Origin of the sequence: Microbacterium sp. CFH 31415, from assembly GCF_022538185.1 — a bacterium.
Taxonomy (GTDB): domain Bacteria; phylum Actinomycetota; class Actinomycetes; order Actinomycetales; family Microbacteriaceae; genus Microbacterium.
The window spans coordinates 110,981-168,651 of the sequence record NZ_JAKYXC010000008.1; the positions used below are offsets into that span (position 1 = coordinate 110,981).

The window sequence follows — 57,671 nt, forward strand, 5'->3', positions numbered from 1 at the left end:
TGGCGAGCGGCAGGTGCTCGGTCGAGCGGTCGGCCAGCGTGATGGCGTCGAGATCGGCCGAGATACTCGGGGCGAGCACGGTCGCGTCGAACGTGAGAGTGCTGCCGAGCGACGTCGTCGCCGTGAGCGTGACAGGCGTGTCGTCGACGATCGACCGCGAGACGACGCCCGTGGTCGAGATGACGGCGGGGTTCGACGACGACCACGTGAGAGCGACGCCGTTGACGGACGCACCGAGGGTGAGGTTGCTCGACACCTGGTCGAGCGACGGGTTCGACCCCAGCATGTTCGCCAGCACGTCGCCGCGCAGCAGGGCCGCAGTCGCGGCCGTCTTGTCGGCGGCGCTCGGCATGCTGCTCGTGACCTCGTCGGCAGTGAGCGCGACGTCCCAGAACTTCACGTCCGAGACATCGGCCCGCAGCAGCGAGTCGCCCTGGTACAGCGAGCGGCCGAGGTAGCCGAGCACGTTTCCGCTCGGGATGATCGAGCTCAGCGAGCGGGTGTGGGTCAGCGTCGAGATGACGGCGCCGTCCCGGTAGAGCGTGATAGTGCTGCCCGATCCGACCATGGTGAGTGTCGTGAACCCGGCGTTCAGCCCGCCACCGGCCGGCATGCGGTTCTCGCCGTTGTTGCCGTCGGTCTTCACCCGGATCGCCGCGAGCACCTGGTTGGTGTATCCGCTCTGCGACGAGCGCGGGCTCAGGAAGATGTGGTTGCCGAGCTGGGTCGTGTTCCAGGGCCCCACGCCGTCGCCGATGACCCAGCCGAAGCTGTTCGCCGCGGTCTGCGTCGACACGGTGTACTCGACCGTGAAGTCGTTGTCGGTGCCCGTCACCAATCCCTTGGGCAGCGATGCGTACCCGTCGGCGCGGAACCGCAGCACATCATCGGAGCCCGCGGCCTCGAACGACGCGTCCGTCAGCCCCGACAGCGTCGCGTGACGGCCGTTGCCCGAGACGTCGAGCAGCGATGCGCCCGAGTGGGACATGTCGTAGTGCGCGCTCGGCGCCGGGACGTCTGCGGCGTTGGCGGCCAGCGGGGCGGTGAGCCCCATGACAGACACCGCGAGGACCGCGGCGACGGATGCCGCGACCCCGCGGCGCAGGGAGCGCCGGCGCGGTGCGCGAGTGGACGGTGTCGGTTGTGGTCTCATCGGTGAGGCCCCCTCGGGTCGGGTGGTGGTGGCTGCTCAGAAGCCCTGAGCGAGCCGGTAGTAGGCCTGGTTCCACCGCAGCTCGCGCTGGAACCCGCGGACGGTGGTGTCATCGTCGATCACGACGAGTTCGGTCTTGGCGATGTCGGCGAAGTCGCGGAACACATCGATGCCGACGGCGGTCGTCATGACGGTGTGATGCGCGGCGCCGGCGGCGAGCCAGCAGGCGGCGCTGGTGGCGAAGTCGGGAGCGGGCTCCCACACGGCGCGGCCGACCGGCAGCTTGGGCAGGTCGGGCGCATCCACGTTCTGCACGACGTTCGCCACGAGACGGAAGCGATCGCGCATGTCGCTCATCGCGACGACGAGGGCAGGGCCGGGGTCCGCCGTGAAGACCAGGCGCACCGGGTCGTCCTTGCCGCCGATGCCGAGCTCGTGCACCTCGAGGCGGGGCTTGGTGGTCGTCAGCGCCGGCGAGACCTCGAGCATGTGGGCGCCGAGGATGCGCTCGGAGCCGGGCACGAGGTCGTACGTGTAGTCCTCCATGAGCGACGCGCCGCCGGGAAGGCCTGCGCCCATGACGTTGGCGACGCGCACGAGGATCGCCGTCTTCCAGTCGCCCTCGGCGCCGAAGCCGTACCCCTCCGCCATCAGTCGCTGCACTGCGAGACCGGGCAGCTGCTTCAGCGCGCCGAGGTCTTCGAACGACGTGGTGAAGGCGCCGAAGCAGCCCTCCTCGAGGAACGAGCGCAGACCCAGCTCGATCGCGGCGCCGTCGCGCAGCGACTGGTGGCGCGCGGCGCCCGGGCGGAGCTCGTCGGCCACGTCGTACGAGTCGAGGTACACCTGCACGAGCGCGTCGATGTCGGGGGCGCTCGCGGCCTCGACGGCCTCGACCAGTTCGTTGACGCCCCACGTGTTGACCTGCACGCCGAAGCGGATCTCGGCCTCGGTCTTATCGCCCTCGGTGACGGCGACGTAGCGCATGTTGTCGCCGAAGCGCGCGAGCTTCAGCGTGCGCACCGCGGCCCAGCCCGCGGCGGCGCGCTGCCAGTCCTCGACCTGCTGGACCACGGCCGGGTTCGACACGTGGCCGACGACGGTCTTGCGGGCCACGCCGAGGCGCGTCTGGATGTACCCGAACTCGCGGTCGCCGTGCGCGGCCTGGTTGAGGTTCATGAAGTCGAAGTCGATGTCGCCCCACGGCAGCTCGACGTTGGCCTGCGTGTGCAGGTGCAGCAGCGGCTTCTGCAGCGCGTCGAGGCCCGAGATCCACATCTTCGCGGGGCTGAACGTGTGCATCCAGGCGATCACGCCGATGACGTCCTCGCGACCGTTGACCTCGAGCGCCAGGCGGCGGATCGAGTCGGAGTCCTTCAAGACCGGCTTCCACACGACCTTGACCGGCAGCCCGCCGAGTCCATCGGCAACGGCCTGCGACTGCTCCGCCACCTGACGCAGCGTCTCCTCGCCGTAGAGGGTCTGGCTGCCTGTGACGAACCAGACCTCGTACGAATCGAGGCTGGTGGCGAGAGGCTGACGGGTCATGGGGAGTCCTTCTGGGTCTTTCGAGGTGGGGGGAGGTGGGGTCAGAGGGCCGGAACGGCGGCTCGCTCGACGGCGAGCCCGGCGCGATAGCGCGAGAGGTAGGCGGCGAACCCGGGGACGTCCTCGGGGTCGGGCTCGACGACGTCGAACTCCGCATCGGCGAACACGCGGTCCCGCAGGTAGGCATCGAGGGGGAGATCGGATGCCTCGGCGAGGTAGGCCGCGAGGACCGCGATGCCCCACGCGCCGCCCTCGGACGCCGTCTCGGCCACGGCTACGGGGGCGTCCAGTGCACCCGCGAGGAACCGCTGGGCGACGCCCGCGGTGCGGAACATGCCGCCGTGCGCGAACATGCGGTCGAGGGCGACGCCCTCACCGTCGAGCACGCGCATGCCGAGCGCGAGCGTGCCGAAGACGCCGTAGATCTGGGCGCGCATGAAGTTCGCGAGCGTCAGACGGCTCTCGGGCGTGCGCACGAACAGCGGGCGGCCCTCCGCAAGGTCCGCGATCGGCTCGCCGGCGAGATGGTTGTAGGCGAGCAGGCCGCCCGCGTCCGGCTCGCCGTCGAGCGCCTCGCGGAAGAGCGCCTCGAAGACGTCGTCTGCGTGGAGCTGTCCGCCGCTGACGGTGGCGAACCGGTCGAAGAGACCCACCCACGCCGCGAGCTCGCTCGCCCCGTTGTTGCAGTGGACCATCGCCACCGGATCACCGGCCGGGGTCGTCACGACGTCGAGCTCGTGGTGCACCCGCTCGAGCGGCCGCTCGAGCACGACCATCGCGAAGATGCTCGTGCCGGCGCTCACGTTGCCGGTGCGGGGCGCGACGGAGTTCGTGGCGACCATGCCGGTGCCGGCGTCGCCCTCCGGCGGGCACAGCGGGATTCCCGGCTTCAGAGCGCCACTCGGATCGAGCAGGGCCGCGCCTTCGGCCGTGAGCTCGCCGGCCGGCCCTCCGGCGACGACGACCTCGGGAAGGAGAGCGGCGACCTCGAGCCCGTACGCGCGCTCGGAGATGAGACGGTCGAACTTCCCCAGCATGCCGGTGTCGTAGTCACGCGTCTCTGCGTCGATCGGGAACATGCCCGACGCGTCGCCGATGCCGAGCACCCTGCGCCCGGTGAGCTTCCAGTGCACGTAGCCGGCGAGCGTGGTGAAGAAGTCGACGTCGGCGACGTGCGGCTCTTCGTCGAGCACGGCCTGGTAGAGGTGCGCGATCGACCACCGGAGAGGGATGTTCACGCCGAACAGCTCGGAGAGCACCGCCGCCGAGCGATCGGTGTTGGTGTTGCGCCAGGTGCGGAACTCGGTGAGCAGCTCGCCATCGGAATCGAACGCGAGGTAGCCGTGCATCATGGCCGAGACGCCGAGTGCGCCCACGGTCTCGAGTGCGACGTCGTAGCGGTCGCGGACGTCCGCGACGAGGTCGGCGTAGGCGGCCTGCAGGCCGGTCCACACGTCGTCGATCGCGTAGGTCCACAGGCGGTCGACGAACCGGTTCTCCCACGCGTGACTGCCCACGGCGAGCACGGTTGCCGGATCGTCCGCGAGCACGAGGCAGGCCTTGATGCGCGTGGAACCGAGCTCGATGCCGAGCGCGGTGCGGCCGTCGATGATCGCCTGCGCCACGGTCGCCGGGTCGGCCGTCCGCGAGGCGGATGAACCTGGATCTTCCGGAGTCATGCCTGGTCCTCCGCGTCGCGACGCTCGTCGCTCGTCTGCCCGTACACGTTCTGGTACCGGTCGTACAGACGGTCGATGGCCTCCTGCGGAATCGGGATCAACGGTCCGGCCTCGCGCGCGTAGTGCACGGTGCGCGCGACGTCCTCGACCATGACCGCGGCCTTCACCGCGTCCTTCGCCGAGACGCCGATGGTGAAGGGACCGTGGTTCTGCATCAGCACCGCGCGGGAGCGGTGGCCCGTCAGGGTCTCGACGATGCCGCGCCCGATCGAGTCGTCGCCGATGATCGCGAACGGTCCGACCGGGATCGGCCCGCCGAACTCATCGGCCATCGCGGTGATCACGCACGGGATCTCCTCGCCGCGCGCGGCCCACGCGACGGCGAACGTGGAGTGGGTGTGCACCACTCCACCGACCTCGGGCATGTGGCGGTACACGTACGCGTGGGCGGCGGTGTCGCTCGACGGGCTGCGGTCGCTGCCGGGCGTGCCCGGCACGACGTTGCCGTCGAGATCGCACAGGATCATGTTCTCGGGCGTCAGGTCGTCGTACGACACCCCCGAGGGCTTGATCACGAACAGGTCGGCGCCGGGCACGCGGCCCGAGACGTTCCCGCCCGTCCAGACGATGAGGTCGTACCGCACCAGCTCGGCGTGCAGCGTCGCCACGTCGGCACGCACCGCGTCGATCGCGGCCTGGAGCCCGGCATCCATCAACTCGCCCTCCGCCTCGTCAGCACGCGCTGCAGGAGGACGAACACCAGCAGGACGCCGCCGGTGATGATCGTCAGGTATTCGGGGTTGATCGTGCCGTCCTTCGTGATGATGAGGCGCATGGCCGCGATCACGAACACACCGACGACCGAGCCAAGGATGTAGCCGTACCCGCCGGTGAGCAGCGTGCCGCCGATGACGACCGCGGCGATCGCGTCGAGCTCCCAGCCGATGCCGGTGACGTTCTGAGCCTTGCCGCCGACCTCGGCGGTGTAGACGACCGCGGCGAGCCCTGACAGCGCGCCGGAGATGATGTAGATCCCCACACGGGTCTTCGCCACGGGCAGGCCCATCAGTCCGGCCGAGCCTTCGTTGCCGCCGATCGCGTACACGGTGCGGCCGCTGCGGCTGCGGTGCAGGTAGAACATGCCGCCGAGCACGACGAGCACCGCGATGATGAGGCCCGGAGTGACGGTCAGGTCGTTGACCTTGGGCCCGTCGTAGAGCTTCCAGTCGGTCGCGAGCAGGTGGATCGGCGAGTCCTCCGGCGCCTGCACGGGCGTCGTCGAGAGGATCGACGCCAATCCGCGGGCGAGGAACATCATCGCGAGCGTGGCGATGAACGGCTGCACGTTGAAGTACTGGATCATGACGCCCGCGAGCGCACCGAACAGCGCACCGAAGAGGATCATGAGCAGCATCGAGGCCCAGCCGTTGATCCCGATGTTCATCAGCATCACACCCGCCACCGAGCTGAACGCGACGACCGCGCCGACCGAGAGGTCGATGCCGGCCGAGACGATGACGATCGTCATGCCCACGGCGAGGATGATCGTCGGCGCGAAGCTGATCAGCAGGCTCGACATCGTGCCGGCGTGGAACACGCGACCGTACGCGACCTCGGCGTAGATGAGCATGCCGAACAGCAGGACGAGCGCGGCCAGCGTGGGGATCAGCGTCTGATTGCGCTCCCACAGCCGCGCCATGCGACCACGGCGCGCAGCGCGCTTGCCCTCGGGAAGGTCGGGAACCGGGGGGATTGCTTCGACGAGCGTGCCTGAGGCGCTCATGCGACGGCCTCCTTCGAGACGGATGCGGTCTGCTCCACGGTCGGCGCGGGTCCGCTGGGCGGGGTGCCCGGCGACTTCCGTCGCACGAGCGCCCACGAGCGCACGCGCTCGGACTGGAGCAGCACGAGGACGATGATGACGATGGCCTTGAACGCCGGCGTCGCCGCAGCGGGGATGCCGAGGAACAGCACGGTCTTGTTCAGGGTCGCGATGAGGAGCGCTCCGACCGTGGAGCCCACGATCGAGAACTTGCCGCCGGCGAGCGACGTGCCGCCGATGACCACCGCGAGGATGGCGTCGAGCTCCATCAGGTTGCCCGTGCCGCCGACGCTCACCGTCATCACTTCCGAGACGCTGAAGAGACCCCCGACCGCGGCGAGCGCGGCGGAGAGGATGTAGACGCCGAACAGGATCGGACGGGGACGGATGCCGGCGAGCCGGCTCGCGTGCGGGTTGATGCCGATCGACTCGATCATGAGGCCGAGCGCCGTGCGCCGCATGGCCAGGGCGATGAGCACGACGATCGCGATCGCGAGCACGAAGCTGGTCGGGATCCCGAAGATCTGCCCGTTCGCGAGGAGGCGGAACGGCTCGTTCGTGGCGTTGGTGTTCTGGCCCCCGGTGATGACGCGCGCGATGCCGCGCGCAGCGAGCATCATGATGAGCGTCGTGATGAAGGGCTGCAGCCCGATGACCGACACGAGGAAGCCGTTGATGGCACCGAGCACGATCGCGAGCGCGAGCGCGAGCCCGACCGCGGTCAGCATGGCCCCGATGGGGGACGACCCGTTGAGGCTCGAGAGCGTCTCCATCGCGACCGCGCCGCCGACGGCCATCATCGAGCCGACGGAGAGGTCGATGCCTCCCGTGGCGATGACGAACGTCATGCCCAGCGCGATCATGATGATCGGCGCCGAGACGCGCAGGATGTCGAGGACGTTGCCCGTGAGCATCCCCGTCGTCGGGTTGACACTGACGGCGAGGTACGCGGGGTTCTTGAGCGTGTTGATGAGGAGCAGCAGCGCGATGCCGACGATGGCCCAGAACCAGGGCGTGCGCAGTGCGATTCTGACGCGGTTCATGACGCGCTCCCTTCCTGGTCGGCGGATGCTTCGCCGGTGGCGACCTCTTCCGAGAGGGCGTCGGCGGTCTTCCCGGCCTGCTCACCCGTCTCGCTGGCGATGACGGAGACGATGCTCTCGGCGGTGACCTCCGGGCCGTTGACGACCTCGCCCACCTTCTGGTGGTCCTTGAGGATGACGATCCGCTCGGAGAGCCGCACGACCTCCTCGAGCTCGGACGAGACGAAGACGACGCTCATGCCGCCCTCGGCGAGCTCGGCGACGGTCTCCTGGATGTCGGCCTTCGCGCCGACGTCGATGCCGCGGGTCGGCTCGTCCAGCAGGAGAAGGTCGGGGTTGGTGGCGAGCCACCGGCCGAGCAGCACCTTCTGCTGGTTGCCGCCGGAGAGGAGGCGGATCGGACGGTCCGGGTCGTTCGGCCGCACGCTGAAGCGCTCCATGTAGGTCTTGACCAGCTGGTCGACCTCACGGGCCGGAACGCGACGGAACCACCCGCGTCGCGCCTGGACGGCGAGCATGATGTTCTCGCGGACGCTCAGGTCGCCGACGATGCCGTCATCACGGCGGCTCTCGGTCGAGTACGCGATGCCGTGGGCGAGCCCGGCGACGGGCGAGTTCAGCGAGACCTTCTTGCCACGGAGCCGGATCGTGCCCGTGTCGGACTTGTCGGCGCCGGCGATGAGGCGGGCGAGCTCGGTGCGGCCGGCTCCGAGGAGGCCGGCGAAGCCGACGACCTCCCCCGCGTGGATGTCGATGTCGGTGGGTTCGATCGCGCCCTTGCGGCCGAGGTCTTCGGCGGCGAAGAGCGGCGTGACGCTGCGGTCGCGCTGCTGAGTCTGTCGGTTGGATCCGAGGGCCTTGAGCGACTCGAAGTCCTTGCCGATCATGTTCGAGATGAGCTGCGTGCGGTCGAGGTCGCGCTTGAGGTACTCGCCGACGAAGGCGCCGTTGCGCAGCACCGTGATGCGGTCGCTGATCGCGTAGACCTGGTCGAGGAAGTGAGAGACGAAGAGGATCGCGACGCCCTGGTCGCGAAGACGGCGCATGACGTCGAAGAGCACCTCGACCTCGTTCGCGTCCAGGCTCGAGGTGGGCTCATCGAGGATGAGCACCTTCGAGTCGGTGACCATCGCGCGGCTGATCGCGACGAGCTGCTGGAGCGCGATGGAGATCGACGACAGCGGCGCGCGGGGGTCGAGGTCGCCGAGACCCATGCGGGCGAGCGCCTCGCTGGCCTTGGCGTGGGTCTTGCGCCAGTTGATCCCGGTCCAGTCTCGGACTTCGTGTCCGAGCATCACGTTCTCACCGATGGTGAGGTTCGTGCAGAGGTTGACTTCCTGATAGACGGTGGAGATCCCCGCAGCCTGCGCGGACGCGGTCCCGTTGAAGTGCCGCACCTGTCCGGCCACGACGATCTCGCCGGAGTCGATCTGGTAGACGCCGGTGAGCGCCTTGATCAGGGTGGACTTCCCGGCGCCGTTCTCACCCATCAGGGTGTGCACTTCTCCGGGAAGCAGTCGGAAGCTGACGTCGTCGAGTGCCTTGACTCCCGGGAAGGTGATGGAGGCGCCCCGGACCTCGACGATGGCAATCGGTTCAATCATGGCTGCGTGGATCCTTTGCTGCAGAGCGAGGGTTCTGGTGGAAACGAGCACGAGCGGGGGCCGCCGGAACGGCGACCCCCGCTCGCATCACTTCTCGCTTCGTCGACAGAGTCGGATCAGAAGCCCTTGCCCTCGTCGATCGCGGCCTGAGCGGCCTCGGGCGAGTCGAACGTCTCGCCGGGGACGATGATGTTCTTCTCGACGCTGTCGCCCGCCAGTGCGGAGTTGACCGCGTCGACGGCGAGGTCGCCGAAGAACGGGTTGTACTGGGCGACGAAGCTCAGCTCACCAGCGGCGAGTGCTTCGAGGGCCGGGGTGGTGCCGTCGATCGTGGCGATCTTGACGTCCTCACCCGGGACCAGGCCCGCGGCCGTCACGGCAGCGGCCGCGCCGATGCCCATCTCGTCGTTCTGAGCGAACACGAACTGGAGGTCCGGGTTCTCCTTCAGCACGGTCTCGATGACCGACTTGCCCTCGTCAGCGGTCCAGTTGGCCGTCTGCGCGCCGATCTTGTTCCAGCCCGAAGCGCCCTCGATCGCCGCATCGAAGCCCTCGTTGCGCTCGTTGACGACCGAGAGGCCGGGGACGCCCTCGAGCGTGAAGTAGTTCGCGCCCTCGGGGAAGGTCTCGACGGCCCACTCGCCGACGGTGCCGGCGACGTTGACGTTGTCGGGTGCGATGCGCGTGACGTAGAGATCCTCGCTGGCGTCGACACCACGGTCGAGCAGGATGACGGGGATCTCAGCCTCCTGGGCGAGCTCGAGCGAGTCCTCCCAGCCGGAAGCCTCGGTCGCGGTGAGGAGGATCACGTCGACCTCGTCGTTCACGAACGTCGCGAAGGCGTCGATCTGCGACTTCTGGTCGGTCGGGCTCGCCGCGGGAGCGTACTTCAGGTCGAAGCCCGCGTCCTGCGTGAACGCGTCCTTGATCGCCTGCTCGTTCGCATTGCGCCAGCCGCCTTCGGGGCCGACCGCGACGAAGCCGACCGTGGTCAGCTCGCCGTCGCCGCCCGCGTTGCCGCCGTCGCCGTTGTCGCCGCCGTCGTTGCCGCCGCCTGCGCAGCCGGCAAGACCGAGGGCGAGCGCCCCCGCGCCGACGAAGCCGATCAGGCCGAGCATCCGCTTCTTGTTTGCCATCTCTTCTCCTCCTTGAGACTCCCCGACGCTACTTGGTCGGCGAGGAAGTGCCGGTGCCCCAGCGGGACACTCTCGGGTTTGTGCGAGTCCATTGTGCGCGCTAACAACCCAGTGCGCAACTAGTTCTGCAAGATTCGTTATTTCTCCGTTACCGCGAACATTAACACTTTCGCGTGAGCGGCAACATACCCCTCTTCGCCACGCGTGAGAAAGGCGCCTCACCTCAGAGAGCGAGGCGCCTTCGATCGAGCGTCAGGAGCGGGGCGGCGCGGTCGAGGCGCGGACGATCAGTCGCGGCTCGATGATGTCGTGCTCGGTGACCTCTTCGCCCTCGATCGCCGCGATGATGATCTGCAGCGCGAGCGCGCCGAGCGCCGAGAAATCCTGCCGCACCGTCGTGAGCGGCGGCAGGAAGTGGCGCGCGTCGGGAAGATCGTCGAACCCGACGACGCTGATGTCGTCGGGCACCTTCAGCCCTCGCTCCGACAGTCCGTGCACGAGGCCCAGCGCCATCTGGTCGTTCGCCGCGAACACCGCCGTCGCGTCGGCGAAGTCGTACGTCTTGCCGAACGTGTAACCGTAGTCCGATGTCCAGTCCCCGACCACCGGAGGGGCGATCGGCAGACCCGCGTCGGCGAGGGCATCCCGCCAGCCCTGCTCGCGAGCCCGCGCGTCGTACCAGTCCAGCGGCCCTGACAGGTGGGCGATCGAGCGGTGCCCGAGCTCGATCAGGTGCATCACGGCGGCCATCGCGCCGGCGCGCTGATCGACCGCGGCGGTGTGCATCTCGGGGTCGGACTCCGCCTTGATGACGAGGGTGGGAAGACCCGTGCTCTGCTGGCGCAGGAGATCGAGCGACGAAGCGCGCGGGGCGATGACGCAGAGCGCGTCGACGCCCTGGGTCACGAGCTCGACGACGCCGGTGTCGATCTGCGACTCTTCGTCGTCGGAGATCGAGAACGCGCTGATCGCATAGCCTGCATCGCGCGCAGCGCTCTCGATCGCGCGGAGCGTGCTGTTCGGACCCCACTGCACCGGGCTGTCGACGAGGATGCCGATGCGCATGGCGCGCCGCGTGGCGAGCGCGCGCGCGATGGAGCTGCGCGTGTAGTTCATCTCCTCGATGGCCTGGAGCACACGCTCGCGGGTCGACTCGCGGATGTTGGGGTGCCCGTTGAGCACGCGCGAAACGGTCATGTGCGAGACGCCCGCCTGCTTGGCGACATCGTAGATGCTCGGCCGCTGCCAGCCCCTGGCCATCTGATCGGTCACAGTGGATCACCTCCCTTTCTTGCTGACCACATCGTAAGGCGCGGCGCTGGAGGCCGCCGCCGCACCGCCGACGCCGGGGAACACGGCTGCCGCCGCTCCGGGGACGAGCCAGAGGATCAGGCCGGTCACGACGAGGAGCGCGCCCGCCCCCGCCGCGGCGATCCAGCCCACGGGCACGGGGTCGTCGGTTCCGGACGGCGCAGCGCCTGAGGCGCCCGGTCCGCCGGTGCCGCCGGTGCCGGAGCCGGAGCCGGACCCGTCGGGGGTCGACGCGGTCGGCGTCGGCTTCGGCGTCGGCTTGCCCTTCCCGGGGTTCCCGTTCCCGTTGCCGTTCCCGTTCCCGTTGCCGTTCCCGTTGCCGTTCCCGTTCCCGTTCCCGTTCCCGTCGCCGTTCCCCGGGTTTCCCGGGCCGCCGGGGTTTCCCGGGTTTCCCGGGCCGCCGGGGTTTCCCGGATGACACGGATGCCCGGGCATTCCCGCCCAGGGAGGCGGGCCGGGTGTACCCGGGGTCCACGTGCACTTCAGCGGGGTGATCTCCACCGTGACGCGGACGCCGTCAGGTTCCGGGGCGGGGCCGGCGGCCGACGCCAGAGTGCCGGGAACGATGAGCGTTCCGAGGACGAGCGCGAGCCCGGCGATCGTGCCGGCGATCCTCCCCCGGCTCCTCACGAGACGTCCGCGGCGGATTCGGCCTCGCGGCGTCCGGCCGCCTTGGCATCCTCGAGCATCGACTCGAGGCGCCGGCGGGACCGGATGCGCCCCCAGACGATCGCCCACACGACCAGCACGATGCCGGCGAGGATGATGAGCTGCGGCCAGGGCACCGCCCAGACGACCGTGTCCGCAGTCACGGGTTCGATGGTGGCGCTGTCGCCGTTCATCGTCACGACCGTAGGGGTGACGACGACCGAAGCGGGAACGACGAACAGCGGCCAGACCCCCTCGACGACGACGGTGATGTCGCGCGAGTCGCCGGGCAGGAGTTCGAGCGTGCGCTCCCCCTCGGCCGGGAACGCGGTGGATGCACCTGCAGCGGACACCGTGCCTTCGGCGAGGAGAATGGTGTTCCCGGTGTTCTCGGCGCGGAAGGTGATCGTCGCCTCGCCGGGACGGAACGGGTTCCACGACAGGGAGTAGTCGCCCGAGACCACGTCGACTGTGGCCGAGGGCGTGATCTCCCCTGTCACCCGTGTGGTCACGCGGAAGCCCACGCGGCTCTCGACGCCGACCGCTGTGCCGTCCTCACTCTCCTGGACGGACACGATGGAGGCGGTGATCCCGGCGGCGTGGTCGCCCGGCTCTGCCTGTTCGGGGACGGTGATCGTGAAGGGAACGACAGCCGTCTCGCCCGCATCAATTGTGACCGTCTCCGGGACCGAGATCCAGGTGCCCGCGTCGACGGACTCCTCCCCGGCCGGAAGGATGTCGAATCGACCCGTGCTGGTGTAGAAGCCGTCGGCGGCGAGGAGCGCGAACTCGACTGTCTGGTCGCTCACGTTGCGGACCGCGAAGTAGTCGTCGACCGACTCCCCCGGGTCGAGCTCGTTCTCGACGAAGGTCCGCCCATCAGGCCCGGACTCGTTAGCCGGAGTCACCGACCAGCGGACGTCGGGTGTGTCGTCGGTGTCAGCGGACGCGGGTACCGCGACACCGGCGACAAGCGCCAAGCCCAGAGCGAGGCCGGCGAGCGCATGACGCGCCGGCCGGAGGCGGGATGAGAGTGGCAGCAAGGACAAATCCAGACGTCAGGGTCGGGGCCGCCGTAGACGGCCCCGACCCGATTCAACACGAGTCAGTCTTCGCGTGTCAGTACGCGTCTTCCCACAGCGTGAGGGTGAGGGTCGCGGCGTAGCTGCCGGGCGCGACGTCGACGGGCGTCTTGAGGAACAGGTTGGCGTTCGCCGACCAGGCGCCCGCTGCGGCGGCCTCGCCCGAGTCCAGGGAGAGCGCCAGGAACTCTTCGCCCTCGAGACCCACGTTGTTGGGTCCCTCATCGAGCACGGTGTCGACATCCGGGCCGACTGCGACCTCGCCGTTGCCCTCCTCCGAGAGCAGCTGCGGCGACCAGCCGAGGTGTCCGGCCGAGATGGAGTTCGCACCCGAGACGAAGTCGGACGACTGACCGGTGACGTACCAGGCGACGCCCTCGGGGACCTCGGCGCGGTCGTCGGTGACGGTGACGGTGGGCAGGGTGCCGTCGAACTGACGGATCTCGGCGTCGGCGGACTCGACCTCGGTCAGCGTCGCGGCTTCGCCGCCGACGGTCATCGTCAGCGCGCCCACGGGCTCGATCGCCTCGATGTTCACGTTGACGTCGACCTGGTCGTTGCCGACCTCGTCGGCGATGGCGGCGCCTGCGACACCGATCAGCAGCATCCCGCCGAACGCACCGGCGGCGGTACGTGCGAACAGTCCTCGCTTGTTCATTCGTTCTCTCCAATTTCCCGGTCGGCACCTCTGCCGACCGAACTCGCGAGCGACCGGTCCATCCGGTCGTCGGGACTCGCTGGAAGCCTCAGCCGTTGCCGAGCGCCCCCGTCTCACATGGGTCGTGGCCGGCGCGAGGTGCGCCCGCCTCTCGGCGCGTCGCCCGGAGACTCCCCGCCACGACGAGCGCGACCGTGGTCTGCGCCGTACGGCTGAGGGAGTGACTGAGCATATTTGCACCTTTGCTCTCGGATCCGGCGGTGGATCGACTTGGCTCGCCTTGGATGTTACCGGCAACAGTTAGCGAGAACAAGACCCGAAATCGGTTTCGAGCCGTTTGATTCGGATGGCTGGCGCGACCTGCCCTGACTACGGCGAACGCACGGGACGGCTTGCGCTGCTCCACGAGGAATTCCGGTTGCCCGCGGCGCGCGACAGCGCGCCGCGGGGTCCGTCCACACCCGCGGCGCGCGTCGCGACGGCCGCTGCTGCGACCGTGGTCGGGTCACCCGCACGAAGCGGGCGCGGTGGTCACCTCCGTCGTGTCGATCACCGGCGAACCGGCAACCGCCGCCGATGCCGTGAGGCTGATCGATCCGGTAGGGATCGACGCCAGGCGGGTGGTGAACGATGCCGACGAGCTCTTGCCCGCGGCGATCGAGGCGAAGGTCTTCGAGCCGTAGGCGCCCGTCACCGTCGCCGAGACCGCGACATCGTCGGCGTTCGAAACGGTGACGACCTGCACGACCTTGCCCGACACGCAGCGGGCGGAGACGGATGCCTCGACCTCGAGCACCGGCGGATCGCCGAGCATCACGTCCACCGTGCTGGCCGCCGATCCGGCCAGCACGTCGAAGTCCGCGAACGCCGCCGACAGCTGCACCGCCTCGCCTGCGGCATCCGTCTCGGGGACGACCGCCTCGGCGACGTACGCGCCGTCCTTCGCGACGATGGGCGCGTCGACCGTCAGATGGCCGACGGTGAACCTCACGAAGCCGGCGACCGCTCCCCCGTCGGCGGCCGTGACCGTCGCGGCGAGCGCATCGCCGGGCCGCAGCGTGTCGCCGGGCTCGACGCCGTCGAGTTCGACCTCGGTCGCGACCTTCGTCAGCGGTGCGCCCTTGGCGGCTTCCCACTGGTTGAGGGTGACGGGCAGCACGCTGCCGTGCCGGGACTTCGGAAGTGCCCCGGTGACGGTGCGCCACTGCGGTGCGGCGAGCGACTCGGTGAACAGCGGCAGGTAACCGACGCCCGTGAAGTCGTCGACGAACAGGTAGAAGCCCTCGTCGACGCCCGCCGGCAGCGACGTGTCGCCCGCGTTCGCACGGAAGATGGTGGGGCCCTCGGTCGTGCGCGTCGTGTTGCGCGCGGTCTTCGAGATGCAGCTCGCGTCTGTCTGCCACGCGTAGTCGCCCGGCACCGTCAGCGCGTGCATGTCGCCGGACGACTCCTGCACGATGTCGACGCAGCCGGTCACCTCCTTGGTGAAGCGGTAGAAGGTGCCGTCGTCCTCGATCATCGTCGAGTCGATGCGGTCGCCCGCGTCCTCCCACACCTTCGCGGGCGAGAACGTGACGAAGTCGCGCGTCGTGGCGTACATGACCTTCGAATAGGTCGAGTTCGGGGTGCCCGCCTTGTCGTACGGACGCGTGCCGTCGAGGTAGACGCGGGACGACCAGTACACGACGAACTCGCCGGCCGCAGCATCCCAATACGCCTCGGGCGCCCACGTCATCGACGCGTTCGGACCCGAGACCTTCACGTGCCGCTGCTGTGACCACGTGCGCAGGTCGGTCGACTGCCAGATCTCGAGGTGGGCGCTGCCCTGGTCGAGCGCGCGGTCCCAGCTGCCGTTGCGGCCGATCGAGAGGTCGGTGGCGATGAGGTAGAACCGGTCGCCCTCGGGCGCGCGCAGGATGAACGGGTCGCGCAGCCCCATCTCGCCGAACGTCGACGTCACGAGCGGTGCGCCGCCGCCGAGCACGTCCCACGTCATCGCGCTGTTGCCCTGCGAGGCCGCGAGGAAGATGTTCTCGCCCGCGATCGTGTCGGCGGTGAAGTAGGCGAAGAGGTACCTGCTGTCGGCCGCCGCGCGCGGCAGCGGCTCGACGGTCACGGCGAACTCGCGGGTGAGCGCGTCGGGACCGTCGCCGATCGTGGCCGTGAGCGTCACCTCGACAGGCTCGGACCCCCACTCCGGTCGGGTGACGACGCCCGCTGCGGCCGCGCCGGTCGCGGCATCCGTGATCACGTCCTCGTCAGACGACTCCCATTGGATCGGCGAACCGGCCGCACCCCGCGCCGGAAGGGTGAGGTTGCCGCGCACCGACTCGGGCACGCGCAGCGCGTCGCGGTCGGCCGCCAGGTCGGCGGCGGCGAGTGCGGGAACGGTGACGGTGAAGGAGCGCGGGCTCGGCGCGGCCTGACCACGCGTGGTCGCCGATGCCGTGAGCGTCACGACCGTGGCCGGCTGACCGGGTGCGGGCCGCGTGACGGTGCCGTCGGGCGCGATCACGGCCGGATCGGACGACGCCCACCGGACGCCGTGCAGCGTCACGAGCTGGAGATCGGCGGTCACCGCGGTGGTGTCGCCGAGGTCGAGGGAGGCGAGCTTCGCGCTCGACGCAGTCGCGAGTTCCGCGGCATGCGGCATCGCGTCGAGCTCGGACAGCGCGACGACCTCGGTGTCGCTGAGAGCGCGGTCGTAGACACGGAACGCGCCGATCGACCCCTTGAACAGCGTGTCGGGCCAGGGCGCACGGCCGATCGTGTTGAGCGTCTGCGTGATGTCGGCAGGCGTCAGCGTGGTCTTGATCACCCCAGCGCGCTGACCGTCGGTGTAGAAGGTGAGGGTGTCGGCGTCCGCGTCGATGACTGCGGTGAGGCTGTGCCAGCGATTGGCCGTCACGCCGTACGCGGTGCCGTTCTTCTCCCCCGCCGCGGAGCCCACGGTGATGCCCGAGCGAGGACCGCGCACGTTGGCGAACCAGTACTGCTGCGTGGCGTCGTTGCCGATGTTCCACAGGAAGTGGTTCGAGGTCAGCATCGTCGGGTCGGACTTCACGTCGATCGACACCGTGGCCGAACCCGCTCCGGCCAGGATGTCGTCGGGCAGTTCGACCCAGTTGCCGGTCGAGGTCTTCGCGCCGCCGGTGAACCGCAGGGCTCCCGCCTCGGACCGCTGATCGGCGACGTAGTTCCGCACGACCGCGTCGAACGGGTCACCGGCCGCCGCGTCGCCATCGGCGGTGTTGCGCACGGCATCGCCCGAGGCCTCGTCGAAGAGGTACTCGGCGACCAGGCTGTCGCGCAGCGGGTCCGCCGCGGTGGCCGCGGTGGCCGCAGGCAGCAGCCCCGCGGCGACGACGCTCGCCGCCGCGACGATGCCGAGGGCACGCCGGCGGATGCGGGTGGGTGCAGTCATGACGGATGTCCTCTTTCGGGTGGAGGGGGAAGGATGCCGCGGCCCGGGCGCGCTCACACCCGGGCCGCATGGTCTCAGCCGCAGCTGCTCGCAGCGAACGCGAAGTCCTGGTCGTACGCGACGGGCTCGCCACCGACGGTGGCCGAGGCGTCCGCGCCGACCGCGCCCGGCTCGATCGACGGGAGGCGCGTCGTGAAGGCCTGCGACACGGTCTTGCCCGCCGCGACGGACACCGTCTTCGCGCCGTACGGCGATGTCGTCTTCACGGCTACCGGGAAGGTCTCGCCGTTCGTCACCGACACGGTCTGCACGACCTTGCCTGCGACGCAGCGCGCGGCGACGACGGCCGAGACGTCGAGCGCCGGCTCGGGGTCGCCGACGACGGTGACGGTCACCGACACGGTCCGGTTGTCCGGCGCGACCTCCTCATCGGCCTCCATGTCGAAGATGGGCAGGCCGTCGGCGGCGAAGTGCACACGACGCACGAAGGTGTCGCGACCCGTCAGCCCGTTGTTGCTCGTGCGGGCGTGGAAGACGTACAGCAGGTTGTCGTCCTCGTCGAACGACCACATGCCGTGTCCCGTGCCGAGCTGCCACTGGCCGTTGAAGACGCCCGACTTCTGGATCGGGTAGTTCAGCTTCGACCACGCGGCCGGGTCCGTCAGGTCGACGCCGTCGCCCGCCGTGGCGGTCGCGAGGCCGGTGGTGTACGTGTCGCCGACGGTCGAGCCGGAGTAGATGAGGTACAGCTTGCCGTCGCGGACGTGCACGTTCGGCCCCTCGGCGATCGTGTTGTCCCACGCGTACTCGGGCGCCAGGATGCGCACGGGCGCGGACGTCAGCCGGGTCGGGTCGGCGGGATCCATCTTCGCGATGAAGATCGACCCGAGCATCTGCCACGAGTAGTACGACTGCCCGGAGTCCTGGAAGTACGTCATGTCGAGTGAGATGTTCTGCACCGGGTTGAGGATCGACCCGTCGGCACGCACGACCTTCTGCGCCTTGGTCCAGTTCGCCGGAACGGCCGGGTTCAGATCGTTGCCCTGGGCGTCCTGCTTCAGCTGGATGATGCTGGCGCGTCCGGTCCACATGTCGGGGCGGCCGTTGGAGCCGTTGTAGCAGGGCATGAAGAGGATCGACAGGCGGTCGGCGATGACGTGGAACTCGGGCGCCCAGAAGCAGCCGGTCATCACGCCGCCCTCGGCGTCGGTGTCGCCGGCGCGGAGCAGGTCGACCTCGACATTGCGCCCGGCGTCGAGCGCCTCGTCGGAGAGGTCCTCGATGCGATCGGCGACCCGGATCGGCATGTGCGCCCCGTTCGCCGGGTCGATCGGATTGAGGTTGAGGTCTTCGGTCGCGATCATGAGGAACTTCTCGTCGCCGTTCCAGTCGAACCGGAAGATCGACGGATCGGCGCGCTCGTCGGCGAACGGCGTCGCGTACTCGGGCTGCTTGACCGTTCCCGTGACCTCATAGGTGCCGGGAGCCGAGGTGTCGACGGCGTCGATGGATGCCTCGTCCCACGCGATCGCGCGAGTGTCCTCGGATCCGTCGCTGTAGGTCAGCTCGACACGCTCGGGCAGCGCAGCCTCGAGCGAGTCACCGGCTTCGAGCTCGACATCGTCGAGCTCGGCGACGCCGGTGTTGACGACGCGGCCGAACCGCACCTCGAGCGCCTCGGCGATCTCGGGCGTCACCGCGATGGCGTTGCCACTCGCGAAGTTCGGCACCGACGCGCCCGTCACGCCGGCTGTCGCCGCGACGGCGCCGCGCAGCACCGGGCCGCGGGTCGAGGCGTCGGCCAGATCGCCGAAGGTCGTGTACATCGCGGCGCCCGCGTCGGACGTCCACGTCACGAGGTAGCGGTCGGCGGCCGAGTCGAACACGACGGCCGGCTCGTTGACACCGCTCGTGACCCCGACGTCGATCAGGCCGACCTCGTCGTAGGACCGCAGGTCGGCGCTGCGCGCGAACAGCAGGCGGTTCGACTGCGTGCCGTCGGCAGCGCCGCCGCGCGCGGTGCGCGTCGCGACGATGCCGAAGTCGCCGTCCTCGAGATAGAAGATGTGCGGGTTGCGCAGGCTGCGGAGGATGCTCTCCGACGTGCCGTTCGCCGGCGGAGTCACCGACGTCTTCGGGAAGAAGATGCCGTAGTTCTCGTTGAGGGGCGACCACGCGCCGCCGTCCTCGAGCGCAAGGTGCATGCTGAGGGCGACGTCGGCGTTGTTCGCCTCCGACACCGTCGTGGGGGTGCGGTGATAGGCGAGCAGGCCCGGCGCCGCGGCGGGGAGAACCCGCACGGCGAACGTGCGCATCGAGGAGGCGCCGGTCGCGGCATCCGTCACAGTCACCTGGATCTCGGCCTCGACCGGCTCATCCGAGCTCGAGCCGACGGATTCGCCGACCTCGACGTCGCCGGCCACCTCTGTCACCTCGACGGTCGAGCCGGCGGGTGCAGCCGGGAGGGCGGTGCCCGATCGGAGAACCGAGGGGATCACGAACCGCTGCGCGAGCCGATCGGCGCGCTCCTGCGCGGTCTCGGTCGACGGCAGCACAGTCACGGTGATGGTCTTGCTCGCGCTGATCCCCCGCACCGCGGCGGTGGCGGTGAGCTCGACCTGCGCCGACGGCTCCCCCGCGAGCGGCGGGGTGACCGCGCCGGTGGTCGAGACGACGTCGGGGTTGCCCGACGTCCACGTGACGCGGCCATTCGCGGCCGGCAGGTCGATGTCGGTGCTGGTCTCGCGGTCGGCGAGGTTCAGGCCGTCGATGATCGCCTGCGCCTGAGCCTGCAGCTCCGAGGCGTGGGCCTGGGCGTCGTCGGCGGAGACCTCAGCGACCTCGGCGGCGCTGAGCGCCCGGTCGTAGACGCGGAAGGCCGAGATCGCGCCCTGGAAGAGCGGATCCGGCCAGGGGGCGCGGCCGATGGTGTTGAGCGACTGGTCGACGATGTCGGCGGGCGTCGCTGCGACGTTCCCGTGGGCAGCGCGGACGCCGTCGATATAGAGGGATGCCGTGCGTGCGGCCCCGTCGACGACCGACGTGACGTTGACCCACGTGTTCGCGGTGAGCCCGCACGCGCCGGACTGCACGAGCTGCTCGGCTCCGCCGGCCTTGATGCCGACGAGCGGCGAGCGACCCGAGCCGCAGTTGAGCGATGCGAAGAAGTACTCGGTGGCGGAGGACTCATTGCCGATGTTCCACAGGAAGTGGAATCCGTTCAGCATCGCTGCGGAGGCCTTCACCTCGGCCGTCACCGTCGCCGACTGGGCACCCGCGAGGATGTCGTCGGGCAGCTCGACCCAGTTCCCTGTGGAGGTCTTCGACCCGCCGCGCATCGTGAGCGACGACCCCGTCCAATCGGCCGCCTGCAGGTTGCGCACCGTCGCCGCACCGAAGGCCGAGTCGGCCGCGGTGTTGGGCACGGTCGAGCCCGAGGCCTCGTCGAAGAGGTACTCGGCGATCAGGCCGTCGGCGGGGGCGGCAGCGGTCGCGCTGCTCACGCCCAGCCCCAGGACCATCGCGCCGATCGCGGCTGCCGCGATGGCTGTCTTCCGGGTGCGGGAGGACACTCTCATTCCACTCTCCATCAAGTGAGGCCGAACATCGTCGAACGGGTGTTATCGCTCACGTTAGCGGTAACCAAACGAATGCCACCACTGTTCATCGCGTGAATGTCCAAAAGCCGCAGTCGGTGGATCGCGAATCGGCTCTAGGAATGTGAGCGGTAACGCGATACGGTGGCCCACGATGCCCGCGAACCCGCGCGGGCCGCAGGCCGCGATGACGAGGTTTGAGTTGGCGACGAAGTCCTGGCGACGCGTCGGAGTGGCGGGGGCCGCGATCGCGGCACTCGCCCTCGGCGTGCTCGCTCCCCCGGCAGCACACGCGGATCCGGTTCCGGATGACCCGAACCTGATACTGCACTACGATTTCAGCTCCCCGGGGGCGGTGACCGACATCACCGGCAACGGCAACAACGGCACGCTGCTGGGAACCGGTGCGACGGTCGCGGACGGCGTGCTGACCCTTCCCGGCGGCGCGTCGAACAGCGGCGCCGGTTACGTGCGCTTTCCGGCGAATCTGTTCGACGGCAAGGACACGCTGACGATCTCGACATGGCTGCGCAACGAGACCGCCGCGGGCAATTACGCGGCGATGTTCTTCGGCTCCGCCGCGAACCCGCCGTCGCAGTACTGGCTGCTCAATCCCCGCAACCCGCAGAGCCGCTTCAAGACGGTCGTCACCAACGGCAGCGCGCCTTCGGCGCCGTGGGGCACCGAATACGGCATCTCGCCGACCAACGCCGCGCAGGGCGTCGCGGGTCCGACGACGGGCACCGCGTGGGGCATGTACACCACGGTCATCACGCCGACCTCCATCTCGGGGTACTACAACGGCACGCACGTGGGCACCGTGGCGACCAGCCGAACGGTGACGCAGTTCGGCACCGGACTGGTCGGGTACATCGGTCGCTCCTCCTACCCGGACGTCTTCTACAAGGGCGGCGTCGACGACGTGATCGTCTCGACGTCGGCCTACACCCCCGCGCAGATCGCAGACCTCTACCACCTCAGCGAGCGCACCACGCCCGCCCAGACCCAGGCCGCCCTCGCTGCCGACGCCGACGCGGTGTCACTGCCGGATGAGACCATCGCGAACCTCGCGCTGCCGGCGAGCGGAGCGAACCTGTCACGCATCACCTGGTCGTCGTCGGCGCCCGAGGTCATCGCGGCCGACGGCACGGTCACGCGCCCCGCCGCAGGCCCGGCCGACGCGACGGTCACGCTCACGGGCACGTTCTCGCTGGGCGGCGAGACGCTCACGCGCGCGTACGAGGTCACCGTGCCCGCGATCGACGCGCAGCGCGATCTCGAGCGGAGTGCCGACGCGTTCGATCTCGGCATCGAGGTCGTCACGTCCGACATCGTGCTGCGCGACTCCATCGACGACATCGATGTGTCGTGGGCGTCGTCCGCGCCGAGCCTCCTCTCCGCGACCGGCGACGTCACGCGCCCGGTTGCCGAGACCGACGTCGACCTCACGGCGACGTTCTCGCGGGAGGGGCTGACCACCGAGCGCACCTACCGCGTGACGGTCAAAGCCCAGGACGCCGGCCGCGCCGTCGCATACGTGCGCACCGGCGGCACCGCCAAGACCGAGGTGCTCCACCTCGCGATCGGCGCCGACGGAGACCCGCTTGTCGCGCTGAACAACAACAAGGGCGTGCTCTACCCGACCTTCGGCACGGGCACCTCTCAGTTCGCGAACCCGACGCTCTTCCGCAAGCCCGACGGCACCTTCGGACTCGTCGCCGCGGACAACGCCGCCAACGGCCGCATCTTCGTCTACACGTCGAAGGACCTCGTGACCTTCACAGGTCAGAAGCTCGCGACCACCAACACGCAGGGCATCACGGTGGCACGTGCCGACGTCGCGTACGACAACGGCATCCGGGCGTACCGGGTCGTGCTGCACACGCCCGCCGGCGCTGCCTACGAAGTGACGACGCGCGACTTCACGACCTTCAGCACCCCGCAGTCGATCTCCGCTCCGGCCGCGCCGACGCTGACCGGCCTGCCGGCCGGCGCGATCGAGGCATCCGCTCTCCCCCTCACCGCCGCGGAGCTCGCGCTCCTGCAGAAGTCGCTCGGACGCATCGTGAACACCACCGTCGACGCCGGTGACGACGTCGAGGTGGAGGTGGGCGGCGACCTCGAGCTGCCCGAGAAGGTGCAGCTCGGCTACTCCGACGGCTCCTCCAAGCAGCTCGGCGTCAACTGGGACACCAGCGGCGTCGACGTGGAGACGCCCGGCGAGTACACCGTGACCGGCACCGTGAACCAGCCGGTCTACGGCGACAGCAAGGGCATCCTCGTGCCCGAGCGCGCCGACCCGTGGGTGTTCCGCGACGACGAGCGCACTGGCGAGGCGGAGTACTACCTCACCGGCTCGTACCCCACCACGCAGGCCAGCCCCGGCGTCGGCTACGACCGCATCGTGCTGCGCCGCGCGAGCACGATCAACGGCCTCACCACCGCGCAGGAGCAGGTGCTGCTGTGGTCGCGCAACGCGGCTGCACCCAACACCGCCAACGGCTCGAAGATCGCCACCGGCGCCTACCGCTACTTCTGGGCGCCGGAGCTGCACAAGATCAACGGGGACTGGTACATCCTGTTCACCTCGAGCCGCAGCACCGACGTGTGGAACATCCGCCCCGCGATCATGCGCGCGCCCGGCGACAGCGACCCGATGGTCGCGTCGAACTGGGAGGAGCTCGGGTATGTCAAGGCGGCACCCGGCGACACCTCGGCGTTCACGAGCTTCTCGCTCGACATGACGTACTTCGAGGCGAACGGCAAGCACTACATGGTGTGGGCCGAGAAGCCGGGCAGCTCCGATCTGCGCATGGCCGAGATCGACCCGGCCAACCCGAGCCAGCTGATCACGCCCTCGATCCTGCTCTCCACGCCGAACTACGCATGGGAGCGGACCGCGAGCCAGGTCATCAACGAGGGCGCAGCGGTCATCAAGAGCGACGACGAGGTGTTCGTGTTCTTCTCGGCATCCGAGGTCAACGAGACATACTCGATCGGCATGCTGCGTGCTCCGATCGACGGCGACCTCATGAAACCGTCCACGTGGGCGAAGACCGGCTATCCGCTGCTCACATCGGATGACTTCGGCGGTCAGCAGAACGGCCCCGGGCACAACTCGTTCACGCTCGACGCCGACGGCAACCCGGTGATCGTCTACCACGCCCGTCCGCCGATCTCGGAGTGGATCCCCGGTGCCGACGGCGGCCTGAACGACCCGAGTCGCCACGCCCGCGTCAAGACGGTGCACTTCGCCGCCGATGGCTCGGCGGTGCTCAACCAGACCCGAGAGGAGGAGGTGGCGCCGGCCAACCGCACGGTGTCGCTGCAGATCACCGTGGTCGGTCCGGAACTCGACGTCTCCGGGGTCGTCGCGTCCCGCTGCGTCGCCGGCAAGGTGGTGCAGGTGATCACCGTGACCAACGGCGAGGCCTTCCCGGTCACGCTGACGGCGACCAGCCCGTACGGCACGAAGGCATTCGGATCGGTCGCGGCCGGGAAGAGCGCGTCGGCCTCGTTCACCACCCGCGCCCTCGCCGTGCCCGACGGCTCGGTGGCGCTCAAGGCGGTGGCGACGGTCGGCGGCCTGCCCGTCACGGTCGACCAGCAGGTCACCTACCCCGCCGCTAGCTGCGGCTGATCCGCTGCACACGAGGGGCCGGTCCGTTCACGGCCGGCCCCTCATCGCTGCGACCATAGTGTTACCGATAACGTGCTCCTCTTGACAGCCGAACGAGCATGCCCGTACCGTAATCGCATCGGAGATGTTTCCGGTAACAGAACCCGACCGCCGTCGACATCGACGGTTTCGACCTGCGCGATGACGCACACACGCCTGAACCGACGGTGACGTCGGGCTCCGAGGCATCCCTCGCCCGTGCGCCATCGCCGAGAAGCGAGGAATCAGCGTGAGAACGCGCAAGAGAACCCGAGTCCTCGCGAGAAGCGGTGCCGTCGCCACGGCCGTCGCTCTCGCACTCACCGGCGCCGTCGCGCCCGCGGCCCAGGCCGCCGTCGACGCGCAGCCGCTCATCCACTACACGTTCGACAGCGCGTCGGGCACCACCATCCCGGATGTCAGCGGCAACGGACACGACGCGACCGTCCGCCAGAGCGGTGCCGAAGTGCGCGACGGCATCCTGAGCCTCCCCGGCGGCGCACGCGCCACCAGCGCCTACGTCGAGATCCCGTCGGCGCCGCTCGTCGGCAAGAGCGACCTCACCATCTCGACCTGGATGGCGAACCGCACCGGCCCCGCCAACGTCGCCTCGGCGTTCATCGGTGCGCCGGTCGCATCGGGCGCGTCGTACTCGTCCGGCTACTGGCTGCTGAACCCCACCAACCCGAACGGCTACGTGAAGTCGGTCGTCACGAACTCCACCAATGCGTCCGCGCCATGGGGCACCGAGATCGGTCCGGGCGCGACCAATGCCGCATCGACCGGCATCCGCACCCCCGCCGGCATGTCGCTGTACACGACGGTGATCGATGGGACGAACGGCCAGCTGCGCGTGTACGTCAACGGCGCGCTCATCGGCCAGAGCGCGATCGCGCGCAACGTCGCATCGTTCGGCTCTTCCCTGGTGGCGTACCTGGGCCGCTCGACCTACAACGACGCCAACTGGAACGGCCAGGTCGACGACTTCGCCGTCTACGGCGAGGCGTTCGACCAGGCCGAGGTGCAGGCGCTCTTCGCCGGCGAGGCGCTCGACCGCGCGATCAGCGGCGTCGAGGTGCCCGAGACGGCGATCGACGACTTCACGCTCCCCACCAGCAGCTATGGCGTGCAGGTGTCGTGGGCGTCCGACAACTCTGCGATCGCCGTCGCCGGCGGCTCGGCCGACGTCACGCGTCCGGCCGCGGGCGCGGGCGACGCGACCGTCACGCTCACCGCGACGTTCACCGTGGGGTCGGACTCGCGCACGCAGACGTACGAGGTGACCGTACCCCAGGATCTGGCCGACGACGTCAAGGCCCAGAACGATCTCGACGCGATCGAGATCGCGAACGCCGACAACATCCGCACCAACTTCTCGGTGCCGCAGACCGGCGCCGAAGGTTCGTCGATCGCCTGGGCGGTGACATCGGGAGCCGTCAACGCCGGCCTCCGCGACGGGGTCGCCGACACGTCGCTCACCGTCGAGGTCGAGCGTCCCGCGGCGGGAGCCGACGCCGCAGAGGTCGTGCTCACGGCGACGGCGACCAACGGGTCGGCGCAGCGCACGCGCGAGTTCCGCGTGCAGGTGCAGCCGATGCCCGTGGGCGCCGACGCCACCGAGGCGTACGTGTGGGCGTTCTTCACAGGTGAGGGCGCGGGCGCCGAGCGCGTCAGCCTGGCCGCGTCTAAGGGCAACGACGCGCTGGCGTGGAACACGCTGAACGACGGCGAGCCGCTGTTCACCTCGGAGCTCGGCACGAAGGGTCTGCGCGACCCGTTCATCATCCGCGCGCCCGAAGGCGACCGTTTCTACATGCTGGCGACCGACCTCAAGATCGACGGTCTGGCAGGCGGCTTCAACACCGCCCAGATCTCCGGCTCGCGCTACATCGAGGTGTGGGAGTCGGACGACCTCGTGAACTGGTCCGAGCAGCGTCACGTCAAGGTCTCGTCGGACTACGCCGGCAACACGTGGGCGCCCGAGGCGTACTGGGATGAGGAGCGCGACACCTTCGTGGTGTTCTGGGCGTCCAACCTCTACCCGACGCCGAACGCCGCAGACCGCACGGCCGTGACCTACAACCGCATGATGTACGCCACGACCGACGACTTCCGTACGTTCTCCGAGCCGCAGATCTGGAGCGACGTCCAGCGCGGCACGGGCCGCGGTCTCATCGACTCGACGGTCGCGAAGGTCGACGGCACGTTCTACCGGTTCACGAAGGACGAGGCGTCGATGACTCTCCGCGCCGAGAAGTCGACGAACCTCCTGGCGAAGATCACGGGCACACTGCCGGGCACGACGGGACCGGCCGACCAGTGGACCCTCATCAAGGAGCGCGTCGCCTCGGGCCTCCCCAACGGCGAGCCCGGCGGCACCTACTCGAGCGGCGAGGGACCGAGCGTGTTCCCGGCGAACGAGGGCGACGTAAACAACCTCGACTGGTTCCTCTTCATCGACCAGCCGAACTACCACGGCGGACCGAACTACTACATCCCGTTCGGCTCGAACGACCTCGCGAACGGCGACTCGTGGGTGCCGCTCGGCTCGAAGCTGCGGGCGAACCTGCCGCAGAACTCCGACGGCGGCAAACCGCGTCACGGCACCGTCATCCCGGTGACGCGCGCCGAGTATCAGAAGGTGCTCGAGGCGTACGCGCCGAACATCGCGGTCGCGTCGGTCGACGCCATCCAGGCGACGACCAAGGCGGGTGTCGCACCCGTGCTGCCGCAGGCGCACCTGACGAAGGCCGACGGCTCGGAGCAGACCGTCGCCGTCACGTGGGAGACCGTCGCCCCGTCGAAGTACGCCGCACCGGGCACCTTCACGGTGTCGGGCGTCGCGCAGGACGACTCGCGCATGCCGGTCGAGGCGACCGTGACGGTGGAGCCCGCGATCGAGGTCACCGTCACCGCGCAGACGCGCTGCGTCGCAGGCAAGGTCGTGTTGACGGCCGTGCTTGCGAACGGCGGCGACTCCCCCGCCGACGTGTCGGTTTCGACGCCGTACGGCGCGAAGTCCGCCACGATCGCGGCGGGCAAGACGGTGTCGTACGCGTTCACGACGCGTCTCGCATCGATCGACGCCGGCCAGGTGAGGGTGGCGGTCGTCGACGGCGACACCTCGGGCACCGTGACCGCGCAGTACGCCGTCCGCACCTGCGGATGAGTGAGCGGATGCCGCGGCCCTGAGCCGCGGTGACCGATCGGGCCCTCGGCGCAGCGCGCCGGGGGCCTCGATCGTGTCGTCGACAAGCCGGGCCGCAGCATCCCTCCTCCATGGCACGCTGGTGGAGTGACCAGGATCGCTCCCGGCGGCATCGCCGCCCCGACCCGCCGGCCCCTGATGCGGCTGCGGGCACGCCTGCTCACCGCCCTGTCGGGCGACCCGGACGGCACACCGGCGTGGGTGCGCGAGCTCGCCGAGGGCGACGACACGGGCTGGTTCGCGGAGGGCGGCCCGGCGTGGACGGTGCACGCCGGGATGGGGACCATGGTCGCCGGCATCCGCGCGCTGCTGCTGCAGGCGCTGCACCCGGGCGCCCTCGCGGGCGTGCACGACTGGTCGCGATACCGTGAGGACCCCATCGGGCGCCTCACGGGCACGGTGCGGTGGGTCATCTGCCTCACGTACGGCTCGAAGGCGCAAGCCGAGCGCGAGACCGCACGGGTCGGCCGGTTCCACCAGCGGGTGTCGGGCACCTACGTCACGGGGCACGGCGACGAGGTGTCGTACTCCGCCTCCGACGCCGATCTCGTCGAGTGGGTGCATCTCGCCTTCACCGACGCGTTCCTCACGTGCCACGAGACCTGGGGACGCCCGATCCCCGGCGGCCCGGATGCCTACGTCGCCGAATGGGCGACGGCGGGGCGGCTGATGCACGTGGCGGATCCGCCGCGCACCGAGGCCGAGCTGCGGCGCCGGCTCGACGCCCTGCTCGAGGCCGGTGTCCTGCGACGCGACGAGCGGGTCGACGACGTCGTGCGCTTCCTCCGCCGGCCGCCGTTCCGTGACTCGCGCGCGATGTCACTGGCCTACCGCGTGCTCTTCGCGAGCGCCGTGGCCACCATCCCGCACCGCTACCGCGCGCTGCTCGGCCTGCGACGCACGTGGCTGCCGGTCATCACGGCGACGCGCCTCATCCTCGCCGTCACCGAGAACGCACTCGGCTCGGGTCCCCGTGCGCAGGACTTCGCGCGCCGTCGGCTGCGCCGGCTCGAGAGAGCGGATGCCGCGGCCCGGCCCGCCACGTCGTCCGAGCCGGCCCGACCCTTCGCCGCAGGCGACTGACCAGGCACACGCAGAACGGCCCGCGATCCGAAGACCGCGGGCCGCTCCGGGAGGCGATCAGCCGCAGCTGAAAGCCGCGTAGGCGACGCTCCCCTCGTACGTGGTGTCGTCGACGGCCGAACCGGTCACCTCGACGTCGCCCCCGCCGATGCCGACGGTGCGGGTCGAGAACGCGATCGACGCGGTGCCGCCGGCCTTCACCGCGGTGAAGGTCTTCGTCCCGTACACCGACTGCACCGTGATGTCGGCCGCGACGTCGTCGATGTTCTTCACCGAGACGACGAGGGCCACCTTGCCCGCGACGCAGCGCAGCGAGATCGAGGGCTGCAGCTCGAGACCGCCGCCGACGAGCGTGGGCAGCTCGACCGTGACGTGCTGCTCGACGTTGCCCGCGGCATCCTGCGCCTGCACGTGCACGTAGCGCGGCTCCTCGGTGAGCTGGACCGAGAAGGGCTCTTCGTACGTGGCGTACATATTGTTCGTCTCGCCGGTCGGCGAGGCATCGGGGCCGTCCGACCAGACGGTGCGTGTGACGCCCGATCCCGGCTCGACGTCGGACGGCGTGAGGGTGACCGTGGCGGACGTGCCGTCGACGATGACCCAGTCGATGCCGGTGGTCGGGGCGATCGTGTCGACCTTGATGGTCTCGGATGCCTCGCCCACCGCGTCGTCCTCGCTCGTCGCCCGGGCGCTCACCGTGACCTCACCCTCGGCATCCACGGTGAACGGCTCGTCGTACGGCGTCCAGGTCTCACCGTCGACGCTGTACTCGATGCTCGCGATCGGGCTGGCCGTCTCCTCGGCGGTCACGGTGACGGTCGGCGCGGTCGTGTACCAGCCCGACCCCTGCGGGGCGGAGTCGAACTCGATGGCGACGATCGGCTCGGCCTGGGTGAGCGGCTCGACGACGAACACGGTCGCGACCGCGCCGGGAGCGTAGCCGGCGACCGCGCCCTCGATGTCGAAGATCGCGTCGGCCTCGGCGTAGAGCTCGGGCTCGACGGCATCCCACTCGACGTCGACAGCGCTGCTCGCGGTGCCGTCGCCGTAGGTCGCGCGCACCGTCTCGGGCAGCACGGGCTCGATGCCCGGCGTCGTGATGGTGGCGGTGTAGTCCACGCCTTCGATCTCGTCGGACAGCTCGTCGGCGACGTACACCGCGGCCGAGACGGTCTGGCCGTCGTAGCCCGCGGGATCGCCCACGACCTCGAATTCGCCGGCGTCGGCGTAGGCGGATGCCGCGACCGGCGCCCACTCTACGTCGACGTACGTCAGCGGGCCGTTCTCACCGATGACCCAGACCTGCTCGGGCAGCTCGGGCGCTGTGCCCGTGACCGTGCGCACGGCCACCGCCTGCGCGTCGATGAACGCGTTCGGATCCTCGGGCTCGGGCTCGACGATCGGGGCATCGACACCCCAGACCTCCCACTCGATGACGCTCGTGGCCTTGCGCTGGCTCTGGAAGACGACACGGTCGAGCACGAGCCGGACCGCTGTCGTGGTGACTGCGTCCCAGTTCGCCTGCACCACCGGCTGCGAGGCGATGGGTGCAGCGGTGTCGAGCACGGGGAGCGGGTAGCTCAGATCCGCGCCTGTAACGGGGGCCCAGTCGCCCGCGCTGTCGCGGTACTCGACCTTCCACGCGGCCGGGATCATCACGCCGGAGTCACCGCCGGGCGTGAGGTGGTTCTGCCAGAGGTAGAGCTTCGACGAGCTCACCGTGACCGGGTTCTCCCACGTGTAGGTGGCGATGTCCTGCGTCGGATTGCCCGGCGCGCCCCAGGTTCCCCACATCGCGGACAGCGTGTTGGTCGGACCGACGACGCCGTTGTTGAGCGCCGCTGCCGAGTTCCAGCCCGGCACGTAGCTCACCTCGACGGTCGGCGCGTTGTCGCCCGACGCGAGCGCCACGTTGAACGGCTCGTCAGCGGCGGTCGCGGGGAACGCGATCGCCGCACCGCCGGCGACGAGCGCCACGGCGGCTGCCACCGCGACCGCGATCCTCCTGACACCGGGGCGACCGGTGCGGCCGGAGCGGAGCGTGCGCATGGATGTCCCTTCGATCGTCGTCATGTCAGTTGCCCCCGTCGATCGGCGCACGTCCTGCGGCGAGGAGGATCTTCTGGCGGTTGCGCGCGGTGAGGAGACCGGCGGCGACGTACGCCGCCGACACCTCTCCGACGGCGCCCAGGAAGGCGCCCCGATCGGCGAACGGCGCCTGCGCCCACACGTCGTCGAGCAGCGTCCTGCCCGCCCGACGCGGGTTCGCGACCCCCGAGCTCTGGCCCGCGAAGGTCACCGTCGGCTCGTTGCGCTGGAAGTACATGTGGTACGCGACATCCCGTCCGTTGTAGGCCGGCTCGTAGCTGACGCCGCCGATCGTGAACACGTTCGCCGCCGTCTTCGAGATGCCACGGCTCACGTTGCCGCCGAGGTCGAGCCGGTCTGCGAGCGACACCTTCAGGTAGCTCGTTGACGAGCTCGTCGCCGTGAGGACCACGGGACCGTACAAGAGCGTCTGGATGTCGGTGCGGTCGACCGCCGCCTCCACGCGCACCGAGAGCGGGATGCGCACGGTGATCGTGTCGCCGGCCACCCAGGTGCGGTCGATCGTGGCGTACGTGCCGGGCACGATCTCCACGCCCGCGGAGGAGCCGTTCACCTCGATCTCGACACCGCGCGACCACACCGGGATGCGCAGGTGCACCTTCAGCGGATCCGACGGCGCCGACGTGATCGTGAGCGTCGACGTGTCGCCCTCGGGGTACGACGACACCTGCTCCAGCTCGAGTCCGGTCTCGTCCCACGTGAGCGTTGAAGCGATGTAGAGGTTCACATAGAGCTCGGACTCGTCGGCCGACCGGAAGTAGATACCCTCCTGGTACTTGACGTGGCTCTCGAGGCCGGTGCCGCCGCAGCAGGTTCCGATGTTGCCGTTGCCGTACTCCTTGCGCGCCCCCGGATGCACCGGGAACATGTACAGGTTCTCGGGACCGTTGGTGGACTCCTGGTTGCGCCGGCCGCCGAGGATGTGGTTCAGCACCGTCCGCTCGTAGTAGTCCATGTACTTCGGGTCCTGCTCGTTGAAGAACAGGTGGCTCGCGACCTTGAGCATGTTGTAGGCCGCACAGGACTCGGCGTTGCGCGGGCCGATGTCGCCCGCGACCGTGTTCGCCGGGCCCCACAGCTCGCCCTCGCCGGTGCCGCCGTGCGCGTAGGAGCGGCCGGGGACCACCATGTCGAAGAAGCCCTTCGCGGCATCGAGGAAGTGGTCGTCGCCGGTCTCGGCGGCGAGCTTCACGTACCCGGGGAACTGCGGGATGTGCTGGTTCGCGTGCTTGCCGTTGAGCGTGTCGGTGCCGGCGGCGCACGCGTCGACGAGGGTGTGCAGCGTGAAGAGCTGGGCCGCGTCGAGGAACTCGCTCTTCTGCGGGTCGGCGGAGCGCCAGTACAGCTCGACGAGGACCTCGTTCATTCCGCCGTACTCGCCGGCGATGTACGAGCCCCACATGCGCGCGAGCTGGGCGGGCGTGCACTTCGACAGACGGCTGTACACCCAGTGCCCGATGCCCTCGGCGAGCTGCAGGGCCTTCGCGTTGCCGGCGAGCGCGTGGGCGTCGAGGAGTCCGGCGAGGATCTTGTGCAGCGTGTAGTACGGAGCCCAGATCTCGCCATAGGGGGCGAACTCCTCGAGCGCCGAGAACTGCCACTCGCCGTAGGCGGACAGGAACCCGGGGTGCGAGTAGCGCGGAGCGCCCTCGAACTCCTGGGCGGCGAGCGCCGCGCGGCACTCCTCCAGGCCGTCGACGATCGCGTTCACCTTGTTGAGCAGTGCGAGTTCGCCGGTCGCCGCGTAGGCCATGGAGACGCCGCTGAGGAAGTGACCGCCGTAGTGGCCGCGCAGGCAGCCGCCGGCTCCGGCCGTGTTCTGGCCGCGGGTGTACTCACGGGGCCCCCACCGCTGCGCGTCGGGGTTGGGTCCGTACTCCTCCCAGCCGCCGGGAGGGGTCGCGCCGTTCGTCGGGAGACCGGCGTTGCGGCGGAAGACCGCGAGGATCTTGTCGACCGAGTACGCCCGGTAGAGCACGAGGTGCTGATCGAGGGCGCGGGTGAACACGCTCTGCCCGAGCTTCACCGATGACAGCGGAAAGGGTCGGACGCTCCAGGCGTCCGGGTACACGTGCGTCTGCCCGGCGCGCACCACCTGTGCCGATCGGGCCGGTCCGGCCAGGCGGAAGGGGGCCCCGTTCCTGTGTGCGGACGTGGACGCGCGTGCCTGCGTCGGGTCGAGCAATGCCACGGCGGCGGCCATGCCGGCGAGCGCGACACCTCCACCGACGACGACGTTGCGACGCGAGATTCCAGATTCGGATTCGGGTGTCATGATCGTGACCTCCTCGTACACGGATCGAAGTGATGCGAAAAGCCTTTCGGGAGCATCACGTTCGACGATAGCGCTAACAGTTAGCGAGAACAATGGCGAGTCGAGGCAGGCTTGCCAACCCGCACGGGGGTGCGCACATCCGGTGCGCACGCCCGGAGGCGACGTCGCGAGCGACGCCGCCTCCAGGGTGTCGCGTCAACCGCAGGATGCTGCCGGGTAGGCCGCCTCCACGGTGGCGGTGTCGCCACCCGCCGTCGTGGCCGTCACCTGCGTCTCGCCTGCCGCGATGCCGATGGCGCGGGTGGTGAACGCCTGGCTCACCGACTTTCCGGGCTGCACCGTGACGCCCTTCTTCGTGCCGTACGCCGAGGTCAGCTCCAGCGTGAGCGGCTCGTCGTCGGCGTTGGTGGCGGTGACCACCAGGCTGATCTTGCCGGCGATGCAGCGCGTCGTCGCCGTCGCGGTGATGGCCGGTCCGGTCGGAATCCCGTCACCCACGGTGAGGGTGAGCGTGGTCGACGTGGTGCCCGCGGTGCTCACGTACGACGGAAGCACGAGGTCACCTCGGATCGTGTAGACGCCCGATCGCTCGACCACCGACTCGTCGAAGTCCCACTCGACCCCGATCGCGCGGTTGTCGCGAGAGCCGTCGTTGTACGACACCTCGACCCGCTCCGGGAGCACGGGCAGCTCGCCGACCTCGACGGTCTGCTCGAACTGCTGCGCACCCTGGATCGAGATGCCGCCCTGCGAGTTCTCGGGCCGCACGTAGATCTGCGCCTGGGCGATCAGCCCGTTGGCACTGTTCGTGCCGTACACGACGAACGGCTCCACGTTGGTCTCGGCCACCTGCTCGGCCGTGATCGGCTGCCACGTGAACGGCACCGAGCCGCGGTGGCCGCTCGCGTAGACCACATCCAGCTGCTCGGGCAGCTCGGGGATCTCGCCGACCACCGTGCGGATGATGACGGGCGCGTCGACCGACGAGACGGTCTCGCCGTTCACCCGCCACCGCAGCACGCCCGTGCCTGCGCCGGAGCCCTGCACGCCCGTGATCCGGATGCGCAGCTGGCTCGCCTCGATCGGCTCGAAGTCGAGTCGGTTGTATGCGTTGCGTGTGAGCGCGCCGGCGTAGGTCGACGACCCGGTCAGGGTGACCGGCGTCCACGTGGTGCCGTCGTTCGAGTGCTCGAGCACGTACGTGTCGGGGCGCGGCATCCGTGTTCCGCCGTTGTCGTCGTACCAGTAGATCTCGGTCGACTGCAGACGGACCGCGGACGGCCACTGATAGCGGATCCACGCCGCGGTCGCCGGCGAGGTGCCGTTCAGCGGCTGACCCCAGTTGCCCCACCCGTTGCCCGCACCGGGCGAGGAGCTCGCCGGAGTCGTGGCCTCGTTCACGCGCAGGTGGTTCTCCCACGAGGAGGTGCCGCTGGTGGTGATCGTCGCCACCGCGCCGAACTCGGCCGACGTGGCCTTCTCGCGCAGCTCGACCTCCACGTCGCGCTGCGTCGTGAGCTGGCCGTCCGTGGCGGTGAGGCGGAAGACGTAGACGCCTGCCTCGGTTCCCGTGACGGTCGTGGTGAGGCTCGCCGGGCTGCTGAAGATGACCCCCGCCCCGGCCGGCGCCGAGACGGTCGACCATCCGACCGTCAGCGTGCCGTCCTCGGGGATGCCGTCGTCGGTCGCGGTGCCGGTGAGGGTCGTCGACAGGTTGCCGTCGCGCGAGCGGTCCGCTGCGGCCGAGACGACGGGAGCGTCGTTGACCACGGCGGGCACGTCGCGCCCGGAGTCGAAGACCTGGATCTCGGAGATCGCGGTGTACTTCGTGGGCGTGTTGACGAACGCGACCCGCACCTTGCTGGCCGTCACCGGCTCGAACAGCGCCTCGTTGAACTTCGCCTGCACGATCTTGGGCGCCTTGAACGTGTCGGGGATGGTCTCCCAATCGCCCGATCCGTTCTGCACCTGGACCGAGTACCGCTGCGGCTGGCTGTAGCCGCCCGCCTGCCGGTCGCTCACGAACCAGACCTTGACGTTGTCGAACTGCTTCGGCGCTCCGAAGTCGAGCTCCACGTAGCCGTTCGCGTCCGTCGTGCCGTAGTTGCCCCAGTAGGGCTCGTTCGTGGTGAGACCGTCCGACACCGCGTCGAGCGACACGGGCCGCTCGGCCTCGCTGATCGCGCCCGGCGTGTAGTTCATCGAGCTCGTCGAGTAGCCCGGCGTGTGGAAGTTGCGCCACGGCGTCGGGCGCGCCCCCGTCTGCGTGAACGATGACGACAGCGCCGCGCCGGCGGCGAGGTTGGGGGCGTCCTCCTCGAGGTCGATGCCGGCCGTCTTGAGGTACTCGACGACACGCTCGTCCTCGATGGGGGTCCCGGCAGCGGTCGGCAGGTCGGCGCCCTCGTCGGAGACGACCTCGACAGTGAGCCCCTCGTCGGACTCCACGACCTCGTGGGAGGCGGGGTCGTAGACGAACCGGCCGAGACCATCAGCGGCAGCCTTGCGCTCGCCGTCGATGAACAGGCTGTAACCCTCGCCGAGACCGTAGTGCGAGCCGTCCTCGTCCCACACGATCGTCAGGTCGTGCCCGTGGTAGCGCAGGTTGTTGACCATGAAGTGGTCGTAGCCCAGATCGATCGGCCAGAGCTCCACCTTGTCGTCGGACCGCGGCTGGATGCCGCCCATGTCCTCGACGTAGATGTAGTTCATGTTGCCGAGCATCACGTGGTTGGGGTTGTTGCGGTTGTACGTCTTCGCCGTCGCGTTCCAGTTGGAGTAGTACTCCGCCTGGTTCGCCACCCGCGCATCACCGCTGGGGTAGATGCTCCACGCCATCCAGTCGAGCAGCCGGGCAGCGTACTCGGGGGTGATGTACTTGCCCTCCGGGTCGTAGTGGCGCAGCGCCTCTCGCACGGCCCGGTACTGCACCGTGAAGTTGATGTTGGAGAAGTTGTTCGACCCGCCGATCCCGAACTTGGCGCGGTCGTACTGGTTCGCCGTGTAGAAGGGGAAGATCGGGAAGTTGTCGCCGTAGCGGAGGAACCGCAGGCCGTCGACGTAGGTCTCGGCGTCCTCGGTCGGGATCAGGCCCTCGGCGTAGATGTCGAACAGGTTCGACTCCTTCGCCGGGATCAGATCGCGCTCAGCCGCCGACAGCGGATTGGTCCCGCTGCCCGAGGACGGAGCCGACTGCGCCCCGTGCGAAGTGCCCGCGAGGAACGACCGCATCTCGGTGCTCCACAGCCGTCCGAGGATGGCGTCGCGGATGTCGTCCGCGGTGTCGCCCATCTCGGTGACCTTCGCCTCGTCGGCGCCGGCGATGTCGTAGAGCTGACGCGCGGCGTCGAACGCACCCCACACGTAGGCGGACTCGGGGCGCTCGATCGTGCGGGCACCGGGCGCGGAGGCGTTCACCCGCGGGTAGCCGAACGTGATCGCATCGGAGTCGTTGCCGGGCATGTAGTTCGTGTCGTAGGCGATGAGCAGATCGTCGTTGCCGTCGTAGTGCTCGAGCTGGCCCACGCCGTCGCCCTCGAAGTAGCGGGCGAATCGCTCGGCCACATCGGCGCCGCCGCCGTGCACGTTGTAGGCCTCGAGCCCTGCCGTGCCGATGTACTGCGAGTAGTGGTTGTTCCAGCTCGTGTGCCCGGGGCTGTCCAGGAACGCCGAGGAGCCCGAGAGTTCGCCGACGTTGAGGATCTGACCGTACGGGAGGTACGGCGTGCGGATCCACTTGGTGTCCTGCAGGTGCATCGGCTGCGTCAGCACGACCGAGTTCTGGTACAGGTTCACGCCCTCGATGGTGGTGGGGTACTGGTACACGTAGCCCGCCTCGTTGGTGTCGAGCACGTTGTAGCGCTCGCCCCACCAGCGGTAGACGATGGCTTTCTCGATCGCGTCGCTGGGGACGTCGATGTAGGGGATGTCCTCTGCCCAGCGGCGGTTGAACTCCGTCACGCCGGTTGTGAACGCCTCGGCGGGTGCGAGGTCCGCGTACTCCTCGAGCTCCTCGCGGCCGGCGGGCATGCCGTCGCTGTAGAGGGCGCCGACGACCGAGATGTCGACCGAGCCGCCCGCAGGAACGGTGACCTCGCGGTCGAGGTTCGCGCCCGCGCGTGCGAAGCCGTCTGCCTTCAGCCCGATCCGCACGGTGGACCAGGGCGTGTCGACCAGTCCGTTGTTCGCGCCGCTGGTGAGCGTGCGTGTGCCGACGAGCTCGTCGGCCGCGTCCCCCGCGCCGGTCGCCAGCGGCGAAGCCGCGCGGACGGTGAACGTCCGTGCCTCGGCGCCCGGGTTCGAGAACGTGATGACCGTGACCGCCGCGTTCTCGTGCGTGATGAACTTCCGCTGGTCGGCGACCACGCCCGTGGAGCCGATCGTGTAGCGCGACTTCGCATGGCTCGGCGCATTGAACCGCTGGGCGCCGACCTCGGCGACCGTCTGGCCGGGAACGGCGACGGTGTAGAAGTTGCCGAGGTTGTTCGGGCCGCCGGCGAACGCCGAACCCGCGAAGCCCATGACGCCCCAGTTGCTGCCGCCGCGCATGTACAGCGAGCGGCCGCGCGTCTGCAGCACGGTGTTGTTCGCCGTGCCCGACACCCCGAGGACGCGGTCGAGGTAGTAGTCGGCACCTCCGGCGGCGAGGTCCTTGTCGAAGATGCGGCCGTGCATGCTGCCGGCCGTCCAGTCGACGCCCGGAGCCAGCTTCTGAGCGACCTCGTCGACGTTCAGATACGTCGGGTCGCCGATGTCCATCGAGTCGGTCTGCCCGTTCGTGTACACCCCGATGTCGGACTCGTTGCCGGGGATGACGTCTGCCGAAGCGGCCGTCGGCGCCAGCGCCATCGTGGTGACCGTGAGGGCGCATATCGCCGCTCCGGCTACGGATCTTCTCCAGTTCACAGGCGACATCGCCCATCCTCTCCATTGGGGAACCAGGTGACTCGGCAGGTCGCACCAGGACGGGATTCCGCGTTTCCGCGAGTCGGGCCACAGTAAATCAGCCGTGGTGCGATTCCGCAATCCTTTTCGATGATTTCGAAACGGGCCAGACCGTCGCGAGGACTGCAATGCTGGACGCATGCGCATCGCTCTCACCGGCTCGACCGGCAAGCTCGGAACCGTCGTCGCCAGCGAACTCCGCGAAGCCGGATACGACGTCATCGGCATGGATCTCGTCGGTACGCGGGGCCCGTCGTTCGTCCAGGTCGACCTCACCGACTACGGCCAGGTGATCGACGCGTTCGGCGGCGTGGGCGACCGCCACGACGGCATCGACGCCGTGGTCCACCTCGGTGCGATCCCGGCCCCCGGCATCCGCTCCGACATCGCCACCTTCCACAACAACATGACGGCGACGTTCAACGTGTTCTGGGCGGCCGTGCGTCTCGGCATCCGTCGCATCGTCTACGCATCGAGCGAGACCGTCCAGGGGCTCCCCTTCGACGTTCCGCCGCCCTACATCCCGGTCGACGAGGCGTACCCGCCGCGTCCCGAGTCGGTGTACTCGCTCGTCAAGACGCTCGAGGAGCAGCTCGCGGTGGAGCTCGTCCGGTGGCATCCCGACCTCTCGATCACCGGGCTGCGCTTCTCGAACGTGATGGTGCCCGAGGACTATGCCGAGTTCCCCTCGTTCGACTCCGACGCGCTCCTGCGCAAATGGAATCTGTGGGGCTACATCGACGCGCGGGACGGCGCGCAGGCGGTGCAGCGCGCGCTCGAGGTCGCTCCGGCCGGGTTCGACCAGTTCATCATCGCGGCCGCCGACACGGTCATGTCCCGGCCCAACGCCGAGCTCATCGCCGAGGTCTTCCCGGGCGTCGAGGTGACCGGCGACGTGGGCGAACACGACACCCTCCTGTCGATCGCGAAGGCCCGGCGCCTGCTCGGCTACGAGCCGCGGCACTCCTGGCGCGACCACGTCGGCTGACGTCGCGACCCCGGGTCTCCCCCGCCCGCCTGCTCCCGTGCCGTCGTAGGCTCGAAAGGAGACCCGGAGGCGCGCGATGACCGAAGATCCCCGGGTGGCCGCCGCCCGCTACCGCCAGGAGCGACAGTCGGAGGATGCGGACGCCGCCGCCCACCCCGACGAGGAGCGCGCGTCCGCGGCGCGCGCCATCGATCGGGCCGCCTACGTCGAGACCGCGCTGCAGCAGGCGATCCGCCGGGGCGACTTCGACGACCTCCCCGGCGCGGGCAAGCCGATCCCCGGTCTGGGCGATAACCACGACCCGGACTGGTGGATCCGCCGCAAGATCGAGTCCGAGCAGCTCAGTGGGCTGGGCCCGCCCGCGCTCATGCTGCGCGTGGAGGACGCCGAACTCGAGGACCGCCTCGACCTGCTGCGGAGCGAGTCCGAGGTGCGCGACGCGGTCGAGGACTTCAACCGCCGTGTCATCGAGGCGCGGCGGCAGCTGCTCGGAGGCCCGCCGGTGGTGACCTCGACGCGAGAGGTCGACGATGAAGTGGCGGCGTGGAGGACGCGACGCGAGACGAGGGCGGAGGAGATGGATGCTGCGTCCCCGCCGCCCGAGACCCGCCGGCGTCTCTGGCGCCCGAGGGGCCGCTGACGCAGCCTGCGCCCTTCCCTTTCGGCGACGCAACGTCGGAGATTCCGGCCGACACGCCGTTCGGCGAGCTCCCCCTCCGGTGTGTCGGGCAAAGTCTCCGATTCTGTGCGCCGCCGGGCGGTGTGCACCGGGGGCTCAGCGCCGGGGCCGCCGGGGCGCTCAGCGCCGCGGGATGGTCGAGCCGCGGATGACCAGGCGCACCGGCGAGTGATGCTCGCCGCTGCCGATGTCGACGCCGTCGATCGCGTCGAACACACGCTGCGCCGCCTGACGTCCGAGCATCTGCAGGTTCGCGTCGATGCTGGTGAGCTCGGGGCGCGAGTTCGTCGACAGCACCTCCCAGTTGTCGTACCCGATGACGGCGAGGTCGTCGGGCACCCGGCGGCCGAGGTCGCGCGCCGTGTCGAGCACGCCGCGCGCGATCTGGTCCGAGCCGCAGAAGATCGCGTCGACGTCGGGATGACGCTCGAGCAGCATGGCCGCGGCATCCCTCCCCCAGTGCTCGGTCCACTCCGAGAACATCGGCTCGCCCACGAGCGACAGCCCGGCGGCCTCGAGTCCTGCTCGGGCGCCGGCCAGGCGATCCTGCGCGGCGGCGTAGGCGGGGTCGCCGGTGATGTGGGCGATGCGGGTGCGACCGCACGCGAGGAGGTGCTCGACGGCGAGCCTGCCGCCGGAGTAGTTGTCGGGAGTGAGGGAGAGGTCGCGCGGATCGTCGGACGGCGCGTAGGCGTAGACGACGGGAACCGGCAGCTCCTGACCGAGCGACGGCCGAGGGTCGGTCTGCCGGCCGACGACGATGATCCCATCGACCCGGCGACTGAGCAGAGCCTTGAGGTGGTGCTGCTCGCGGATCGCGTCACCGCGGGCGTCGCAGAGGAAGACGTTGATCTGCCCCGCCCCGAAAGCGTCTTCGGCACCCATCAGGATCGGGATCATGAAGCGGCCCTCGAGGTCACTCGTGAGGAGGCCGACGGTGCCGGTGCGTCCTGCGAGGAGGCCCTTGGCCATGGCGTTCGGGGTGAAGGCGAGCTCATCGGCCGCGCGCAGCACGCGCTGCCGCGTGGCGACGGCGACATCGTCGCGGTTGTTCAGCGCTTTCGAGGCCGTTGCGACGGAGACTCCCGCACGCTTGGCCACGTCACTGAGGGTCGCGGCGCGCGACCCGGTGTCACTCGTTGTCACGTCGACCTCCTTCTGCGGAAACGTTATCGGAGGGGGTACTTGACCCTCCGACAGAACACACGATAGCGTGCCGAAAGGGATTTCGTAGATTTCGATTCTCACTCCCCACCAACGCAGCGGTGCCGGCCTGGGCCGGCGTCATCCGCTCGAAGAAGAGCTAAAGGAGACAGTTGCATGTTCACCACCCGACGCCGTGCCGCACTGCGTGCAGCCACGGCCTTCGTCGCTGCGGGAGCCCTCGTCGGAGGCCTCACCGCTTGCGCCGGCGGCAGCGACACCCCCACTCCCGCCGAGTCGATCCCCGCCGAGGGCGTGGATGACGGCTCGACGCTGACGCTGTGGACGCGTGCTCCGATGGAAGCACAGGCGAACCTGCTCGTCGACGCCTACAACGCCTCGCACGAGAACCAGGTCGAGCTGACCGTGGTCCCCAACGACGACTACGTCGCGAAGGTCGGCGCGGCCGCCGGCTCGGGCGGACTGCCCGACCTGTTCGCCGCCGACATCGTGTACGTGCCCAACTGGGTGCAGCAGGGCCTGTTCGCCGACATCACCGAGCAGATCGACGGCCTCGACTACAAGGACACCATCAACCAGGGCCACCTGAGCGCCGGCACCTACGAAGGCGCCGAGCACGTGCTGCCGTTCGTCCTCGATCTGTCGATGCTGATGTGGAACAAGGAGCTGTTCGCCGAGGCGGGCCTCGACCCCGAGAAGGCCCCCGCCTCCCTCGCGGAGTTCGCCGACGCCGCCAAGGCGGTCCAGGACCTGGGCAAGGACGGCGTGTCGGGGACCTCCACCGGTCTGAACTGCGGCGGATGCCTCGTCTTCACGTGGTTCCCCTCGATCTGGGCATCGGGCGACGAGGTCATGAACGACGACGGCACCGAGGCGCTGCTCGCCAGCGACACGGCCAAGGAGGTCTACTCGACCTGGCAGGACCTCGAGTCGTACGGCGCGGTCGCGCCCGGTTCGGCCGACGAGACCGGCGCCACGTGGGTCGCCGGCTTCCAGGAGGGCAAGGTCGGCGTCATGCCCTACCCCGCCACGCTCCTCCCGGCCCTCGACTTCGACGCGGGCGTCGCGGGCATTCCGGGCGTCGACGGCGGCGAGTCGACGTTCGTCGGCGGCGACGGCATCGGCATCTCGAAGGACTCGAAGCTGTCGGCCCAGGCGTGGAACTTCCTCTCCTGGATGATGTCGGAGGAGACCCAGGTCCAGGTGCTGGCGAAGGCAGGCAACGCGGTCTCCCGCTCCGACCTCGCCGACAACGAGTACGCGGCGGAAGACCCGCGTCTCGTGACGATCAACGAGGTCGCGGCGATGGGCGACACCCCGGTCGCGCTGAACTTCCAGCAGGCGTACAACGCGCCCGGCAGCCCGTGGATCACACTGGTGCGCAACGCCGTCCTCGGAGACGGCGCGGCCGTCGACGCCGACAACGACGAGATCACCGCGATCCTCAGCCAGTAACCCACTCGCCGGCGGGGGGGGGGGCGGGGGGCGCCCCCCCCCCCCCGGCGGGACCCCCCCCCGCGGATTGGGGGGCCAGGCCCCCCCCCCCACCCCCCCGGCTCCTTTCCCCCAAGGAGCGATGTCGTGGCCCTCACCACCACCGCACGTACTCTCCGCCGCGCGCGGCCGCGGAGCCCGCTGGGCGGCCCTGTCCAGGGCTGGCTGTACGCGGCACCCACAGCCCTCTTCGTCGTGGCGCTGTTCCTGATCCCCCTCCTGCTCGTCCTGCAGATGTCGGGATCCGACTGGCCGCTGCTACGCGGCAACCTCGGCTGGAACCTCCCCGAGAACTACGTCGACGCGGTGGACCACCGTCTCTTCTGGGACTCGATCCGCTTCACACTCCAGTACACGCTCATCACGACGGTGCTCCTCATCGGGCTGGGTCTCGGCCTGGCACTTCTGGTTCAGGAGTCGACCGCCTGGAAGGGGTTCCTGCGGACGTCGTTCCTCATCCCCAGCGCTCTCGGCCTCGCCTCGGCATCCCTCCTCTTCTACGTGCTCTACTCGCCGTTCGCGGGCCCGTTCGCCGATCTCATGCAGACGTGGGGCTTCACGTTCCTCGGCACGCCGGAGGGCGCGCTCTGGTCGACCGTGTTCCTGATCGTGTGGCGGTACGCCGGCTTCTACATGCTGCTCATGCTCGTCGGGCTCCAGGGCATCCCCGATGACGTCTTCGAGGCGGCGCGCATCGACGGCGCCTCGCGCTGGCAGACCTTCCGGCACATCACCGTGCCGCTGCTGCGCCCCACGTTCGCGCTGACGATCGTGCTCTGCGTGACCGGTTCGCTCCTGGCGTTCGACCAGTTCTACATCCTCACCAAGGGCGGGCCGGACAACAGCACCATGACGATCGTCCAGCTGATCTACAACATCGCCTTCCAGGGCCAGAACAACCTCGGGATCGCCGCGGCGCTCTCGGTGATCGTGCTGCTGGCCCTGATCGTCATCAACGTCGTGCAGCTGCGCGCGTTCAACCGACCCGAGGAGGAGTGACGTGACCCTCACCGACACGACCTCGACCCGCACCATCGTCGCGCCGCGGCTGAGGGGCGCACCCCGGATGACGCGACGGAAGACGCGCCTCGTGTGGGGCATCCCGTATGCCGTCTTCACTGGGGCGCTCGCGATCATCTTCCTCTACCCGCTGGTGTGGACGACCGTCTCGTCGTTCAGCCCGCAGGCGGGCTCGGCGCAGACCGACGGGTGGGGCTTCGGCAACTACGTGTCGCTGGCCAACTTCCAGGCCGGAGTCTGGGTGTACCTCGGCAACTCGCTGTTCGTCTCGCTCACCACGGTGCTGCTCACCCTCGTCATCTCGTTCCTCGGCGGGTATGCGTTCGCGCGGTTCCAGTTCCCCGGCAAGAACCTGCTGTTCCTGCTGGTGCTGGCGATCCTGATGGTTCCGTACGCGACCCTGCTGATCCCGCTGTACGTGATCCTCAACGCCGTCGGCCTGAACAACTCGCTGCTGGGCGTCGCGCTCGTGCTCACCATGTTCCAGCTGCCGTTCTCGATGTTCATGATGCGCATCTCCTTCGAGTCCATCCCCAAGGAGCTGGACGAAGCGGCCCTCGTGGACGGCTGCAACAGCTTCACCGCGCTCTGGCGCGTACTGCTGCCGGCGGTCAAGCCGGGCCTCATCACGGTCGGGCTGTTCGCCTTCCTCACGGCCTGGAACGACTTCATCGCGCCGCTGATCCTCATCAACGACACGAACCGCATGACGCTGCCGCTCGCCGTCGCGAACCTCCGGGGCCAGGTGATGGGCGTGATCGACTACGGCGCGACCGAGGCCGGGGTCGTGGTCCTCGCGCTCCCCTGCATCGTGCTGTTCCTCGTCCTGCAGCGGCACTACGTCCGCGGATTCATGTCGGGAGCGTTCAAGGGATGACCATGCACACCATCACCCCGGCGCCTCAGGCGCCCGTCGTTCCCGGCCGCGGGCGGCTCCGGCCTCTCGGGCTGGGCGACGTCCGCATCACCGGCGGGTTCTGGGGCGACCGCCAAGCCGTCAACGGCCGCAACACGCTCGAGCACATCGGCGGGCGACTGGAGTCCGAGGGCTGGCTGCCCAACTTCGACCTCGCCGTTTCGGGCGGGCTGCCCGCAGGACGCCGGGGCCGAGAGTTCTCCGACTCGGAGACCTACAAGTACCTCGAGGCCCTCGCGTGGGAGATCGGCCGCACCGACGACGACGAGCTCGAGCAGCGCTTCCGCGCGGTGGTGGCGCGGGTCGCCGCGGCGCAGGAGGAAGACGGGTACCTCAACACGATGTTCGGGCGGCCCGGGCAGCGCCCCCGCTGGTCCGACCTCGAGTGGGGCCACGAGCTGTACTGCCTCGGGCACCTGTTCCAGGCGGCCGTCGCCCGCGAGCGGACCCGGCCGGGTGCCGACGACGGACTGCTCGGCATCGCCCGCCGCGCCGCCGACCTGGTGTGCGCGACGTTCGGCCCGGACGGTCGCGACGCGATCTGCGGCCACGCCGAGATCGAGGTCGGACTTGCCGAGCTGTCGCGCGTGACCGGCGATCGCCGCTACCTGGCACAGGCGCGCATCTTCGTCGAGCGCCACGGGCGCGGCACGCTGCGCGACATCGAGTGGGGGCGCAAGTACTTCCAGGACGACATCGCCGTGCGCGATGCGAAGGTGCTTCGCGGCCACGCGGTGCGCGCGAACTACCTCGCCTCGGGTGCCGTAGACGTGGCCGTCGACACCGGGGACGGCGAGCTGCTCAAGGCCCTCCGCAAGCAGTGGGAGCGCACGATCGCCCGGCGCACGTACATCACCGGCGGTCAGGGGTCGCACCATCAGGACGAGGCCTTCGGCGACGACTGGGAGCTGCCGCCCGACCGCGCCTACTCCGAGACGTGCGCGGGCATCGGGTCGATCATGTTCTCGTGGCGCCTGCTGCTGGCAGGGGCCGACCCGCGCCATGCCGACGTGATCGAGCGCACGCTCTTCAACGTCGTCGCCACCTCGCCCGCGCCGGACGGCCGCGCGTTCTATTACGCCAACACGCTGCACCAGAGGGTGCCCGGAGTGCCGGCCGACCCCGACGGCACGTCGCCGCGCGCTTCCTCGTCGTTGCGCGCACCCTGGTTCGAGGTGTCGTGCTGCCCGCCGAACGTGGCGCGCACGCTGGCCAGCCTGGACTCGTACATCGCGACGGCCGACTCCGACGGCATCCAGCTGCAGCAGTACGCGCCTGCCACGGTCACGACCACACTCGACGACGGCCGCGTGGTGTCGTTGGACGTCGAAACGCAGTACCCGGCCGATGGCCGTGTGGTCGTCACGCACACGTCGGACGCGAGCGAGCCGTGGACCCTCAGCCTGCGCGTGCCCGCGTGGGCGTCGGGTGCGACGCTGCGTGTCGTGACGACCGACTTCGTGCAGCAGCGCACGGTCGACCCCGGCATGATCGAGATCCGGCACGCCTTCCGTGCCGGCGATGTCGTGCAGCTCGACCTTCCGATGGCACCGCGCGTGTCGCTGCCGGACAGCCGCATCGACGCCGTGCGCGGGTGCGTCGCGGTGGAGCGCGGTCCCGAGGTGCTCGCCCTCGAGTCGGTGGACCTCGCCCCCGCGGGCGTCGACGACGTGGGATGCGTCGCGATGGTGCCTGGCAGCGAGCCGTTCGAGCGCGACGGTCGGGTGTGGATCGCCGTCTCGCGGCTGCCGCTGGACGACGCGCGCTGGCCGTACGGCGAGCACCAGGCCGATGACGGCGGCGCGGCGTCCATCGCCGAGGTGCCGCTCGTGCCGTACCACGAGTGGGCGGAGCGCGGCCCGTCGACCATGCGCGTCTGGATCCCGCAGCAGGCCTGAGGCGCGTCCAGACTCCGGCCAGGTGCCCCCGGGTAGACTGGGGGCACCATCCCGGATGTGTATCTACCTGGCCCACGCGGACCAAGGCGGCACGAGTGCCGCGAACCGCGGCGGACGCAAACAGGACGATTTCGATGCACACCACCCTGGCCGCACCGCGGCGCACGACGCTCGTGCGCGAAGCGGGCTTCGCCTACTTCCCCATCGCGCTGATCGCGCGACTGCCGTTCGCCATGATGGTCGTCGGCATCCTGACGCTCGTCGTCTCGGCGCGCGGCTCGCTCGCGCTCGGCGGCCTGACCTCGGCGATGACCGGACTCGGCACCGCCCTCGTCGGCCCGCTCCTCGGCGCGGCGGCCGACCGGTTCGGGCAGCGTCGCGTGCTGCTCGTCTCCGGCACCGTCAACAGCCTGCTGCTGCTCGCGATCGCGTGGCTCGCGTTCGCGTCGGTTCCGGATGCCGCGCTCCTGGCCGTCGCGTTCGCCATCGGCGCGTCCATGCCCCAAGTCGCCCCGCTCTCGCGCAGTCGCCTCGTCGGCATCATCGGCCGCGCGTTCTCGAAGGACCGTCGCGCGTCGGTCGTCGGGGGCACGATGGCCTACGAGTCCGCCGCCGACGAGATCGTGTTCGTGTTCGGCCCCGTGATCGTCGGCCTCCTCGCCACGACGATGAGCCCGGCCGCACCCGTCATCGGCGCCGCGGTGCTCGCGCTCGTCTTCGTGAGCGCCTTCGCCCTCCACCCCACCGCGGCGGTCGGCGCCTCGGCCGGTGGCGACAAGCCCGTCCAGGCGCCGGCGAGGGAACTCGCCCGCCCGGCGCTCATCACGACGGTGCTCGGTGCGCTCGGCATGGGCCTGTTCTTCGGCGCGATGCTCACCTCGCTCACGGCGTTCATGGCCGAGCGCGGCGTGCCCGAGCAGGCCGGACTCGTCTACGGCGCGATGGGCATCGGCTCGGCGGCGCTGGCGCTCGGCGTCGCGCTGTTCCCCGCACGCTTCACCCTGACGGCGCGGTGGGTCGTGTTCGCCGGCATCCTCACCGCCGGCACCCTCGCGCTGCCGTTCGCGACCAGCGTCGCCGCGATGACGCTGTGCCTCCTGGTGATCGGCATCGGCATCGGCCCGACGCTGGTGACCCAGTACAGCCTCGCCGCCGCGCGCAGCCCCCTCGGCCGCTCGGCAACCGTCATGACGATGCTCGGCTCGGCCGTCGTCGTGGGCCAGTCCGCAGCATCCGCGCTCACCGGCCTGCTGGCCGAGGCCAGCGGCGCGTCGGCGGCTCTGCTCGCGCCGGTTGCCGCAGCCCTCGTCGTGCTCGCCGCCGGCGCCGCGAACGTGCCGCTGTCGCGGGTCAGGCGCGCGGCGCTCCAGGGTTGAACGGGTAGGTCACGCGGCCGAACGGCCACTCGCGCTCGAGCCATGCCGGTACGAACGCATCGAGTCGCCCGGCCATGCCTGCCGGAGCATCCGGGATCATCCACCACGACACCTCGGCCGAGATCTCGCCGTCGAGGGCGTCGAGCGGGTCGATGTAGACGCAGCCCAGCAGGCGGTCCTCGTCAGCGGTGAGCACGGCGTAGTTGAACGACTCGTGGCGTTCCATCTCTTCGGCGTGCCGAGCGAGGTCCTCTTCGTCCGCCTCGCGCGTCATCGCGGCCGGCGGCCAGCCCCACGCGTCGCCGTAGATGTCCCACAGCATCGGCTGGTTGGACATCACGGCGATCATGTCGATATCGACGTCCTCCGCGCGGATGGGGCGAAGGTGCACGCCGTCGGCGAGCTCGGCGCGCAGCGGATGCGCGAAGTCGTCGGGCAGCCAGCCGGCTTCGGTCATGGGGCTTCCGTTCGGGTCGCAGACGTCGTGGTGCGGCCGTGGACCGGCGTCAGGAGACACGCCGCCCCTCGCACCGCGCACGGTGCCCGCTGCCGGCGTGTCTCCTGAATCCGGTACGGCTCACGACACCCTGCCACGGCTGAGGGGGAGAATCGGCACATGACGCGCCACTGGACTCCGCTCGCCCTCGTCTATCTGTGCCTGGCCGTGGTGGGGCTGATGGGCACGTGGTTCTTCAACGCGCTCGCCATCGTCCAGCTCCGCGACTTCCTGGGCGACCTGGTCACGAGCGGGCCGGCCGTCGCGTCGATCACCGTCGACCTGCTCGTCGTGGCCCTGGCCGGCAGCGTCTTCGTCATCGCCGAGGCACGTCGCCTCGGGATGCGCTTCGGGTGGCTCTACGTCGCGGGTGCCGCGCTGACGGCCTTCGCGTTCACGTTCCCGCTGTTCCTCGCGATGCGGGAGCGCCGCAAGACGCAGCTCGCCTACGCCGTGGAGTAGGCGGCGGAATCGCCCTCGGGCGAGGACGACGGTCAGAGTGCGGAGATGCGGGTCTTCAGCTGGTCGAGCGTGTCGGCGGAGAGCTGATTGCCCGCCATCTGCAGCACCGCCGCCGCGGGCATGTTCTTCGCGAAGCTGATCATCGGATGATCGGGAAGCTCCGGCACGAGCTCGACGATGATGCCGCGAGCCTCCGGGTCGTCGAGCAGCTGACCGAGGGTCGTGGTCTCGAGATCGTACTTTCCGGGCATGGGGCCTCCTCGCGCCGTCCGGCACCGCGGCCGGGTCGCTTCAGGATGTCAGAGTCCGGCACCTGCCGCCCACCGCTTGCGCACGACCGCGACGATGTGCTCGACAGGCTGATCGACCGAGACGATCACGCCGCGCTCGTCGGCATCGAGCGGCTCCAGGGTGTCGAGCTGCGACCGCAGCAGCGCGGCCGGCATGAAGTGGTCGGCGCGCGCACCGAGCCGCTCGGCGAGAAGCTCGGGCGTGCCGTCGAGCTGGACGAAGAACAGGTCTCCGGCAGCCGCGCGGAGCGCGTCGCGGTAATGACGCCGCAGCGCCGAGCACGCCACGACCACGAGCCGGCCGCGTGCGGTCTGGGCGACGACGGTCTCGCCCACGACCTCGAGCCACGGCATCCGGTCCTCATCGGTGAGCGGAACACCCGCGGTCATCTTGGCGACGTTGGCAGGAGGGTGGAAGTCGTCGGCGTCGAGATAGATCCCGTCGAGGGCGCCTGCAAGGGCGGCGGCGACGGTCGACTTCCCCGATCCCGAGACCCCCATGACCACGAGCGGCATGCGACTCCTTCGGACGGGTGGGACGGATGCCGCGTCCCGCGCCCAGGCTATCGAAGCGCTCCGGCGGCTCGTTCGTTCCGCTCGACCACGGCCGCTCCCATTCAACCGCGGCGATGTGCGTTTCTCGAAAGGCAGCGCACGCACTTCGGCGCGGTTGAAGCGCCACCCGAGGGGTGTTACCTTGTACTTCTATGTACCTTGTGGTTCTAGGTATGGGAGACGCGCATGAAGATCGGCAAGGACCTCGTCGCCGCGGCGGCGACACCGATGGTTCTCGGCATCCTCGCCGAGGGCGAGTCGTACGGCTACGCGATCCTCCAGCGCGTGAGCGAGCTGTCCGACGGTGAGCTCGAGTGGAGCGACGGGATGCTGTACCCCCTCCTGCACCGCCTCGAACGGCTCGGTCATATCGAGGCCAGCTGGAGCGCGTCGCCCACCGGGCGCCCGCGCAAGCACTACCGCCTCAGCCCGACCGGGGCGACCGTGTTCGCCGAGCAGCGGCGCCAGTGGAGCGTGGTGAGCACTGCACTGCAGAAGGTGTGGGCCGACCGCGACGGCGGCCGCAGCCCGTTCGCGCTCGGAGGTGCGCCCGCATGACTGCCGACCTCGATCCGCAGCTCGAGCAGCAGATCACGGCGTGGCGCGACTTCGTCGGTCGCCGCGAAGCGATCGCCGGCCGCGACGTAGACGAGCTCGAAGACCACCTGCGCGACGAGATCGGCCGGCTCGAGGCATCCGGTCTCGCTCCCGACGAAGCGCTCCTCGTCGCCGTCAAGCGCATGGGAGCACTCGATGATCTGTCACGGGAGTTCGCACGCGAGCACTCCGAGCGGCTCTGGAAGCAGCTCGTCATCGCCGAGCCCGACGCGGCGCCGCGCTCGCGCGCGCTGCCACTCGCCCTCGGCCTCGCCGTGGCGGCTGCGGTCGCGATCAAGGTTCCGGCGCTGTTCGGCATCGACTTCGAGGGCGGCGCGCAGTTCTACGCGCGCAACATCGCCCTGCTGATCCTCCCGTTCCTCGCGACGTACTTCCTGATCCGTCGCCGCTCCTCGCCGACGACCATCGCGATCGTCGCCGCGCCGTTCGTCCTCGGGGCCCTCGTGCTCAACCTCTATCCGTTCGAAGCGGATGCCGCGACCCTCGCACTGGCGAGCATCCACGCGGTCGTCGCCCTGTGGATCGTCACCGGGATCGCATACGCGGACGGCGACGTGCGCTCGAGTCGCGCGAGGATGGACTTCATCCGCTTCACCGGCGAGTGGTTCGTCTATTTCGTGCTCATCGCGCTGGGCGGCGCCGTGCTCGTCGGTCTGACGATGGGCGTGTTCGGCGCGATCGGGCTGGACGCCGCCGAGGTCGTCGAGAACTGGCTGGTGCCGTGCGGCGTGGCGGGCGCGGTGGTGATCGCCGGGTGGCTGGTCGAGGCCAAGCAGAGCGTCATCGAGAACATCGCCCCGGTGCTGACCAAGCTGTTCACACCGTTGTTCACGCTGCTTCTCCTGGCGTTCTTCGTGGCAGGGCTGGTGCAGGGCAGCCTCGTCGAGCCCGACGACGGGCTGGCGATGTTCGGCCAACGCGACATGCTGATCACGTTCGACGTGGTGCTGGTGGTCGTGCTCGCGCTGCTGCTGTACGCGCTCTCGGCTCGCGACCCGCTGGCCCCGGCATCCTGGTTCGACCGCCTGCAGCTCGTGATGGTCGTCGCGGCGATCCTCGTCGACCTGCTCGTACTCATCGCCATGGTCGGCCGCATCGCCGAATACGGCGCAAGCCCGAACAAGCTGGCGTCGCTGGGACTCAACCTGATCCTGCTCGCGAATCTCGCCGGCGCCGCGTGGCTTCAGCTGCGGTTCGTGCTGGGGCGCTCGCGGTTCGATCGGCTGGAGCGCTGGCAGACCGGTTTCGTCCCGGTCTACCTGGCGTGGTCGGCCGTCGTCGTCCTGGTGTTCCCGCCCGTCTTCGGCTACGTCTGAGCACCGTGGTCACCCGGTGGGGGTGACCTTTGACGACACCTCCCGTCGACCCGTTGACGCTGGCCGCGGCATCCGCAAGCCTTTCCCTCGACGCCCTCGCCGAGTGCCGGGGATGCGCGACGGACACTGGAGGAACGACGATGCTGCACCGGAAAGACGACGTCAGAGACGACCTGCTCGACGAGGTCTTCGCCTCGACCGACATGTCTGTCTCGCTGCCGAAGTACCGGATGCCGCAGAACGAGCATCTCGCGCGCCACGCCCACCAGGTCGTCATCGACGAGCTGATGCTCGACGGCAACTCGCGCCAGAACCTCGCCACCTTCTGCCAGACGTGGCTCGAGCCCGAGGTGCGGGAGATCATGGCCGAGACGCTCGACAAGAACATGGTGGATAAGGATGAGTACCCCCAGACGGCCGAGATCGAGGCGCGCTGCGTGCACATGCTCGCCGACCTGTGGAACTCACCCGAGGCGCAGAACACCCTCGGCACGTCCACGACCGGATCGAGCGAGGCCGCGATGCTCGGCGGCATGGCGCTGCTGTGGAACTGGCGTGCCCGGCGACGCGAGGCCGGGAAGCCCACCGACCGGCCGAACCTCATCACCGGACCGGTGCAGGTGTGCTGGCACAAGTTCGCCCGCTACTGGGACGTCGAGCTGCGCGAGATCCCCATGGAGGGCGACCGCTTCATCATGAACGCCGACGAGGTGCTCGCGCGCGTCGACGAGAACACCATCGGTGTCGTCCCGACCCTGGGCGTGACCTTCACCGGGCAGTACGAGCCCGTACACCTGGTGAGCAACGCACTCGACACGCTGCAGGAGGAGACCGGGCTCGACATCCCGATCCACGTGGACGGCGCGAGCGGAGGTTTCCTCGCGCCGTTCACGGTGCCCGAGCTGGTGTGGGACTTCCGGCTGCCGCGCGTGAAGTCGATCAACACCTCCGGCCACAAGTTCGGGCTCGCGCCGCTGGGCGTCGGCTGGATCGTGTGGCGCGACGCACAGGACCTGCCCGAGGACCTCATCTTCAACGTCAACTACCTCGGCGGCAACATGCCCACGTTCGCGCTGAACTTCTCCCGCCCGGGCGGGCAGATCGTGGCGCAGTACTACAACTTCGTCCGCCTCGGCCGCGAGGGGTATCGGAAGGTCCACATGTCGTGCCACGACACCGCGATGTACCTCGCCGAGGAGATCGCGAAGCTCGGCCACTTCGACATCATCAACGACGGCAATGCCGCGTCAGGCATCCCGGCGGTCTCGTGGAAGCTCAAGGACGGGGTCGAGCATCCGTTCAATCTCTTCGATCTCGCCGACCGCCTGCGCACGCGTGGCTGGCAGGTCCCGGCGTACACGATGCCCAAGAATCGCGAAGACCTGCCGGTGCAGCGCATCCTGGTGCGTCAGGGCTTCGACCGCGATGCGGCGTCGCTGCTGATGAGCGACTATCGCGCGGCGATCGAGCACTTCGACAAGCACCCCATCGTCACATCGATGAGCGAGGAGGAAGCGGGCACGTTCCACCACTGAGCGCCGGCATCGGATGCATGCTCACATGCGCGCGAACCGGGCGCGTGCGAAGCAGTAGAGCCCGTAGAGCACGAGCCCGCCGCCGACCACCCACAGGATCAGCGGCCCGAACGGGAGTCCGGCGAGCGTGCGGATCGCAGCATCCATCCCACCCGCCTTCTCGGGGTCGTGCGTGAAGGCGGCGACGACGAACAGGATCCCCGTGACCGCCACGGCGACGCCCTTGGCGATGTAGCCCACCACTCCGAACCCCACGATGCCCTTGCCAGCAGCTCCGCTCGGCAGGTCCAGGTGCTTCGTGAACGCGCGGGTGGCACCCCGCACGATGAACGCCGCCCCGATCGCGAAGCCGATCACGCCGACCAGTCCCACGAGGAGCACGCCCCCCGGTGTCGACATCAGCTGCGCGCTGAACGTCTGCGACGACTCGGACGAATCCGAGCTGCCGCCGAGCGCGTAGACGCCCGCCGTGAATGCGATGGCGAGGTACGCGAGCGCGGTCCCCGCGAACTTGATCCGATGCGCCCATCTCTTCTTGGCGTCGGGGTCGGACTCGGTGGCCGCCTCGGCGATCTGCCACACCGCGAGGCCCACGAGGCCGACGGCGATGGCCCACAGCAGCGCGACGCCGGCCGGCGTGCTGCGGATCTGCTCCATCGCACCGCCCTGGTCGGCCTCGCCGCCGCCGCCCAGGGCGATGGAGATGGCGATCACGCCGATCGCGATGTGGACGATGCCGAGGACGACGTAGCCGATGCGCGCGACGACACGGAAGGCGGTGGAATCCTGCGCCCGGCGGGCCGCGGTCTTGGTGGTGCTCACGCGGGAAGCGTAGCCAGACGGCCCGCGAAGACAGGGGCTCTTGACAACCGCCGCGGTCGCCTCATGCCGGCGGCGTGGCCGTGACGCGTCGCCCCTGCACGCGGGACAGCAGTCCGAAGCGCGCCAGGACGCGAACCGCCGAGGGCGCGGCTGCGCGCACGCGGGGCCAGCGGGCCACCGCGGCTCGGACCGCCGAGCGCCCGCGCAGCGACCGGCGCACCAGAGCGAGCCCGAAGACGCCGGCCCACTGCCGGCAGACGGCTTCGTCGGTGAATCGGGAGGTCGACCGGACGGCACGTTCTCGGATGCGCTGCCGAGACGGCTCGGGCAGATCGGCGACGCGGGCGACGGTGCGCGCGAGCGCGGCGACGTCGCCGCGCGGCACGAGGAAGCCGTTTCGACCGTGGTGGATGATGTCGCCCGGGCCGTAGTCGACGTCGTACGCGATCGGGATGCACCCGGCCGCCATGGCTTCGACGAGGGCGAGTGGAAAGCCCTCGGAGTGCGGGGTGAACACGGCGTACGACGCGGCGGCGAGCCGGTCACGGGCGCGGGGGTCGTGCCCGTGGAGCCGGATCTCCGGATGGCCGGCGGCGCGCCGCTCGAGCGGTCCTCGGCTCTCGCCATCGCCGAAGATGTCGAGGGTGAGCGGGGTGGAGCGCCCTTCGTTGGCCCGCACGACGGCGTCGATCGCGTGCGACACGCGCTTGCGCTTGGTCAGCGAAGCGACCACGATGCCGCTCGCCGCGTCGCGTGGGCCGATCGGCGCATCGCCCGTGTGCGTCGCCCGGGGGTTCGCGACGACGGCGACAGGCGGCAGCCCGTCGACGTCGCGACGGAGATCCCGCGCCTGCGTCCGGCTGAGCACCGCCACCGCGTCGAAGTGGCGCGCCGACGTCAGCGCGGCGCGGCGTGACGACTTCACGGCTCCGGCGGAGTCCCTGTGCGAGCCGTGGATCAGGTGCACGCTCACCACATGCGGGCGGCGATATGTCTGCATGAACGGAGCGATGGTCTTGCTGTCGACGATCATGTAGCTCGGGGTGTGGTCGGTCAGCGCATCCAGCCAGTCCGCGTAGAGCGCCCAGGCCCTGGTCCAGGCTCGCACCGGCCGCCCCTCCCGGTCGTGCAGTACGAGGCGCCGCCCGCCCAGCGTCCCCCGGCGCCGCACGTCGCGGCGGTCGGTCAGCAGCAGAGTCCCGTCGGCGCGGAAGTGGTCGGTCTGCAGCATCCCGCCGCCCCCATCGCGGACCATCCGTGAGACCACGCGGCCGTCCCGCATGCGCGCAGTGCTGGGCGCTCCCTCGGGGATCGGCGCGTCGACGGTGACCGGTGGGGTCGGGGCGGCAGCCTCGGGCAGCTCGTGCTCGCGCAGCCAGTCGTAGAGGTTCAGGATCCGGATGCCGTCGCTCAGCGCGCCGGTCTGCCGGAGCCGCTCTGCGAGCGCGGGGTGATCGGGGCGCGCATCGAAGGTCAGCACATCGACGGGAGTCCCCGCCACCTCGCTGAAGGCCCGCGACCGGCGGAGGATCGCCTCGGTCATGCCGCCGAAGTCGTCGGGGATCGACCACGTGACGGCGAAGTGCCGCCCGTGCGGGAGGTGCGGAGTGCGGACTGTCACGCACTCCAGTGTGATCGCCGCGGTCGAGGGTGCACGTGGGTTGACCGGGCGGTGGTGTTCGGTTAGCGCGGACGTCTCTCATCGCTGCGCTCACTCCGTGACCGGGGCCATGATCCGCCACGCCGAAATGGAATTTGGGACTTGAGACTCCGAGTCCCTAGAGTGTGCAGGGTGCCGCAATCGGGGGGTTCGGCACGACGCTCCGCCGAAGGTGTGCGCAGCCCTGCGGATCGAGACGGTGCCGGGTTCTGGGGACCCGGCACCGTTACCGGCGCGCCGCGGAAGCGGCACTCGTATCGGGAGGGCGCCGGGGTGATAATCGGACCGTGCCGCACTCCGAACCACGATCGCGGAAGCCAGCGGGCGAGACGCGGACCCTCATGCTGGAGGCCGCGGTCGAACGGGTGAAGTCCGAGGGGCTTCTGCTCGACTACGCCAACATCGAGCTCGAGAACCTCATTCGGGCTGCGGGGGTTCCCCGCTCCACGGTCTTCCGCATCTGGCCCGACCGCATGGCGTTCATCGCGGACCTCGTGCGCGCGTTGTTCGAGGCGGATCCCGGGTTCGAGACCGGGTTCGACGGGGAGACCCTCGGCATGCTCCAGCAGGCGTTCAGCGCACCCGACGGCGAGCCGCGCTCCGCCGGAGAGAAGCAGGTCGCCCTGCGTGCCGCAGTTCGGGTCGCCGTGGCGCACAACATCGTCGCCGTGGAGAACTCGGTGGCGTGGCGCGCCTACAAGACGATGTCCGCCGCGCTCGCGAGCGGCGATGCGGTTCCGGGCGGCGACGAGATCCGCACTCTGCTGGGCGAGATCGAGGATCGCTACGTCGATCGGATGTCCGCCCTCTACGCGCAGCTGAACGCCGCAGTCGGCATCCGGATGCGCGACGGGGTCACCGAGGGCGACCTCGCGCTGGCCATCATGTCGGTGATCGACGGCATGGCCGACCACCGCCGCATCAATCCGCCCTTCGTCGATCGCGCGCGCAGGGTGGAGATGGGCCCGGAGGGGCCGACGGAGTGGCATCTCGCCGGTCTCGCCGTCTACGGCGTGTACGCCGCGTTCACCGAAGACCGCGACGACGAGCCCTTCACGGGCGGGGAAGAACCGTGAGCACGCGCTGGATGTGGTCGCGGAACTCGGCCATGTAGCTGCGGAGGAAGTCCTCCGTCTGGGGCTTGTTCACCGTTCCGTCGTCGCCGAAGACGTCCGGGTCGAACTGGATGTACGCCTCGGGGGCCGTCATCTGCCGTGCGTTGCAGAAGCTCAGCACGCCCCGCAGGCTCTGCTGAGCGACGGCGGTTCCGATGGAGCCCACGGAGGCTCCGATGACGGCGGCGGGGATGTGGTCGAACGAGTTCTGACCCCACGGCCGGGACGCCCAGTCGATCGCGTTCTTGAGCGCGCCGGGAATGGAGCGGTTGTACTCCGGGGTGACGAAGAGCACGGCATCCGACTCCTCGATCGCGTGCTTCAGCGCGACTGCCTCGGGCGGATAGCTCTCGTCGTAGTCCTGGCTGTACAGCGGCAGATCGCGGATGGGGATCTCGGTGAACTCGAGCTCGTCCGGCGCGACGCGGACGAGGGCCTTCGCGAGGATCCTGTTGATCGACGTCGAGGAGAGGCTCCCGACGAAGTATCCGACCTTGTAGGACATGTCCGGCTCCTCGTTCGCTCAGTTGACGCGTGCGTCCCCAGTCTCCGAGGGGGTGGCCCCGCCTGCCACCCCCTTGCGGATGCGCGCGGGTGCGCTAGTGCGCCGGGGATGTCCCCGGTGGATGGGACGATCCGCAGACGGAGGGAGCGGTCGGGAGGGGGCGGCGATGCGAGGCGAGGCGACCGTGCTGCACGCGGACCTCGACGCGTTCTACGCGTCGGTCGAGCAGCGCGATGCTCCGGCCCTCCGCGGCCGGCCCGTCATCGTCGGCGGCGGAGTGGTGCTCGCGGCGAGCTACGAGGCGAAGGCTCGGGGCGTGCGCACCGCGATGGGCGGACGTCAGGCGCGGGAGCTGTGCCCCGATGCCGTCGTCGTGCCGCCGCGGATGGAGGCGTACTCCGCCGCCAGCCGCGCAGTGTTCGAGATCTTCCGCGACACGACACCGCTGGTCGAAGGGCTCTCCATCGACGAGGCGTTCCTCGAAGTGGGAGGGCTCCGGCGCATCGCGGGCACGCCCGAGCAGATCGCCGTCCGCCTGAGGAAACGGGTGCGCGCCGACGTCGGGCTGGCAATCTCGGTCGGCGTCGCGCGCACGAAGTTCCTCGCCAAGGTCGCGAGCGCGGTAAGCAAGCCCGACGGGCTGCTCGTCGTCGAGCCCGATCGCGAGCAGGAGTTCCTGCTGCCGCTGCCGGTCGAGCGGCTCTGGGGTGTCGGCAAGGTCACCGCCGACAAGCTCCACCGACTCGGGATCCACACCGTCGGCGAGCTGGCAGAGCTGGAG

The 57,671-nt window shown here is 69.7% G+C and carries 41 protein-coding genes (2 of these 41 running past the window's edge); 16 read left to right on the forward strand and 25 right to left on the reverse strand.

What is annotated here, in order from left to right; genetic code table 11:
- The 15 genes from MK786_RS10465 to MK786_RS10535 form a co-directional block, all read right to left on the reverse strand.
- A protein-coding gene (locus tag MK786_RS10465; RefSeq protein WP_241112174.1) for an immunoglobulin-like domain-containing protein crosses the window boundary here: on the reverse strand, positions 1 to 1,153 show its beginning. 1,832 nt of this gene lie to the left of the window's left edge; only the first 1,153 of its 2,985 coding nucleotides appear in the window; its start codon is at positions 1,151 to 1,153; the stop codon falls past the left edge of the window.
- A gap of 36 nt (positions 1,154 to 1,189) precedes the next feature.
- Positions 1,190 to 2,701, reverse strand: coding sequence for an L-arabinose isomerase (araA, locus tag MK786_RS10470; RefSeq protein WP_241112175.1), 1,512 nt, complete (start codon positions 2,699 to 2,701; stop codon positions 1,190 to 1,192).
- 41 nt (positions 2,702 to 2,742) lie between these two features.
- On the reverse strand, positions 2,743 to 4,380 hold the full coding sequence (locus tag MK786_RS10475; protein ID WP_241112176.1) for a xylulokinase: 1,638 nt from the start codon (positions 4,378 to 4,380) through the stop codon (positions 2,743 to 2,745).
- Positions 4,377 to 5,093: an L-ribulose-5-phosphate 4-epimerase gene (locus tag MK786_RS10480; protein WP_241112177.1), complete on the reverse strand. Its 717-nt coding sequence runs from the start codon at positions 5,091 to 5,093 to the stop codon at positions 4,377 to 4,379. Before MK786_RS10480 ends, MK786_RS10475 begins: the two co-directional genes overlap by 4 nt.
- Entirely contained in the window at positions 5,093 to 6,163 is a 1,071-nt protein-coding gene (locus MK786_RS10485; protein WP_241112178.1) for a sugar ABC transporter permease, read from the reverse strand. Before MK786_RS10485 ends, MK786_RS10480 begins: the two co-directional genes overlap by 1 nt.
- Entirely contained in the window at positions 6,160 to 7,245 is a 1,086-nt protein-coding gene (locus tag MK786_RS10490; protein ID WP_241112179.1) for an ABC transporter permease, read from the reverse strand. The genes MK786_RS10485 and MK786_RS10490 overlap by 4 nt, the downstream gene beginning before the upstream one ends.
- Positions 7,242 to 8,849: a sugar ABC transporter ATP-binding protein gene (locus MK786_RS10495; RefSeq protein WP_241112180.1), complete on the reverse strand. Its 1,608-nt coding sequence runs from the start codon at positions 8,847 to 8,849 to the stop codon at positions 7,242 to 7,244. Before MK786_RS10495 ends, MK786_RS10490 begins: the two co-directional genes overlap by 4 nt.
- A gap of 116 nt (positions 8,850 to 8,965) precedes the next feature.
- Complete coding sequence (locus MK786_RS10500) at positions 8,966 to 9,985, reverse strand: substrate-binding domain-containing protein (RefSeq protein ID WP_241112181.1); 1,020 nt, start codon at positions 9,983 to 9,985, stop codon at positions 8,966 to 8,968.
- Between the two features lie 252 nt (positions 9,986 to 10,237).
- Positions 10,238 to 11,257, reverse strand: coding sequence for a LacI family DNA-binding transcriptional regulator (locus MK786_RS10505; protein ID WP_241112182.1), 1,020 nt, complete (start codon positions 11,255 to 11,257; stop codon positions 10,238 to 10,240).
- A 6-nt stretch (positions 11,258 to 11,263) separates the two neighbouring features.
- Complete coding sequence (locus MK786_RS10510) at positions 11,264 to 11,926, reverse strand: hypothetical protein (protein WP_241112183.1); 663 nt, start codon at positions 11,924 to 11,926, stop codon at positions 11,264 to 11,266.
- Entirely contained in the window at positions 11,923 to 12,987 is a 1,065-nt protein-coding gene (locus MK786_RS10515) for a DUF916 domain-containing protein (protein ID WP_241112184.1), read from the reverse strand. The genes MK786_RS10510 and MK786_RS10515 overlap by 4 nt, the downstream gene beginning before the upstream one ends.
- A 76-nt stretch (positions 12,988 to 13,063) precedes the next feature.
- Positions 13,064 to 13,684: a hypothetical protein gene (locus MK786_RS10520; protein ID WP_241112185.1), complete on the reverse strand. Its 621-nt coding sequence runs from the start codon at positions 13,682 to 13,684 to the stop codon at positions 13,064 to 13,066.
- Positions 13,685 to 13,772: 88 nt separating this feature from the next.
- On the reverse strand, positions 13,773 to 13,916 hold the full coding sequence (locus MK786_RS10525; RefSeq protein ID WP_241112186.1) for a hypothetical protein: 144 nt from the start codon (positions 13,914 to 13,916) through the stop codon (positions 13,773 to 13,775).
- Positions 13,917 to 14,189: 273 nt separating this feature from the next.
- A complete protein-coding gene (locus MK786_RS10530; protein ID WP_241112187.1) occupies positions 14,190 to 17,108 on the reverse strand; it encodes an immunoglobulin-like domain-containing protein in 2,919 nt (972 codons plus the stop codon).
- A gap of 74 nt (positions 17,109 to 17,182) precedes the next feature.
- On the reverse strand, positions 17,183 to 20,686 hold the full coding sequence (locus MK786_RS10535; RefSeq protein WP_241112188.1) for a family 43 glycosylhydrolase: 3,504 nt from the start codon (positions 20,684 to 20,686) through the stop codon (positions 17,183 to 17,185).
- Positions 20,687 to 20,858: 172 nt separating this feature from the next.
- On the opposite strand from MK786_RS10535, the gene MK786_RS10540 reads away from it, so the two are divergent.
- The 3 genes from MK786_RS10540 to MK786_RS10550 all read left to right on the forward strand — a co-directional run bounded on the left by MK786_RS10540 (position 20,859) and on the right by MK786_RS10550 (position 28,653).
- Positions 20,859 to 24,344 carry a family 43 glycosylhydrolase gene (locus MK786_RS10540; RefSeq protein WP_241112189.1) on the forward strand — a complete coding sequence of 1,162 codons (3,486 nt, stop codon included), beginning with the start codon at positions 20,859 to 20,861 and terminating at the stop codon, positions 24,342 to 24,344.
- 268 nt (positions 24,345 to 24,612) lie between these two features.
- Positions 24,613 to 27,531 (forward strand): immunoglobulin-like domain-containing protein, encoded by a 2,919-nt coding sequence (locus MK786_RS10545; RefSeq protein ID WP_241112190.1) that lies wholly within the window; start codon positions 24,613 to 24,615, stop codon positions 27,529 to 27,531.
- 177 nt (positions 27,532 to 27,708) lie between these two features.
- Positions 27,709 to 28,653 carry an oxygenase MpaB family protein gene (locus MK786_RS10550; RefSeq protein ID WP_241112225.1) on the forward strand — a complete coding sequence of 315 codons (945 nt, stop codon included), beginning with the start codon at positions 27,709 to 27,711 and terminating at the stop codon, positions 28,651 to 28,653.
- 57 nt (positions 28,654 to 28,710) lie between these two features.
- Here MK786_RS10550 and MK786_RS10555 read toward each other — a convergent pair whose 3' ends face one another.
- The 3 genes from MK786_RS10555 to MK786_RS10565 all read right to left on the reverse strand — a co-directional run bounded on the left by MK786_RS10555 (position 28,711) and on the right by MK786_RS10565 (position 37,951).
- Complete coding sequence (locus MK786_RS10555) at positions 28,711 to 30,702, reverse strand: OmpL47-type beta-barrel domain-containing protein (RefSeq protein WP_241112191.1); 1,992 nt, start codon at positions 30,700 to 30,702, stop codon at positions 28,711 to 28,713.
- Between the two features lie 25 nt (positions 30,703 to 30,727).
- On the reverse strand, positions 30,728 to 33,037 hold the full coding sequence (locus tag MK786_RS10560) for a glycoside hydrolase family 127 protein (RefSeq protein ID WP_241112192.1): 2,310 nt from the start codon (positions 33,035 to 33,037) through the stop codon (positions 30,728 to 30,730).
- Positions 33,038 to 33,232: 195 nt separating this feature from the next.
- Positions 33,233 to 37,951 carry an Ig-like domain-containing protein gene (locus MK786_RS10565; protein ID WP_241112193.1) on the reverse strand — a complete coding sequence of 1,573 codons (4,719 nt, stop codon included), beginning with the start codon at positions 37,949 to 37,951 and terminating at the stop codon, positions 33,233 to 33,235.
- A gap of 169 nt (positions 37,952 to 38,120) precedes the next feature.
- Between MK786_RS10565 and MK786_RS10570 the strand changes: the two genes are divergently transcribed.
- The gene (locus tag MK786_RS10570; RefSeq protein WP_241112194.1) at positions 38,121 to 38,969 is read left to right on the forward strand and encodes an NAD(P)-dependent oxidoreductase; all 849 of its coding nucleotides are present in this window, start codon (positions 38,121 to 38,123) and stop codon (positions 38,967 to 38,969) included.
- Between the two features lie 76 nt (positions 38,970 to 39,045).
- A complete protein-coding gene (locus MK786_RS10575; RefSeq protein WP_241112195.1) occupies positions 39,046 to 39,609 on the forward strand; it encodes a DUF1992 domain-containing protein in 564 nt (187 codons plus the stop codon).
- A 159-nt stretch (positions 39,610 to 39,768) separates the two neighbouring features.
- On the opposite strand, the gene MK786_RS10580 is transcribed toward MK786_RS10575, so the two are convergent.
- Complete coding sequence (locus tag MK786_RS10580; RefSeq protein WP_241112196.1) at positions 39,769 to 40,794, reverse strand: LacI family DNA-binding transcriptional regulator; 1,026 nt, start codon at positions 40,792 to 40,794, stop codon at positions 39,769 to 39,771.
- 174 nt (positions 40,795 to 40,968) lie between these two features.
- Between MK786_RS10580 and MK786_RS10585 the strand changes: the two genes are divergently transcribed.
- From MK786_RS10585 to MK786_RS10605, 5 genes are all read left to right on the forward strand, one after another.
- Positions 40,969 to 42,267, forward strand: coding sequence for a sugar ABC transporter substrate-binding protein (locus tag MK786_RS10585; protein ID WP_241112197.1), 1,299 nt, complete (start codon positions 40,969 to 40,971; stop codon positions 42,265 to 42,267).
- A gap of 126 nt (positions 42,268 to 42,393) precedes the next feature.
- Complete coding sequence (locus MK786_RS10590; protein WP_241112198.1) at positions 42,394 to 43,305, forward strand: carbohydrate ABC transporter permease; 912 nt, start codon at positions 42,394 to 42,396, stop codon at positions 43,303 to 43,305.
- A 67-nt stretch (positions 43,306 to 43,372) separates the two neighbouring features.
- Positions 43,373 to 44,203 (forward strand): carbohydrate ABC transporter permease, encoded by an 831-nt coding sequence (locus MK786_RS10595; protein ID WP_241112226.1) that lies wholly within the window; start codon positions 43,373 to 43,375, stop codon positions 44,201 to 44,203.
- The gene (locus MK786_RS10600; protein ID WP_241112199.1) at positions 44,200 to 46,140 is read left to right on the forward strand and encodes a glycoside hydrolase family 127 protein; all 1,941 of its coding nucleotides are present in this window, start codon (positions 44,200 to 44,202) and stop codon (positions 46,138 to 46,140) included. The genes MK786_RS10595 and MK786_RS10600 overlap by 4 nt, the downstream gene beginning before the upstream one ends.
- Before the next feature lie 134 nt (positions 46,141 to 46,274).
- Complete coding sequence (locus MK786_RS10605; protein ID WP_241112200.1) at positions 46,275 to 47,516, forward strand: MFS transporter; 1,242 nt, start codon at positions 46,275 to 46,277, stop codon at positions 47,514 to 47,516.
- On the opposite strand, the gene MK786_RS10610 is transcribed toward MK786_RS10605, so the two are convergent.
- Entirely contained in the window at positions 47,491 to 47,973 is a 483-nt protein-coding gene (locus MK786_RS10610; protein ID WP_241112201.1) for a GNAT family N-acetyltransferase, read from the reverse strand. The two genes, MK786_RS10605 and MK786_RS10610, sit on opposite strands and share 26 nt — an antisense overlap.
- Positions 47,974 to 48,132: 159 nt before the next feature.
- On the opposite strand from MK786_RS10610, the gene MK786_RS10615 reads away from it, so the two are divergent.
- A complete protein-coding gene (locus MK786_RS10615) occupies positions 48,133 to 48,474 on the forward strand; it encodes a DUF2834 domain-containing protein (protein WP_241112202.1) in 342 nt (113 codons plus the stop codon).
- A 32-nt stretch (positions 48,475 to 48,506) separates the two neighbouring features.
- Here the strand turns inward: MK786_RS10615 and MK786_RS10620 are convergent, their stop codons facing one another.
- Both MK786_RS10620 and MK786_RS10625 read right to left on the reverse strand, forming a co-directional pair.
- Positions 48,507 to 48,725, reverse strand: a complete 219-nt coding sequence (locus MK786_RS10620) for a hypothetical protein (RefSeq protein WP_241112203.1) — start codon at positions 48,723 to 48,725, stop codon at positions 48,507 to 48,509.
- Positions 48,726 to 48,773: 48 nt separating this feature from the next.
- Positions 48,774 to 49,280, reverse strand: a complete 507-nt coding sequence (locus MK786_RS10625; RefSeq protein ID WP_241112204.1) for a gluconokinase — start codon at positions 49,278 to 49,280, stop codon at positions 48,774 to 48,776.
- A 225-nt stretch (positions 49,281 to 49,505) separates the two neighbouring features.
- Between MK786_RS10625 and MK786_RS10630 the strand changes: the two genes are divergently transcribed.
- The 3 genes from MK786_RS10630 to MK786_RS10640 all read left to right on the forward strand — a co-directional run bounded on the left by MK786_RS10630 (position 49,506) and on the right by MK786_RS10640 (position 52,788).
- Positions 49,506 to 49,877, forward strand: coding sequence for a PadR family transcriptional regulator (locus tag MK786_RS10630; RefSeq protein ID WP_241112205.1), 372 nt, complete (start codon positions 49,506 to 49,508; stop codon positions 49,875 to 49,877).
- Positions 49,874 to 51,253 carry a permease prefix domain 1-containing protein gene (locus tag MK786_RS10635; protein ID WP_241112206.1) on the forward strand — a complete coding sequence of 460 codons (1,380 nt, stop codon included), beginning with the start codon at positions 49,874 to 49,876 and terminating at the stop codon, positions 51,251 to 51,253. The genes MK786_RS10630 and MK786_RS10635 overlap by 4 nt, the downstream gene beginning before the upstream one ends.
- Before the next feature lie 140 nt (positions 51,254 to 51,393).
- On the forward strand, positions 51,394 to 52,788 hold the full coding sequence (locus tag MK786_RS10640; protein ID WP_241112207.1) for a glutamate decarboxylase: 1,395 nt from the start codon (positions 51,394 to 51,396) through the stop codon (positions 52,786 to 52,788).
- 21 nt (positions 52,789 to 52,809) lie between these two features.
- Here MK786_RS10640 and MK786_RS10645 read toward each other — a convergent pair whose 3' ends face one another.
- Together MK786_RS10645 and MK786_RS16460 are read right to left on the reverse strand one after the other, a co-directional pair.
- Positions 52,810 to 53,610: a DUF1206 domain-containing protein gene (locus MK786_RS10645; protein ID WP_241112208.1), complete on the reverse strand. Its 801-nt coding sequence runs from the start codon at positions 53,608 to 53,610 to the stop codon at positions 52,810 to 52,812.
- Between the two features lie 61 nt (positions 53,611 to 53,671).
- The gene (locus MK786_RS16460; protein WP_241112209.1) at positions 53,672 to 55,231 is read right to left on the reverse strand and encodes a glycosyltransferase; all 1,560 of its coding nucleotides are present in this window, start codon (positions 55,229 to 55,231) and stop codon (positions 53,672 to 53,674) included.
- Between the two features lie 380 nt (positions 55,232 to 55,611).
- Between MK786_RS16460 and MK786_RS10655 the strand changes: the two genes are divergently transcribed.
- On the forward strand, positions 55,612 to 56,346 hold the full coding sequence (locus tag MK786_RS10655) for a hypothetical protein (RefSeq protein ID WP_241112210.1): 735 nt from the start codon (positions 55,612 to 55,614) through the stop codon (positions 56,344 to 56,346).
- Here MK786_RS10655 and MK786_RS10660 read toward each other — a convergent pair.
- The gene (locus tag MK786_RS10660; protein ID WP_241112211.1) at positions 56,324 to 56,890 is read right to left on the reverse strand and encodes an NADPH-dependent FMN reductase; all 567 of its coding nucleotides are present in this window, start codon (positions 56,888 to 56,890) and stop codon (positions 56,324 to 56,326) included. The two genes, MK786_RS10655 and MK786_RS10660, sit on opposite strands and share 23 nt — an antisense overlap.
- 166 nt (positions 56,891 to 57,056) lie before the next feature.
- Between MK786_RS10660 and dinB the strand changes: the two genes are divergently transcribed.
- Positions 57,057 to 57,671: the 5' portion of a DNA polymerase IV gene (gene dinB, locus MK786_RS10665; RefSeq protein WP_241112212.1), read on the forward strand. 582 nt of this gene lie beyond the right edge of the window; only the first 615 of its 1,197 coding nucleotides appear in the window; its start codon is at positions 57,057 to 57,059; its stop codon lies off the right edge, out of view.

Coding starts and splice junctions, on each gene's coding strand:
- araA (WP_241112175.1), bottom strand. CDS start 2,701: ATGACCCGTCAGCCTCTCGCCACCAGCCTCGATTCGTACGAGGTCTGG.
- MK786_RS10475 (WP_241112176.1), bottom strand. CDS start 4,380: ATGACTCCGGAAGATCCAGGTTCATCCGCCTCGCGGACGGCCGACCCG.
- MK786_RS10480 (WP_241112177.1), bottom strand. CDS start 5,093: ATGGATGCCGGGCTCCAGGCCGCGATCGACGCGGTGCGTGCCGACGTG.
- MK786_RS10485 (WP_241112178.1), bottom strand. CDS start 6,163: ATGAGCGCCTCAGGCACGCTCGTCGAAGCAATCCCCCCGGTTCCCGAC.
- MK786_RS10490 (WP_241112179.1), bottom strand. CDS start 7,245: ATGAACCGCGTCAGAATCGCACTGCGCACGCCCTGGTTCTGGGCCATC.
- MK786_RS10495 (WP_241112180.1), bottom strand. CDS start 8,849: ATGATTGAACCGATTGCCATCGTCGAGGTCCGGGGCGCCTCCATCACC.
- MK786_RS10500 (WP_241112181.1), bottom strand. CDS start 9,985: ATGGCAAACAAGAAGCGGATGCTCGGCCTGATCGGCTTCGTCGGCGCG.
- MK786_RS10520 (WP_241112185.1), bottom strand. CDS start 13,684: ATGAACAAGCGAGGACTGTTCGCACGTACCGCCGCCGGTGCGTTCGGC.
- MK786_RS10525 (WP_241112186.1), bottom strand. CDS start 13,916: ATGCTCAGTCACTCCCTCAGCCGTACGGCGCAGACCACGGTCGCGCTC.
- MK786_RS10530 (WP_241112187.1), bottom strand. CDS start 17,108: ATGACTGCACCCACCCGCATCCGCCGGCGTGCCCTCGGCATCGTCGCG.
- MK786_RS10535 (WP_241112188.1), bottom strand. CDS start 20,686: ATGAGAGTGTCCTCCCGCACCCGGAAGACAGCCATCGCGGCAGCCGCG.
- MK786_RS10540 (WP_241112189.1), top strand. CDS start 20,859: ATGCCCGCGAACCCGCGCGGGCCGCAGGCCGCGATGACGAGGTTTGAG.
- MK786_RS10550 (WP_241112225.1), top strand. CDS start 27,709: ATGCGGCTGCGGGCACGCCTGCTCACCGCCCTGTCGGGCGACCCGGAC.
- MK786_RS10555 (WP_241112191.1), bottom strand. CDS start 30,702: ATGCGCACGCTCCGCTCCGGCCGCACCGGTCGCCCCGGTGTCAGGAGG.
- MK786_RS10560 (WP_241112192.1), bottom strand. CDS start 33,037: ATGACACCCGAATCCGAATCTGGAATCTCGCGTCGCAACGTCGTCGTC.
- MK786_RS10565 (WP_241112193.1), bottom strand. CDS start 37,951: ATGTCGCCTGTGAACTGGAGAAGATCCGTAGCCGGAGCGGCGATATGC.
- MK786_RS10570 (WP_241112194.1), top strand. CDS start 38,121: ATGCGCATCGCTCTCACCGGCTCGACCGGCAAGCTCGGAACCGTCGTC.
- MK786_RS10575 (WP_241112195.1), top strand. CDS start 39,046: ATGACCGAAGATCCCCGGGTGGCCGCCGCCCGCTACCGCCAGGAGCGA.
- MK786_RS10585 (WP_241112197.1), top strand. CDS start 40,969: ATGTTCACCACCCGACGCCGTGCCGCACTGCGTGCAGCCACGGCCTTC.
- MK786_RS10595 (WP_241112226.1), top strand. CDS start 43,373: ATGACGCGACGGAAGACGCGCCTCGTGTGGGGCATCCCGTATGCCGTC.
- MK786_RS10600 (WP_241112199.1), top strand. CDS start 44,200: ATGACCATGCACACCATCACCCCGGCGCCTCAGGCGCCCGTCGTTCCC.
- MK786_RS10605 (WP_241112200.1), top strand. CDS start 46,275: ATGCACACCACCCTGGCCGCACCGCGGCGCACGACGCTCGTGCGCGAA.
- MK786_RS10610 (WP_241112201.1), bottom strand. CDS start 47,973: ATGACCGAAGCCGGCTGGCTGCCCGACGACTTCGCGCATCCGCTGCGC.
- MK786_RS10615 (WP_241112202.1), top strand. CDS start 48,133: ATGACGCGCCACTGGACTCCGCTCGCCCTCGTCTATCTGTGCCTGGCC.
- MK786_RS10620 (WP_241112203.1), bottom strand. CDS start 48,725: ATGCCCGGAAAGTACGATCTCGAGACCACGACCCTCGGTCAGCTGCTC.
- MK786_RS10625 (WP_241112204.1), bottom strand. CDS start 49,280: ATGCCGCTCGTGGTCATGGGGGTCTCGGGATCGGGGAAGTCGACCGTC.
- MK786_RS10630 (WP_241112205.1), top strand. CDS start 49,506: ATGAAGATCGGCAAGGACCTCGTCGCCGCGGCGGCGACACCGATGGTT.
- MK786_RS10635 (WP_241112206.1), top strand. CDS start 49,874: ATGACTGCCGACCTCGATCCGCAGCTCGAGCAGCAGATCACGGCGTGG.
- MK786_RS10640 (WP_241112207.1), top strand. CDS start 51,394: ATGCTGCACCGGAAAGACGACGTCAGAGACGACCTGCTCGACGAGGTC.
- MK786_RS10655 (WP_241112210.1), top strand. CDS start 55,612: ATGCTGGAGGCCGCGGTCGAACGGGTGAAGTCCGAGGGGCTTCTGCTC.
- MK786_RS10660 (WP_241112211.1), bottom strand. CDS start 56,890: ATGTCCTACAAGGTCGGATACTTCGTCGGGAGCCTCTCCTCGACGTCG.